51 protein-coding genes and 2 pseudogenes (2 of these 53 cut by a window edge) are annotated in these 57671 nt (G+C 40.8%); 34 read left to right on the top strand and 19 right to left on the bottom strand.

Translation table 11 applies throughout. The features are described from left to right. Positions 1 to 23, top strand: the 3' portion of a protein-coding gene (locus tag HX743_RS00545) for a PA1571 family protein (RefSeq protein WP_019838370.1). Its footprint begins 148 nt before the window's first position; the window shows 23 of its 171 coding nt (coding positions 149-171); its start codon lies beyond the left edge, outside the window; it ends in the stop codon at positions 21 to 23. Positions 24 to 65: 42 nt separating this feature from the next. On the opposite strand, the gene HX743_RS00540 is transcribed toward HX743_RS00545, so the two are convergent. Further along, positions 66 to 1445, bottom strand: a complete 1380-nt coding sequence (locus tag HX743_RS00540) for a wax ester/triacylglycerol synthase family O-acyltransferase (RefSeq protein ID WP_178318222.1) — start codon at positions 1443 to 1445, stop codon at positions 66 to 68. 190 nt (positions 1446 to 1635) lie between these two features. Continuing rightward, positions 1636 to 2367, bottom strand: coding sequence for a phosphoadenylyl-sulfate reductase (locus HX743_RS00535; protein ID WP_070155088.1), 732 nt, complete (start codon positions 2365 to 2367; stop codon positions 1636 to 1638). Between the two features lie 193 nt (positions 2368 to 2560). On the opposite strand from HX743_RS00535, the gene thrH reads away from it, so the two are divergent. Continuing rightward, positions 2561 to 3178, top strand: coding sequence for a bifunctional phosphoserine phosphatase/homoserine phosphotransferase ThrH (gene thrH / locus HX743_RS00530; RefSeq protein WP_070155104.1), 618 nt, complete (start codon positions 2561 to 2563; stop codon positions 3176 to 3178). Between the two features lie 72 nt (positions 3179 to 3250). Here thrH and HX743_RS00525 read toward each other — a convergent pair whose 3' ends face one another. The 6 genes from HX743_RS00525 to HX743_RS00500 form a co-directional block, all read right to left on the bottom strand. Then, positions 3251 to 4396: an OmpP1/FadL family transporter gene (locus tag HX743_RS00525; RefSeq protein ID WP_178318221.1), complete on the bottom strand. Its 1146-nt coding sequence runs from the start codon at positions 4394 to 4396 to the stop codon at positions 3251 to 3253. Between the two features lie 312 nt (positions 4397 to 4708). After that, positions 4709 to 5902 carry an OmpP1/FadL family transporter gene (locus tag HX743_RS00520; protein ID WP_178318220.1) on the bottom strand — a complete coding sequence of 398 codons (1194 nt, stop codon included), beginning with the start codon at positions 5900 to 5902 and terminating at the stop codon, positions 4709 to 4711. A gap of 356 nt (positions 5903 to 6258) precedes the next feature. Further along, positions 6259 to 7881, bottom strand: coding sequence for an iron ABC transporter permease (locus HX743_RS00515; protein WP_178318219.1), 1623 nt, complete (start codon positions 7879 to 7881; stop codon positions 6259 to 6261). An 87-nt stretch (positions 7882 to 7968) separates the two neighbouring features. Further along, on the bottom strand, positions 7969 to 8985 hold the full coding sequence (locus HX743_RS00510) for an extracellular solute-binding protein (RefSeq protein ID WP_178318218.1): 1017 nt from the start codon (positions 8983 to 8985) through the stop codon (positions 7969 to 7971). Positions 8986 to 9019: 34 nt separating this feature from the next. Beyond that, positions 9020 to 10138, bottom strand: a complete 1119-nt coding sequence (locus HX743_RS00505) for an ABC transporter ATP-binding protein (protein WP_178318217.1) — start codon at positions 10136 to 10138, stop codon at positions 9020 to 9022. 312 nt (positions 10139 to 10450) lie between these two features. Continuing rightward, positions 10451 to 11806 carry an amino acid permease gene (locus tag HX743_RS00500; protein ID WP_178318284.1) on the bottom strand — a complete coding sequence of 452 codons (1356 nt, stop codon included), beginning with the start codon at positions 11804 to 11806 and terminating at the stop codon, positions 10451 to 10453. Positions 11807 to 12127: 321 nt separating this feature from the next. Between HX743_RS00500 and prpF the strand changes: the two genes are divergently transcribed. Both prpF and HX743_RS00490 read left to right on the top strand, forming a co-directional pair. After that, a complete protein-coding gene (gene prpF, locus HX743_RS00495; RefSeq protein ID WP_178318216.1) occupies positions 12128 to 13318 on the top strand; it encodes a 2-methylaconitate cis-trans isomerase PrpF in 1191 nt (396 codons plus the stop codon). Between the two features lie 164 nt (positions 13319 to 13482). Beyond that, positions 13483 to 14418: a polyprenyl synthetase family protein gene (locus HX743_RS00490; RefSeq protein WP_178318215.1), complete on the top strand. Its 936-nt coding sequence runs from the start codon at positions 13483 to 13485 to the stop codon at positions 14416 to 14418. A 124-nt stretch (positions 14419 to 14542) separates the two neighbouring features. On the opposite strand, the gene HX743_RS00485 is transcribed toward HX743_RS00490, so the two are convergent. Beyond that, entirely contained in the window at positions 14543 to 14899 is a 357-nt protein-coding gene (locus tag HX743_RS00485; RefSeq protein ID WP_004975444.1) for a hypothetical protein, read from the bottom strand. 440 nt (positions 14900 to 15339) lie between these two features. On the opposite strand from HX743_RS00485, the gene ndhC reads away from it, so the two are divergent. From ndhC to HX743_RS00405, 16 genes are all read left to right on the top strand, one after another. Beyond that, entirely contained in the window at positions 15340 to 15885 is a 546-nt protein-coding gene (gene ndhC / locus HX743_RS00480) for an NADH-quinone oxidoreductase subunit A (protein ID WP_178318214.1), read from the top strand. A gap of 6 nt (positions 15886 to 15891) precedes the next feature. Then, positions 15892 to 16569, top strand: coding sequence for an NADH-quinone oxidoreductase subunit B family protein (locus HX743_RS00475; protein ID WP_178318213.1), 678 nt, complete (start codon positions 15892 to 15894; stop codon positions 16567 to 16569). An 85-nt stretch (positions 16570 to 16654) separates the two neighbouring features. Next, complete coding sequence (nuoC, locus tag HX743_RS00470) at positions 16655 to 18442, top strand: NADH-quinone oxidoreductase subunit C/D (protein ID WP_178318212.1); 1788 nt, start codon at positions 16655 to 16657, stop codon at positions 18440 to 18442. A 14-nt stretch (positions 18443 to 18456) separates the two neighbouring features. Continuing rightward, positions 18457 to 18966 (top strand): NADH-quinone oxidoreductase subunit NuoE, encoded by a 510-nt coding sequence (gene nuoE, locus HX743_RS00465; protein WP_004975451.1) that lies wholly within the window; start codon positions 18457 to 18459, stop codon positions 18964 to 18966. Continuing rightward, complete coding sequence (gene nuoF / locus HX743_RS00460; RefSeq protein WP_004975453.1) at positions 18963 to 20300, top strand: NADH-quinone oxidoreductase subunit NuoF; 1338 nt, start codon at positions 18963 to 18965, stop codon at positions 20298 to 20300. The genes nuoE and nuoF overlap by 4 nt, the downstream gene beginning before the upstream one ends. Before the next feature lie 11 nt (positions 20301 to 20311). Continuing rightward, a complete protein-coding gene (nuoG, locus tag HX743_RS00455) occupies positions 20312 to 22996 on the top strand; it encodes an NADH-quinone oxidoreductase subunit NuoG (protein ID WP_131261530.1) in 2685 nt (894 codons plus the stop codon). Positions 22997 to 22999: 3 nt separating this feature from the next. Next, entirely contained in the window at positions 23000 to 24019 is a 1020-nt protein-coding gene (gene nuoH / locus HX743_RS00450; protein WP_004975457.1) for an NADH-quinone oxidoreductase subunit NuoH, read from the top strand. A gap of 18 nt (positions 24020 to 24037) precedes the next feature. Next, the gene (gene nuoI, locus HX743_RS00445) at positions 24038 to 24580 is read left to right on the top strand and encodes an NADH-quinone oxidoreductase subunit NuoI (RefSeq protein WP_004975460.1); all 543 of its coding nucleotides are present in this window, start codon (positions 24038 to 24040) and stop codon (positions 24578 to 24580) included. Beyond that, positions 24580 to 25098: an NADH-quinone oxidoreductase subunit J gene (gene nuoJ / locus HX743_RS00440; protein ID WP_171062597.1), complete on the top strand. Its 519-nt coding sequence runs from the start codon at positions 24580 to 24582 to the stop codon at positions 25096 to 25098. The genes nuoI and nuoJ overlap by 1 nt, the downstream gene beginning before the upstream one ends. Further along, a complete protein-coding gene (nuoK, locus tag HX743_RS00435; RefSeq protein ID WP_004975463.1) occupies positions 25098 to 25406 on the top strand; it encodes an NADH-quinone oxidoreductase subunit NuoK in 309 nt (102 codons plus the stop codon). The genes nuoJ and nuoK overlap by 1 nt, the downstream gene beginning before the upstream one ends. Continuing rightward, positions 25403 to 27298, top strand: a complete 1896-nt coding sequence (gene nuoL, locus HX743_RS00430; RefSeq protein ID WP_178318211.1) for an NADH-quinone oxidoreductase subunit L — start codon at positions 25403 to 25405, stop codon at positions 27296 to 27298. Before nuoK ends, nuoL begins: the two co-directional genes overlap by 4 nt. Before the next feature lies 1 nt (position 27299). Next, complete coding sequence (gene nuoM, locus HX743_RS00425; protein WP_178318210.1) at positions 27300 to 28913, top strand: NADH-quinone oxidoreductase subunit M; 1614 nt, start codon at positions 27300 to 27302, stop codon at positions 28911 to 28913. Positions 28914 to 28916: 3 nt separating this feature from the next. Then, a complete protein-coding gene (nuoN, locus tag HX743_RS00420) occupies positions 28917 to 30410 on the top strand; it encodes an NADH-quinone oxidoreductase subunit NuoN (RefSeq protein ID WP_178318209.1) in 1494 nt (497 codons plus the stop codon). 126 nt (positions 30411 to 30536) lie between these two features. Next, the gene (upp, locus tag HX743_RS00415; RefSeq protein ID WP_019836328.1) at positions 30537 to 31172 is read left to right on the top strand and encodes a uracil phosphoribosyltransferase; all 636 of its coding nucleotides are present in this window, start codon (positions 30537 to 30539) and stop codon (positions 31170 to 31172) included. Between the two features lie 81 nt (positions 31173 to 31253). Then, entirely contained in the window at positions 31254 to 31547 is a 294-nt protein-coding gene (locus HX743_RS00410) for a cold-shock protein (RefSeq protein WP_178318208.1), read from the top strand. Positions 31548 to 31632: 85 nt separating this feature from the next. Then, complete coding sequence (locus tag HX743_RS00405; RefSeq protein ID WP_178318207.1) at positions 31633 to 32208, top strand: cold shock domain-containing protein; 576 nt, start codon at positions 31633 to 31635, stop codon at positions 32206 to 32208. A 38-nt stretch (positions 32209 to 32246) separates the two neighbouring features. On the opposite strand, the gene gigC is transcribed toward HX743_RS00405, so the two are convergent. Beyond that, positions 32247 to 33128 (bottom strand): LysR family transcriptional regulator GigC, encoded by an 882-nt coding sequence (gene gigC / locus HX743_RS00400; RefSeq protein WP_019837525.1) that lies wholly within the window; start codon positions 33126 to 33128, stop codon positions 32247 to 32249. An 84-nt stretch (positions 33129 to 33212) separates the two neighbouring features. Between gigC and HX743_RS00395 the strand changes: the two genes are divergently transcribed. Together HX743_RS00395 and HX743_RS00390 are read left to right on the top strand one after the other, a co-directional pair. Further along, positions 33213 to 33974, top strand: a complete 762-nt coding sequence (locus HX743_RS00395; protein WP_178318206.1) for a ferredoxin--NADP reductase — start codon at positions 33213 to 33215, stop codon at positions 33972 to 33974. A 4-nt stretch (positions 33975 to 33978) separates the two neighbouring features. After that, positions 33979 to 34653 carry a hypothetical protein gene (locus HX743_RS00390; RefSeq protein WP_178318205.1) on the top strand — a complete coding sequence of 225 codons (675 nt, stop codon included), beginning with the start codon at positions 33979 to 33981 and terminating at the stop codon, positions 34651 to 34653. A gap of 138 nt (positions 34654 to 34791) precedes the next feature. On the opposite strand, the gene HX743_RS00385 is transcribed toward HX743_RS00390, so the two are convergent. Then, positions 34792 to 35214, bottom strand: a complete 423-nt coding sequence (locus tag HX743_RS00385) for a hypothetical protein (RefSeq protein ID WP_178318204.1) — start codon at positions 35212 to 35214, stop codon at positions 34792 to 34794. Positions 35215 to 35415: 201 nt separating this feature from the next. Between HX743_RS00385 and HX743_RS00380 the strand changes: the two genes are divergently transcribed. From HX743_RS00380 to HX743_RS00365, 4 genes are all read left to right on the top strand, one after another. After that, positions 35416 to 35694 (top strand): hypothetical protein, encoded by a 279-nt coding sequence (locus HX743_RS00380; RefSeq protein ID WP_178318203.1) that lies wholly within the window; start codon positions 35416 to 35418, stop codon positions 35692 to 35694. 254 nt (positions 35695 to 35948) lie between these two features. Next, positions 35949 to 37670, top strand: coding sequence for a mechanosensitive ion channel (locus HX743_RS00375; RefSeq protein ID WP_178318202.1), 1722 nt, complete (start codon positions 35949 to 35951; stop codon positions 37668 to 37670). 95 nt (positions 37671 to 37765) lie between these two features. After that, positions 37766 to 37936: a hypothetical protein gene (locus HX743_RS00370; protein WP_004975491.1), complete on the top strand. Its 171-nt coding sequence runs from the start codon at positions 37766 to 37768 to the stop codon at positions 37934 to 37936. 184 nt (positions 37937 to 38120) lie between these two features. Then, positions 38121 to 38273, top strand: coding sequence for a hypothetical protein (locus HX743_RS00365; protein WP_178318201.1), 153 nt, complete (start codon positions 38121 to 38123; stop codon positions 38271 to 38273). Positions 38274 to 38456: 183 nt separating this feature from the next. On the opposite strand, the gene HX743_RS00360 is transcribed toward HX743_RS00365, so the two are convergent. The 5 genes and pseudogenes from HX743_RS00360 to HX743_RS00340 form a co-directional block, all read right to left on the bottom strand. Beyond that, the gene (locus HX743_RS00360; protein ID WP_178318200.1) at positions 38457 to 39653 is read right to left on the bottom strand and encodes an NAD(P)/FAD-dependent oxidoreductase; all 1197 of its coding nucleotides are present in this window, start codon (positions 39651 to 39653) and stop codon (positions 38457 to 38459) included. Between the two features lie 53 nt (positions 39654 to 39706). Then, positions 39707 to 40579 carry a 1-aminocyclopropane-1-carboxylate deaminase/D-cysteine desulfhydrase gene (locus HX743_RS00355; protein WP_178318199.1) on the bottom strand — a complete coding sequence of 291 codons (873 nt, stop codon included), beginning with the start codon at positions 40577 to 40579 and terminating at the stop codon, positions 39707 to 39709. 73 nt (positions 40580 to 40652) lie between these two features. After that, positions 40653 to 40844: pseudogene (locus HX743_RS00350) on the bottom strand (HlyD family secretion protein); the annotation flags it as partial. Beyond that, positions 40839 to 41225, bottom strand: a pseudogene (locus HX743_RS00345) (IS4 family transposase); the annotation flags it as partial. The pseudogenes HX743_RS00350 and HX743_RS00345, both read right to left, overlap by 6 nt. A 135-nt stretch (positions 41226 to 41360) precedes the next feature. Further along, the gene (locus tag HX743_RS00340) at positions 41361 to 42983 is read right to left on the bottom strand and encodes an oleate hydratase (RefSeq protein ID WP_178318198.1); all 1623 of its coding nucleotides are present in this window, start codon (positions 42981 to 42983) and stop codon (positions 41361 to 41363) included. Positions 42984 to 43339: 356 nt separating this feature from the next. Between HX743_RS00340 and HX743_RS00335 the strand changes: the two genes are divergently transcribed. After that, the gene (locus HX743_RS00335) at positions 43340 to 43963 is read left to right on the top strand and encodes a LysE family translocator (protein WP_178318197.1); all 624 of its coding nucleotides are present in this window, start codon (positions 43340 to 43342) and stop codon (positions 43961 to 43963) included. A 183-nt stretch (positions 43964 to 44146) separates the two neighbouring features. On the opposite strand, the gene HX743_RS00330 is transcribed toward HX743_RS00335, so the two are convergent. Both HX743_RS00330 and metG read right to left on the bottom strand, forming a co-directional pair. Continuing rightward, entirely contained in the window at positions 44147 to 45004 is an 858-nt protein-coding gene (locus HX743_RS00330; protein ID WP_348637011.1) for a putative phage abortive infection protein, read from the bottom strand. Between the two features lie 121 nt (positions 45005 to 45125). Beyond that, positions 45126 to 47183, bottom strand: coding sequence for a methionine--tRNA ligase (metG, locus tag HX743_RS00325; RefSeq protein WP_178318195.1), 2058 nt, complete (start codon positions 47181 to 47183; stop codon positions 45126 to 45128). Positions 47184 to 47461: 278 nt separating this feature from the next. Here metG and apbC point away from each other — a divergent pair, with 278 nt between their 5' ends. The 7 genes from apbC (at position 47462) to HX743_RS00290 (ending at position 57397) form a co-directional block, all read left to right on the top strand. Beyond that, positions 47462 to 48715: an iron-sulfur cluster carrier protein ApbC gene (gene apbC, locus HX743_RS00320; RefSeq protein ID WP_096901454.1), complete on the top strand. Its 1254-nt coding sequence runs from the start codon at positions 47462 to 47464 to the stop codon at positions 48713 to 48715. Between the two features lie 374 nt (positions 48716 to 49089). Next, positions 49090 to 49683, top strand: coding sequence for a LysE family translocator (locus HX743_RS00315; protein ID WP_070152620.1), 594 nt, complete (start codon positions 49090 to 49092; stop codon positions 49681 to 49683). A 446-nt stretch (positions 49684 to 50129) separates the two neighbouring features. Continuing rightward, positions 50130 to 50699, top strand: coding sequence for a dCTP deaminase (dcd, locus tag HX743_RS00310; protein WP_004975507.1), 570 nt, complete (start codon positions 50130 to 50132; stop codon positions 50697 to 50699). 242 nt (positions 50700 to 50941) lie between these two features. Further along, a complete protein-coding gene (locus HX743_RS00305) occupies positions 50942 to 52948 on the top strand; it encodes a hypothetical protein (protein WP_178318194.1) in 2007 nt (668 codons plus the stop codon). 13 nt (positions 52949 to 52961) lie between these two features. Continuing rightward, positions 52962 to 53678: a hypothetical protein gene (locus tag HX743_RS00300; protein WP_178318193.1), complete on the top strand. Its 717-nt coding sequence runs from the start codon at positions 52962 to 52964 to the stop codon at positions 53676 to 53678. Between the two features lie 33 nt (positions 53679 to 53711). Further along, a complete protein-coding gene (locus HX743_RS00295; protein ID WP_178318192.1) occupies positions 53712 to 55958 on the top strand; it encodes a DUF6160 family protein in 2247 nt (748 codons plus the stop codon). Positions 55959 to 55972: 14 nt separating this feature from the next. Then, positions 55973 to 57397 carry a hypothetical protein gene (locus HX743_RS00290; RefSeq protein ID WP_178318191.1) on the top strand — a complete coding sequence of 475 codons (1425 nt, stop codon included), beginning with the start codon at positions 55973 to 55975 and terminating at the stop codon, positions 57395 to 57397. A 55-nt stretch (positions 57398 to 57452) separates the two neighbouring features. Here the strand turns inward: HX743_RS00290 and HX743_RS00285 are convergent, their stop codons facing one another. Next, a protein-coding gene (locus HX743_RS00285; protein WP_178318190.1) for a proline--tRNA ligase crosses the window boundary here: on the bottom strand, positions 57453 to 57671 show its 3' portion. The gene runs 1497 nt beyond the window's last position; 219 of the gene's 1716 nt are visible here — the last part of the coding sequence; its start codon lies off the right edge, out of view; its stop codon occupies positions 57453 to 57455.

Here is a 57671-nt window from a genome sequence, read left to right as displayed (position 1 = left end):
AGTGTCGTACTATTCAAAAATAAGGGGCAGCAATTGCCCCTTAATTGTTTTGATGGATTGGCCTATCAATCCACGATTTTATTGACCCCTTCAGGTGCATCAATAATCTGTTCAAAACGCTGAATTTCATCTTCCAAGTGCTGCAATAAGTTTTGCATTTTGGGTAAGGCTTGACGACAAGCGGTTAAACCAACTTCCAATTTGTCTAAATAGCTAGTCATGGTAATGTTTAAAGCTTGCCCATCTAACACAATTGAAGCAGGATAAAGCGCATCTAGTTTTGCACCATTCCAATACAAAGGTTCACGCGGACCAGGTACATTAGAAATCACCAAGTTAAAGGCCTGACGCTTTGGCATAATACCTGACAAAATATTTAAACCTGCAGCGCCGTAAACAAAAGCACTATAGTTCATAATCTGATTAGGATTCATGCGCTTAAAACGCTGCTTAGAATTTTGCACACTGCGGCGCACAATTCTTAAACGCTCAAGCGGATCTTCTTTGTGTGTACCTAAGTTGGCTAAAATCATGGTGATTCGATTGGATACTTCAGAATCGTCATCACGAATAGAGGCAGGCACCATCGCAATGAGCGGTTTTTTAGGTAAGGCATATTGGCTGAGTAAATACTCACGTAATGCGCCTGAGCAAATTGCCAGCACCACATCATTAATGGTTACGCCTAAAGCTTTGGCAATACGGTGCAAACGTGCAAACTCAAAAGATTGAGCGGCAAAACGACGTGAGGCGCTCACACGTTGGTTTAAGATGGTGCTTGGTGCTTGGAAGCTGGAGACATAATCAGGGTTACGTCCCATATCTTTGGCAACAGTTTGTGATACTTCATAAACTGCGCGAGGGGTTGCTTCAAACTGACCTTTAAGTCCACCAAAAATTTTCTTTAAACGGCTGACTTTAGGTTCTTTCATACGTTTAGCACGTGGGCCTTCTACACACCAAGGTGGTACAATTCTTTTTGTATTTGCATCATGCGAAAGGGATTTTTCAACCAAACGCATGCCAGCAATACCATCTACCATGGCATGATGAATTTTAAAGAACATCGCAAAACGATTATCTTCAATGCCTTCAATAATATGGCAAGTCCATAAAGGTTTGGCGCGATCAATGAGTGAGCTATGTTCTTGTGAAATATAAGTTAATAATTCACGAATACGGCCTGGCTTTGGCAAGGCGATATGACGGAAGTGATGATCGAGATCAAACTCTTGATCTTCATCCCAAAATAGACCATTGAGCTTATTGTTAAATGGTGCAATAGGCATTGACTTTGAATTGCGAATATCGGCAACCAAGTCTTGAATAAAAGTGTCTGGCGCATGTTCTGGAATTTGGAATAGGAATAATCCACCCACATGCATGGGCTGTTGACGTTTTTCGAGTGACAGGAAAATAAAATCAATAGGGTGTAATGGTCGCATATTCTGGATTGCCTCACTGCAATTTCTACGCCTGTTCTTTGCTGAATAGGCTTTTAGAGTTATATAAGATTTAATTTCAGTATATCTTTTTTATCAAACAAATATAGTGGTTTTTGCGCCATCATCCGTCAATAAAAATCACAGTAGGTGGGTGATTTTTATTGACCTTAATAGGGTAATAGGGTGGAGATTATTTGAGATTTCCTGCATGCAGACCACATTCTTTGTGCGTTGCTTCTTCCCACCACCAACGACCTTCGCGTTCATGTTGGTTTGGGAGCACAGGGCGGGTGCAAGGTTCACAGCCAATCGAAATAAAACCTTTTTCATGCAAACGATTGTATGGAATTTCCATCATGCGAATGTAGTTCCACACGTCACTGCTTGACCAATTTGCCAGTGGGTTATATTTAATTAGTTGTTTATTTGGACCAGCAAAACCTGCATCGGCTTGTACTACTGGAATATCTTGACGTGTACCCGGGCTTTGATCTTTACGTTGCCCTGTAATCCAGCCATCTAATGTTGCCAGTTTTTTTCGTAAAGGTTGAACTTTGCGAATTCCGCAACATTCCTGATGTCCATCTTCAAAAAAGCTAAACAAACCTTTTTCTTGTACTAATTGTTGGACTGCTTCGGTTTCAGGAAAGCAAATTTCGATCTCAATATTATAATATTTGCGTACAGTTTCTAAAAATTGATAGGTTTCAGGATGCAAACGTCCTGTATCTAAACTAAATACACGAAATGGCAAGCCTAGGTTAGATGCCATATCAATTAAAACCACATCTTCTGCACCAGAAAAAGAAATTGCAACTTCACCCTGCTGGTTCAAAGCAAGTTTTAAAATCTCGCTAGGCGATTTGTCAGCATATTCGGTTGCGAGTGCATCAACGATATCTATAGTTGGAATGGTGGTCATAATATGTTCCTAGCATTCGGCTTGGAGAAGCTAATCTTACTGAATTAAGCGCTTATTTTAATAGAATTGTCAAAACTCTATTATCACTAAAAAATAAATGCTTATGAACTAAATAGATTTAAAAAAGAACAAGGCAAAAACTGAATCTTCGGCTATGATAGTGAAAATTTTTATTGGTATTTTGGGAGAACCCATGGAAATCGTATGTCTTGATCTTGAAGGTGTGTTAGTTCCAGAAATTTGGATTAACTTTGCTAAAAAAACTGGCATTAAAGAACTTGAAGCAACTACACGTGATATTCCTGACTACGATGTGTTGATGACTCAGCGTTTAAATATTCTAAAACAGCATGGCTTGGGTTTGAATGATATTCAAGCGGTGATTGCGGATATGGGGCCATTTCCTGGCGCGAAAGAGTTTGTAGAGTGGGTGAGCACACACTTCCAATTGATTATTCTTTCAGACACGTTCTATGAGTTTGCACACCCGTTGATGAAGCAATTGGGCTGGCCAACCATTTTCTGTCATAAATTAGAAACAGATGAAAATGGCATGATTACAGCATATAAATTACGTCAACCCGACCAAAAGCGTCAGGCAGTTAAAGCCTTACACGGTTTAAATTTCCGCGTAATTGCTGCAGGCGATTCATATAACGATACAACGATGTTGGGTGAAGCGGACAAAGGTTTCTTATTTGATGCACCTGAAAATGTGATTGCAGAATTCCCACAATTCCCTGCAATTCATGGTTATGCAGCATTAAAAGAAGCAATTCGTGGTGCTTCGGTACGTGATATTCCTGCTTAATCTTAAGCTGAATACAATAAAGGGCATCATTTGATGCCCTTTGTTTTTATGCGATATTAACAGTGCATCGATTTAGAAGCGGTAGCCGATTTTTAGACCATAACCCAAAGCATAGTTGTCTTCAAATTCACCAACGTCTGTTGTACCCGTACGTGCAGTGGCATCACCCAACCAGAAGTATTTTACGCCAGCTTGAATAAAATAATTTTCTGCAGGGCTATATTGACCACCTAAACCTACGCTCCAGAAGCCTTCAACAGGGCCTAAAGTAGTTACAGGGTTACCTGCACCAGAATCCCAACCTACAGATGCAGAACCAGACCAATGACTGTTAAACTTGCGACCCACCCCTACGGTTGCAGACCATTGATCATCTGAATAGTCAATAAGGTTATTGCCAGAAGCAGCATTTAAAAACTTTGGTGTGACCGCAAATTGATCCCAATGTACCCAACGGATATTGGCAAAAGCTAAAGTGTTGGCTGCAATACCTGTTTGAAAATCGATGTTTACTGATTGCGGAGTTATGGCATCAAGTTGTGATTCTACATTTAACATTGGCATTAACTTGTGTGTCTCTACCGATTTAGCTTTATGCTTGATTTCGGAGCGATAAGTTACTGATGTTTTAAGCGCGATTTCAGGGATTTGATAAGCAAAGCCTGCGAGCCAACCAAAAGCCTCTTCTTCATGTATTTTAATGTCATAGCCACTTAAAACTTTAGTTGGGTCTTTAGGTGATATATAAGCTTGACCACGTAGGGAGATATCTGCTTCAACAGTTTGCCAAACAGGACCCGCGTAGAAATTCCAGTTTTCTGTAGGTTGGTAACCAATTAAAGCGGTAAGATTGTGTGTTTCAACTTCAACTTTTGTGCCTTCAATTCCATTAGTAAACATGCTCTGTTCTAGGCTATACATCGCATCTGCACCAAATGGTTGGTCATATAAAAGACCTAAAGAAATATGTTCAGTCGCTTGTACTTTAATTGCAGCGGAAGGGAAGTAATAGTCTTCAGCCATATCGCTGACGTTATTTTTTATAAGATCTTTTCCTTTAACTGTTGGATCTAAAATTGAAATACCTGCTTCTGCATAATTGCCTGATTGTAAAAATGCAGCAATAGATTGACCAGAACGGTCTAAACCAGCAGCAAACGCAGGTGTAAGTGGGAGAGTGCTAAGTAAAATAGCCGAATAGATTTTATTGAGCTTCATGGTCGTTCCCTGATGCTTTATGTAACAAAAAGTGCAGGAAAAGTAACATATTTAAAAAAAGAGTAAATGCTCAACTTCGCAGAATAAATGAACTGAATATGTTATAAATAGCAGTTGATTAGAGTAAAAGTACTATTTTTAGATCTTAAGTAAATGAATTTTATTAAATAATTTTTTAGGGTGATATTTGGGTAAATATGTGTTTAATTGTTTTAAATTTAAACATTAGGTTAGCACTTGTATCAAACCGAAGAGCTTTAAGTGTAAAAAACCACCCCGAAGGGTGGTTTTTAAAGATTTGGTAATAATTAATTAGAAGCGATAACCCATTTTTAGACCGTAGCCCCAAGCATCATTATCTTCAAAAGTACCAACATTATTAACAGCAGCAGTTTTAGCAGTAGCATCGCCTAGCATAAAATATTTTACACCGCCGGCAATAAAGTAATTAGTTGCTGGACTAAATTGTAGACCTAAACCAACATTCCAGTAACCTTCAGTTGGCCCTAAAGTTGTTACTGGATCACCGGCACCGGAATCCCAGCCTACAGATACATTACCAGCCCATTTTTCATTAAATTTACGACCAACACCTAGGGTTGCTGAAATCTGATCATCAGAATAATCAACAAGATTTGCACCCACTAAACCACGTGCATCTGCAGCTTGACCAAAATAATTTGGACGAATTGAAACATCTTCCCAATTTACCCATCGTACATTAGCAAATGCTACTGTATCAGCCATTACACCTGTTTGAAAATCAAGATTAACAGACTGTGGGGTAGTTACCGATGTTTTACTACCTGGAGTAAATCCAGGGAGTGATGCAAGATTAGTTGTTCCATAGGCAACAGTTTCAGTGGTCTGAAGTTCATGTTTAACTTCTGAGCGATAAGTTAGGGATGCTTTAAGAGCAATTTCTGGAATTTGGTAAGCTAAACCTGCAATCCAGCCTAACTCAGTATCTTTTTTCATTGTTGCATCATAAGATCCAAATGCAGTAGGACCGCCGTAGGCTAAACCACGTAATGAAACTTCACCTTCAGCAGTTTGAATTACTGGACCTGCATAAAAATTCCAATTTTGATTCGGCTGAAAGCCGAATAAGAAAGTTAAATTTTCAGTTGTAACTTCTGCAGATGTGCCACCGAAAGCATCTGTAAAATTTAAATTAGGTGTATTGTATTCAATATCAGCTCCAAAAGGTTGATCATAAAGCAAACCAAAGGAGAAGTTATCTGTAAGCTGAAGCTTTAACGCTGCTGCTGGAAAGTAATAATCACTTGCCATATCACCTGTGTCTTGAGACGGTAATCCTGGAGCTAAAGGCGTAGATCGCCCTGATACAGATGGATCTAATACAGAGATACCTGCTTCAAAGTAGTTACCCGGTTGTAAGAACGCAGCGATAGATTGACCAGAACGATCTAGAGCTGCAGCAAAAGCACCTGTCATTGGTACAGTTGCTAAAATCATTGCTGTGCTTAGTGCTTTTAGTTTCATTATACATTTCCCTTGGGCTATAAAGTCTTTTATGACAGTTTTTGTTGATGCTTTAAGCTTTCATCTAGGATGATTTCGGCTTCTATTCACCGAGACCATTTGTTACTCCATGTGACAAAAATATCACAATTAAAATAAGAGTAAATGCTCTAGAAAAAACTAATCAGTATAAAAAACACGCTGAATAGAGTATTTGTTCTAATTGGTGTGGGATTTTGGCTTGTTAGTGATTGAAATTAAATAATAAAATCTAAAAATCAATCTCTTCTTTAAATATTTTTAATTGGTTAAAAAAAATACTTTTTTATCAAAACTCATTTTGTTGCAAGGCATATCTTGCAACAAAATGGGGTGCATTAACGTGTGGTTTTTCCAAGCTTTGCCAAAAGAATGACAGGAATCAGCCCAACCAATACAATTAGTAAAGCTGCTACTGCGCCATCTTCATAAGTGCCCCTAGAGGCTTCTGCATATAGCTGGGTAGCGAGTGTTTCCATATTTAAAGGACGGAGCAACAAAGTGGCAGGTAGCTCTTTCATGCAATCTACAAAAATTAATAAAGCTGCAGAAATAATAGCAGGGCGTAATAATGGTAGGTGTACACGCCACAACAATGCAAAGTTGTTTTGCCCTAAATTGCGTGCAGCATCATCAAAAACACCATGAATACGGTTATAGCCTGACTCGATGCCGCCCACCGAAATAGCTAAAAAACGCACAGCATAAGCATAAATAAGGGTAAAACTAGTACCGAGAAATAATAAACCTGTGTGTATCCCTAATTTAAACTCTAAAAAATCTGCAACGGCATGATCAATTTTGCCCAAAGCCAACATGAGACCAATCGCTAAAACGGTTCCTGGAATGGCATAACCTAAACTGGCAATACGGCTAAACCAGTTGTGTTTGCTAAAACGTGCCGCACTGACAATAAAGAAACCAATCAAAATGGTGACGATGGTGGCAAGACTGGCAAGAATTAGTGTGTTGATTGAGGCTTGTAATAGGAATTCTGAAAAGCCCGCATATTGAATGCGTTTATAGGATTCGACCAATAAATGACTGGTGGGAATTAAAAAGCCAATACAAACAGGAATTAAGCCCAAGCCTAGTAACACAAGCGCTTTAAGCCCTTTGACCGATTGTGCAGGCATTAAACGGCTGCGTTGAGCCGAGTTCATATAACGCTGTTTACGCCGACCTAAACGCTCTACTAACACCAATAAGGTAATAATCATCAACATGAAAATGGCAATTTGCGCTGCGCCAGCCAAATCCGATTGATTGGTCCAGGTTGAATAAATCGACAAAGTTAAGGTTTTAATGCCTAAAAATTCTGTTGCACCAATATCATTAATGGTTTCCATTAAAACTAGACTAGTACCCACAGCAATCGCAGGACGTGCCAGTGGAATTGCAACACGTAAAAACACTTGATCGGGTTTTAATCCTAATGAACGAGCAACCTCAATTAAACTGGCCGATTGCATCAGAAACATTGCACGGGTGCTTAAATACACATAGGGATACAGCACAAAGCTAAGCAAGAAGATGCCGCCCCAAACAGTACGAATATTAGGAAACCAAAACTGTTGTAATTCTAAATTAAACCCATCCCGCAGGATACTTTGCACAGGGCCAATGGGGTGCAAAATGTCGATATAACTATACGCAATAATATAAGTTGGTACGGCTAAAGGCAGCAGTAAGGCCCAATCTAAAAATGCACGACCTCGGAATTGATATGCTGTTACAATCCATGCGCTGCCTGTACCAATCAGGATGGTGAGAATACCCACACCCAACAATAAAATCCCTGTTTCTGCCAACGTGTGTGGAATTACATAACGCAGCAAATGCCCCCAAATTTCGCTATCACCTTGTAATGCTGTCCAAATTAAAGCGAGCAGAGGTAAACAGGCGAGTAGTGTCAATAACCCACTGAGCGAAAATAAAAAATTAAATTTATTTTTAAGCATTGCAATAGAGGTACTAAATAAGGGGGAGGGAACAGCTGAGCATCTTACAGTGCAAAGCGCTGCACTGTAAGATAAAAGCAGAAAATTTTAGCGGTTAAACTGGACTTTATCGACCAATAAGTTTGCAGCTTTACGGTGACGTGCAATATCGCTTAAACGAATCGAATCGATATTGAGTTTACCGAAGCTAGCAATAATAGGGTCAATTTTTACCCCAGGTTTGACTGGGTATTCAAAGCCGTTTTGTGCGTAGATGGCTTGTGCATGATCTGAAGCTAAAAACTCAAGCAGTTGCACGGCTTCTTTGCGGTTTGGTGCATGTTTTGAAACCACTGCACCCGATACGTTGACATGCGTTCCACCATTTTTAAAACGCGGAAGTACCACGTTAATGGCATTGCCCCAACGTTGTTGTTCGGCATCGCCTGTGCGCATGGTGCCGACATAGTAGGTATTGGCTACGCCAATATCACAAATTTTTCCTAAAATATCACGTGCCACATCACGGTCACCACCGCTGGCTGGACGGGCTAAATTGGCTTTTACGCCACGCAACCAAGTTTCGGCTTGTTTTTCGCCATGATGGGCAATATACGCTGCAATTAAAGCAGTGTTATATGGATGGTTGCCTGAACGAATACAGATTTTATTTTTCCATTTTGGATTGGCTAAATCTTCATAAGTAATCGCATTAAGCGGTGTACGGTCTTTAGAGGCGTAGACTGCACGTGCACGCATCGACAAAGCATACCAATGACCATTGGCAGCTCGTAAATTGGCAGGAATTGCACTATTTAAGGTTTTAGAACTCACGCGCTGAGTTAGACCACTTTCAACCAAATCAACCAAATTCCCAAAATCTACAGTCAACATAACGTCGGCAGGCGAGCGACGGCCTTCTGCTTTCACACGTTCCAATAAACCATCTTTAATAAAAACCGTATTCACTTTTACCCCAGTTTTTTGGGTAAATTCAGTCAATAAAGTTTGAATGAGCACAGGTTCACGTGTGGTGTATAAATTGACTTCCGCTGCTTGTGCGACACTTGCACCAAATGCAAGTAGACCTGTAACAAGCAATGATAGTTTCGACAATGGTTTCATACAGTATTCCTAATTAAAAAATTTAAATTGAAATCTAAACCTGAATCGCGGTCTGAGAAGAAGGCGGTGTGGTGGCTGATTGCTCATCAGAAGCCAAGTAATAACAGCTGTTTAAATCGACAGAAACATAGACCTGATCAGTAGGTTGAATATCTTGAAGGTGGTTCACTTGTGCTAAAAGCGTGAGATCATGATCGCGTAGTTTTAGATGCAGTTGTTGTGCATGACCCATAAAACTGGATGACACAACGCTTGCGGGCAACGCATTTTCACTTGGTGTTTGGCTGACACGCAAGTGATGCGGACGGAAGCAGCAGACCAGTGAATCTTGAGCGGTGGTATGTTCTGGCAAATCAATCTTGCCAAATATGGTATGAATTTCTTGGTGATCGATTTGCGCTGGGATTTCATTCAATGCGGAAAAATAGCGTGCAGCAAACAAGGTTTTAGGCTGTAAATAAAGTTGTTTCGGTGAACCAATTTGAATAATTTGCCCTTGATGCATCAAAATAATTTGATCGGCAATTTGCAATGCTTCTTCTGGGTCATGTGTCACGATAACCGTAGTCGTTACAGTTTGTTTGAGGAGTTGAATGGTATTTTGACGAATTTGATCACGCAGACGATGATCCAAATTTGAAAAAGGTTCATCCATCAACAAAACTTGCGGTTCTGGTGCTAAGGCACGTGCTAAGGCAACGCGTTGTTGTTCGCCGCCTGAAAGTGTATATGGATAGCTGTCTTGATGATGCAACATGGAAACATGCGCTAAAGCTTGTTTGGCAATAGTTTCCCGCTGCGCTTTGGGAAATTTCTTTAAGCCAAACATAACATTGTCTAACACACTTAAATGCGGAAAAAGTGCGTAATCTTGAAAGACTAAACCAATATGGCGAGCTTCTGCAGGAATCTGTGCATGTTCACTCCACAAGGTATTTTGTTCCAGTTGGATTGTGCCGCTGCTTGGTGTTTCCAAGCCTGCAATCAGACGTAGCATTGTGGTTTTGCCGCAGCCTGAATGACCTAATAAACACACAATTTGTCCACTCATCGCTGACCATGTTGCTTGTTGCACTGCAAAACGCGAGCCAAACTTTTTACTGAGCTGTTGGATCGTCAAGACATTGGCAGGTTGAGCAGCGTACGCATTCATAGTTCATTCACACGACAAATTTTGTGCTCAAATAATAACTAAGAATTCTTCTCAAGTAGAGTCTTTTTATCATTTAGAATGTAAATGACCTTGGGGAGAGTATAAATTGGTTGAAATATCAAGAAAAACAGCAGTGTTTTATTGGTTTATATTCTGAACGAGAATCCTACAGCAGGATTAAAAATTTGAAGGTTTTATAACTACACTTTACTGAGAGTTGAACTTACATGCGGAAAGACAAAACCGAGCTATAAAAAAAGTTACTGCCGAAGCAGTAACTTTTTAAATGGAGCGATATAAATGCAATCCAAATTAAGGTTTTTTGGAATTAAGCACCTTAAACAGAATGAACATTAAAACAATCCAGACTGGAATCATAATGACTGATTCTTTGAAGCCCTGTGTCCACATAATGTAAAGCACCACAGCAATGAAGGCCAACACCAGATAGTTACTGAATGGCGACCAAAGCGCAGGGAACTTGGTTGGAACAGCCAATTTTTTCAAAGTACTGCTGAATTTTAAGTGGGTTAAACTGATCATTGCCCAGTTTAGAACCAAAGCACCAACCACAATGTACATGAGGTGGCTTAGGGCTTCTTCTGGTACAAAGTAGTTCAATAATACACAGCCAAAAATCAACACTGCAGAGAATAGGACGGCTGGGATTGGCACACCTTGTTTATTCACTTTTAGGAAAATTTTTGGTGCATTGCCTTGTTTGGCTAAGCCGAACAACATACGGCTGTTGGCATACATCCCACTGTTATACACAGAAAGTGCAGCAGTCAGAATCACGAAATTCAGTAAGTGTGCAGCCCATTCAATCCCCATCTGGCTAAAAATCATCACGAATGGACTTTTATCTAAACCACCTAAATCTAACTGATTCCAAGGCACTAAAGACAATAGAATGGTGAGTGAACCGATATAGAAAATCAGAATACGGAACACCACTTGGTTAATGGCTTTAGGAATGGTTTTTTCAGGATCTTGCGCTTCTGCGGCAGCCATACCAATCAACTCAATGCCGCCAAAGGCAAACATGAGGAATGCAAGCATGAAGAACAGACCTTCAAAGCCATTCGGGAAGAACCCCCCATGCGCCCAAAGGTTGCTGAATGATGCGGTTGAATTGGCATCTGCAGAAAGTAAGAGATATAAACCAAACACAATCATCGAAACCACAGCAGCGACTTTAATGATTGCTAGCCAGAACTCTGATTCACCGTAGAACTTTACATTGCCCAAGTTAATAATGGTAATCACAATGAAAAAGAACAGTGCCGATGTCCAAGCAGGAATATGCGGCCACCAATAGTTAATGTATTTGGCAACTGCGGTGAGTTCTGCCATTGCCACCAAAATATACAAAATCCAATAGTTCCAACCTGCTAAAAAGCCGGGGAATTTACCTGCATATTTATAGGCAAAGTGACTGAATGATCCTGCAACGGGCTCATGAACAATCATTTCCCCCAATTGGCGCATAATTAAAAATGCAATAAGACCACCAATGGCGTAACCCAAAATAATAGAAGGGCCAGCAGATTGGATGACCTGCGCGGAACCTAAGAATAAGCCTGTACCAATTGCTCCACCCATGGCAATCAATTGAATATGGCGGTTCTTTAAGCCACGCTGAAGTTGTGAAGACTCGTTGTTCAAAGTATTCAGCCCGACAAGGAAAAAGTGACAAGATTGTAATAGATCAAATTTCATTAGCCTAGTAGCTAGACAATAATGAAATAAATTTATGATAAATATTAAAATATTTTATGGTTTTTATTTGTATAAAAGATAAGTGAATCAATATATTAATTTTATTTTTGCCTTATAAATCAAGATGACTGGTTAGGGTAAAATTTACCAAATGTTGTTTTTTTATACTTAAGTCAAGACCGCGATACCTTTTGAATAAAAACCGTTATGATGCAAAAGGGTCTTTTTATATGGCCATAACAATCAAAAAACAAGGGAATAAAATTCATGCGTTTTGCACCACAAGTTAAAATTCCAGCGACTTATATGCGCGGCGGTACCAGTAAAGGCGTATTTTTTAAACTTGATGATTTACCTGCAGCGGCACAGCAGCCAGGCAAAATTAGAGATCAAATTTTATTACGTGTGATTGGCAGTCCAGACCCTTATGCCAAACAAATTGATGGAATGGGTGGTGCAAGCTCGAGTACCAGTAAAACCGTAATTTTAGCCAAAAGCACTCAACCCGATCACGATGTCGATTATTTGTTTGGGCAAGTTTCGATTGATCAGCCATTTGTAGATTGGAGTGGTAACTGTGGCAACCTGACGGCTGCGGTAGGTGCATTCGCCATTAGTAATGGTTTGGTCGATGCCAGTAAAATTCCAGAAAATGGCATTTGTACCGTACGTATTTGGCAAAAAAATATTGAAAAAACCATTATTGCACATGTACCGATAACCAACGGTCAGGTGCAGGAAACAGGTGATTTTGAGCTGGATGGCGTGACATTCCCAGCAGCAGAAGTACAAATTGAGTTTTTAGACCCTGCCGATGATGGTGACGAGGGTGGGGCAATGTTCCCAACTGGAAATGTGGTGGACACTTTGCATGTGCCAGATATTGGAACATTCCAAGCGACCTTTATTAATGCGGGTATTCCAACAATTTTCCTAAATGCAGAAGATATTGGTTATACCGGCACAGAACTGCAAGATGCGATCAATGGTGATGCACAGGCATTGGCACGTTTTGAAACCATTCGTGCTTATGGCGCTAAACAAATGGGACTAATTCAGGAAATTGCCGAAGCTGAAAAGCGTCAGCATACCCCCAAAATTGCTTTTGTTTCTGCGCCAAAAAGTTATGTCTCTTCAAGTGGAAAGCAAATTCAGGTAGAAGATACCGATTTATTGGTACGTGCATTATCGATGGGTAAATTACACCATGCCATGATGGGCACAGCAGCTGTTGCAATTGGTACTGCTGCAGCTATTCCAGGAACTTTGGTGAACTTAGCTGCAGGTGGTGGTGAGCGTGAAGCGGTACGTTTTGGACATCCTTCGGGTACGCTTCGCGTTGGTGCGCAAGCCGTGCAGGAAAATGGACAGTGGCAAGTAAAAAAAGCGGTAATGAGCCGTAGTGCACGTGTCTTGATGGAAGGCTGGGTGCGTGTGCCTGCTGAAACGCTTGAATAAATTGGTCACGAACCTGACATTTTAAATTTAAACAAAATTCAGCCTCTATTTCGATAGGGGCTTTTTTGTAGCTGAAATACTATATCGGTGCAGTTAAGGCTTAAAAAAAATTGAATTATGGGTACAATGCTGCAACAGACAAAGCAGCTTACTGCTTATCAGACATGAACCAACAATTCGAGGCGAATGTGTCATCACTTCACGATTTACAGGCGCATGCATTAACCGCAGCCCAACAACGTATTCAGCAAGACTTGCTTACCGCTTTAGAGGCTTTTGCATTGCCAGAACCGTTAAAGTCTGCCGTGCATCATGCCGTCATGTTGGGTGGAAAACGTGTTCGCCCTGCCTTGTGTTATGCCACCGCAGCATTAAGACCGAATCAAAACTCTGCTGCGGTACGCCGTGCTGCAGTTGCGATTGAGCTGATTCATTGCTATTCATTGGCACATGATGACTTGCCGTGTATGGACAATGACTTGTTGCGTCGTGGGCAACCGACGTGCCATGCAGCGTATGGTGAAGATACAGCATTGTTGGCAGGCGACATCTTACAGTCGATGGCATTTGAAATTTTAGGCAGTCGTTTGTTTGATCAGGCTGTTGCAGTAGATCAAGGCATTGTGCTCAAACAGATGCAAATTTTAGCCACTGCTTCTTCAAAAATGGTCTGTGGACAGGTTTTAGACTTGCAGTCTGAAGGTAAACAGGTAGATCAGGCGACTTTGGAGAATATCCACCGCAATAAAACAGGGGCTTTAATTTCTGCAGCGGTGATGATGGCCGCTGTGACCGTGTTTGATGGGCGAGATAAAGCGATTCCACAATTGCGTGAATATGCGCAGGCAATTGGTTTAGCCTTTCAGGTACAAGACGATATTTTAGATATTATTTCGGATACTGAAGTGTTAGGTAAAACTGCGGGGAAAGATGAACAAGTTGAAAAGTCGACCTATCCTGCACTCATGGGCTTGGAAAAAGCACAGGCTTATGCACAAGAATTGCACGATCAAGCCTTTGCTGCATTGGCATATTTTAAAACTGATACCGTCTTAGAGTTACAGCAGATTTCAGAGTTTTTATTGTCACGTAAAAGCTAAATTATTTTAGATGTGGTTCTTGTGATAATAAATACTCAAAAGCGAGCAGATGCTCGCTTTTTTGTGCTTTATGAAAGTGTTAGCTGTTTTAAGCGACACACTTTAATGCAGATTCTATACGGCTTTATTCTTGCAGCGTTGCATCAGGTGGCAAAATTACTTTGCCTTGTTTTAAGCTGTCTAAAGCCTCACGGTTAAAATCTACCAATAAAGAATTGTTTTGTGGATCAATCGCATAACGGCTAATTAATTTTTGATCGCCTTGTAAGGTTTCAAGGCGGTATTCATCTGCAATATTCATAATGCCGTCTAAATTAATGGTGGCAGATGCTTTGTCTTGGCGAAATAATTCGTAAATATCACGCAGGTCAAAAATTGCATTTTGTGCGTCAGGATGTTTTTCAAAATAATTTTGCAAATGACGAATAAATAATTGCGCAAACATAAAGTAATTTGGTTTGTGGGTATAGTCTAAGCTCATGTGTTTACTCCTTATTATTCAAATTTTTAATGCTTACTAGGAATAGCACACTCTGGGTGAAAAATTAAAGAAACTCAGGGTCTAAGTTGCAAAAACTACACAAAATTTTGTGCGGCTTAAACTAAGCTGAAACCTGAAGTTGCGATGATCTCTCTATAAATTTAAAAACTCTGCAACGAAGCGCTCAATTGGTGTTATGGAAAAAATAATCACAACTGATTTATCTATTTGTTAAAGCGATTAAGAGCCCTGCGGAGTAGTGGAATTCTAAAATATCAAGTATTTGAATAAAAAATCATCCGAAAGACTAAGACTTATGAACTAGCAAGTGAAATCATAAATCAGGTACAATTGGCGTGATTAATTTTGTGTTTGGTGTATTTGAAGGCCAATACATACATTCTTTGTTAATAAATAGGCCTGCCAGGAGTTATCCCCGCATGAGTGCCATTACTCCATACGAATGGGCAATTATTGCCTTCGTGATCGGCGTTACATTTTTATGCGTCTTTATGCTGACCGTTCCTTTACTCCTTGGGGGTAAATCATGGGGGCGTGCAAAGCAAGAGCAGTTTGAGTCGGGTGTTGTAGGTGCTGGTGGAGCACGTATCCGCTTATCTGCAAAGTTCTATTTGGTTGCAATTTTCTTTGTAGTCTTCGACCTAGAAGCACTTTATCTTTACGCATGGGCAACATCGGTTCGTGAAGTAGGTTGGTTTGGTTTTACCACTGTGGTGATTTTTGTTGTCGACTTATTGATTGCTTTGATTTACGCAATTTCTGTCGGTGCTTTAAATTGGGCACCTGTAGATCGTCGCAAATCAGCCGGTATACCATTGAAAATTGGTTCGCCAAATATGAATCTTGCAGAAATCACACGCTTTAACTCAATTGAAGAATTGGTTATGGACCCTACCGGTCAAATTCCAGCTCAATCCTCTGGTCGTGTAAAAAAATCTGCGACTACCTCATCTGACAAGGAGTAACTCGGGATGAAATATACCTTAACCCGTGCGAATCCCGATGCTGATCAATATCCACTTCAAGAGCGTCAAATTGTTACAGATCCGCTTGAAGAAGAAGTGAATAAAAATGTGTTCATGACTCGTTTAGAGGACTTGGCACATACAGCAGTAAACTGGGGACGTAAGAACTCAGTTTGGCCGTTTAACTTTGGTACATCGTGCTGCTACGTAGAATATGCAACGACATTAACAGGCGTGCATGACTTGTCACGTTTTGGTGCCGAGGTTATTCGTGCTTCACCGCGTCAGGCAGACTTGATGATTGTTGCAGGTACGTGTTTTGTGAAAATGGCACCTGTAATTCAGCGTTTGTACGAGCAAATGCTTGAGCCTAAATGGGTTATCTCAATGGGCGCATGCGCAAACTCAGGTGGTATGTACGACATTTATTCAGTTGTACAAGGTGTGGATAAAATCATTCCTGTGGATGTGTATATTCCAGGTTGCCCACCACGTCCTGAAGCATTAATTCAAGCATTAATGTTATTACAAGACCAAATTCAATTAGAGCGTCGTCCGTTGTCTGCGGTGATTGGTGGTGATCTTAAGCCAGTGTACAAGCCGAAGATGATGCCAGAACGTGACCGTAAGAATGCACAGCGTATTGCGGTGAAAAACTTACGCTCTATGGATGAAATTAAATAATTTAAACGTACAAATATTGATGCACCCGAAGGGTGTAGTTGTCGTTTAGGTTGACTGAATTTGTATTAAATAGGAAGCCAAGCCAATGGCTGAAACTGACATTGCTATGCCAGAATCAACTACTGTTGATTCATGCCCAGCATTTGCAATTGTAGAAGACCTCAAAACCAAATTTGGTGAGAACTTCTACGTGCAAACGACTTTTGAAGATTTTCCAACAGTCTGGGTTGAGCGCGCACGTGTACAAGAAGTTTTAATGTTCTTGCGTACAGTGTCACGTCCATACGTGATGTTGTTCGATTTGTCTGCGGTAGACGAGCGTTTGCGTACTCACCGCGATGGTCTACCTGCGTCTGACTTTACTGTGTTCTATCACTTGTTATCGCTTGAGCGTAACACGGACATTCGTATTAAAGTTGCGTTGAATGAGAGTGATCTCAACATTCCAACAGCAACCAACATTTGGCCAAATGCCAACTGGTACGAACGTGAAGCTTACGATATGTTCGGCATTAACTTCGAAGGGCATCCAATGCTCCGTCGTATCTTGCTGCCAACCTATTGGGAAGGTCATCCGTTACGCAAAGAGTATTCTGCACGTGCTACGGAATATACACCGTATATGCAAAACCAAGCTAAACAAGACTTCGAGCAAGAACACCTGCGCTTTGTGCCTGAAGATTGGGGATTAAAACGCGGTAATAAAGACGAAGACTTCATGTTCCTGAACTTGGGTCCTAACCACCCATCTGCACACGGTGCGTTCCGTGTCATTTTGCAGTTGGATGGTGAAGAAGTGAAAGACTGTGTGCCAGATATCGGCTATCACCACCGTGGTGTGGAAAAGATGGCTGAACGTCAAACTTGGCATTCATTCATTCCGTATACAGACCGTGTGGACTACCTAGGTGGTTGTGCGCAAAACATGCCGTATGTGATGGGTGTGGAACAACTGGCAGGCATTACTGTGCCAGACCGCGCACAATGTATCCGTGTCATGATGTCGGAATTGTTCCGTATCAATAACCACTTATTGTTCATTGGTACTGCAATTCAGGATGCGGGCGGTATGACCCCTGTATTCTATATGTTCGCAGACCGTCAAAAAATCTACGATGCGATTGAAGCTATTACCGGTTACCGTATGCACCCAGCATGGTTCCGTATCGGTGGTACCGCACACGACTTACCGAACAACTGGCAACACCTGATTCGTGAAATCTTAGAGTGGATGCCAAAACGTATGAACGAATACTACACTGCGGCATTACGCAACTCGGTATTCATGGGTCGTACGCAAGGCGTAGCGCAGTATGATGCGAAATCTGCCTTAGCTTGGGGTGTGACAGGTACTGGTTTACGTGCAACAGGTATCGACTTTGACGTGCGTAAATACCGTCCATACAGTGGTTATGAAAACTATGACTTCGAAGTACCTGTAGAGTACGAAGGCGATGCTTACGCACGTGTACTGGTTCACTTCCGTGAAATCGAAGAGTCATTGAAAATCATCAAACAATGTCTAGATAACATGCCATCTGGTCCATATAAAGCAGACCATCCATTGGCTGTTCCACCACCAAAAGACAAGACATTACAAGATATTGAAACCCTGATTACGCACTTCTTAAGCGTGTCTTGGGGTCCTGTAATGCCTGCTGGTGAAGCATCTGTAATGGCAGAAGTGGTGAAAGGTGCATCGAACTACTACTTGACTTCAGATAAGTCAACGATGAGTTACCGTACCCGTATTCGTACACCAACTTTCACGCATTTACAGCAAATGCCTTCTGTGATTAACGGCAGTCTGGTATCTGACTTAATCATTTATTTAGCGACCATTGACGTCGTAATGGCAGACGTGGATCGCTAAGGGGTAAACGCATTATGATGATTTTGACTGATAAAAAGCCACGTGTGAATGTTGAAGGGATTTTGACTGCGGAAGAAATCCATGAAATTGAACATCACATTGGTCATTATCCGTACCCACGTGCAGCATCTTTAGATGCCTTGAAGTGTGTACAGCGCCGTAATGGCTGGGTAGATGATGCGCAGTTAAATGCGATTGCACAGCTTCTAACCATCAGCGTTGCTGATTTAGAAGGTGTTGCAACATTCTATAACCGTATTTATCGCCAGCCTGTAGGTCGTCACGTGATTTTATTGTGTGACTCGATTGCATGCTTCCTGATGGGTGCAGAAACACTTGCAGAAGCATTCCAGCGTGAATTAGGCATTCAGTTTGGTCAAACGACTGCAGATGGTCGTTTCACCTTATTACCAATTTGCTGTTTAGGAAATTGCGATAAGGGCCCAACCTTGATGATTGATGAAGATACTCACGGTTTAGTTGAGGTGACATCGGTGCAACAGTTATTGGAGAAGTATGTATGAATACCGAACCAAGACCAATTTATGGTGACGGTAACCCAGAAACGCATCCATTAACTTGGCGTTTAAGCAAGCAAGAGCACGTGCGTAATGCAGATGATTACGAAGCACTAGAAGGCTATGCAGGCTTTAAGAAAGCGATTTCTATGCCGCCTAAAGATGTGCTTGAAGTCATTAAAGCTGCGACAGTGAAAGGTCGTGGTGGTGCAGGCTTCCCAGCAGGGATCAAATGGTCACTGATGGCACCAAACGACAATTCAGGTCCACGTTACCTGATTTGTAATGCCGATGAGATGGAACCGGGTACTTTCAAAGACCGTTTGTTGATGGAAAAACTTCCACACCAACTGATTGAAGGTATGCTGATTGCTGCGTACACGCTTGAAGCAACCCACGGCTATATCTTTATTCGTGGCGAATACATCGAAGCTGCACAGTACTTAAATGAAGCGATTGAGCAAATTCGTGCCAAAGGTTATTTGGGCGAAAACATTTTAGGTACTAACTGGGGCTTTGAACTATACGTGCACACGGGCGCAGGTCGTTATATCTGTGGTGAAGAAACCGCATTGATTAACTCGCTTGAAGGTCGTCGTGCTAACCCACGTACTAAACCACCATTCCCGCAAGTTGCAGGGGCATGGGGTCGTCCAACGATTGTCAACAACGTAGAAACCTATAACAACTTACCTGCAATCATGTTGCGTGGTGCAGAGTGGTATATCGGTTTATCTGCAGGTAAATCGAAAGACCCTGGCACAAAAATTTACGGTGCTTCTGGTAAGGTGAAATTCCCAGGTCTATGGGAGCTTCCATTTGGTACGACTGCACGTGAAGTAATTGAAGACTATGCGGGTGGCATGCGTGATGGCTTGAAGCTAAAAGCATGGTTACCGGGTGGTGCATCTACCGACTTCTTGGCAGCAGAACACATTGACTTGCCTATGGATGCAGAAAGCATCATGAAGGCAGGTTCACGTTTAGGCACGTGTTTGCTTATGGTGGTCGATGAAACCCAATGTATGGTTTCTGCAACCCGTAACTTAGAAGAATTCTTTGCGCGCGAATCATGTGGTTTCTGTACCCCATGTCGTGATGGCTTACCGTGGGCTGTAAAAGCACTCAAAGCAATTGAAAATGGCGAAGGGAAAGAAGAAGACATTCAACATCTTCAAGAACTCACCAAAAAATTGTGGATTGGTAAGACCTTCTGTGCTCACGCACCAGGTGCGATGGAGCCATTAATGGGCGCACTCAAATATTTCCGTGGCGAATTTGAAGCAAAAGTGGCAAATAGCCGTCCTGCTGCTCAAGCTAGCAACGTAGAACAAGCTTAAGGAATTCGACTATGGCTACAATTCATGTCGATGGAAAATCGTACGAAGTCAATGGCTCGGAAAACTTGCTGCAAGCATGTTTGAGCCTTGGGATCGACATTCCGTACTTTTGTTGGCATCCATCCTTAGGTTCTGTCGGTTCTTGCCGTCAATGTGCCGTGACCCAATATGCGAACCCTGAAGATACTCGTGGTCGCTTGGTGATGTCATGTATGACACCTGCTGCTGACAATACCTATATCTCGATTGAAGACAAGGAAGCAACTGAGTTCCGTGCTTCAATTGTAGAGTTCTTGATGACCAACCACCCACACGACTGTCCAGTCTGTGAAGAAGGTGGTCACTGTCATTTACAAGATATGACTGTAATGACACAGCACGATCGTCGTCGTTACCGCTTTACTAAACGTACTCACTATAACCAAGAGCTTGGTTCGTTCATCGCGCATGAAATGAATCGTTGTATCGCGTGTTATCGTTGCGTGCGTTACTACAAAGACTATGCAGGCGGTACAGACTTTGGTGTCTATGCCAACGCATCACGTGTTTACTTTGGTCGTCCTGAATCGGGTACTTTGGAATCTGAATTCTCAGGTAACTTGACTGAAGTCTGTCCAACAGGTGTATTCACCGACAAAACTCACTCTGCGCGTTATAACCGTAAGTGGGACATGCAGTATGCGCCTAGCGTATGCCAAGGCTGTTCTTCAGGTTGTAACATCTCTCCGGGTGAGCGTTATGGCGAATTGCGTCGTGTAGAAAACCGCTTTAACGGTGAAGTCAACCAATACTTCCTATGCGATAAAGGTCGATTCGGTACAGGTTATGTGAACCGTGAAGATCGTCCACGTCAGCCTCAGTTCCGTAACGGTGCGAGCGTAGAAACCGTTTCTGTAGATGCTGCACTTGATACGATTATTGCCAAAGTTCAAGGCAAAAAAGTTTTGGGTATTGGTTCACCGCGTGCATCGCTTGAATCAAACTTTGCTTTGCGTGAGTTGGTTGGCCAAGACAACTACTCAACAGGTTTATCGCAAAAAGAGCAAAACTTGGTTGAACTTGCAGCTTCAATCATGCAAACCGAAGGGATTTACAACCCGGGTATGCGTGAAATTGAAGACTACGATGCTGTGTTAATTTTGGGTGAAGATTTAACCCAAACTGCACCACGTATGGCGTTGTCTGTTCGTCAAGCGGCGAAAAACAAAGCCAAAGAAATGGCGGCAGAGCGTCGTACGCCAGATTGGTTGGCTGAACCTGTGCAACGTATTGCGCAAGATGCAAAATCACCAATTTACATTTTGGCTGCAACGCAAACTCGTTTAGCTGATGTCGCAACAGGTGAAGTGGTTGCTTCTCCAAATGATATCGCACGTTTAGGTTTTGCCATTGCTGCTGCGGTTGCAGGTGACGTGATCACAGGTTTAGATGACGATGCGAAAGCATTTGCACAAACCATTGCTGACACGTTAAAAGCTGCGAAAAAACCATTGGTGATTTCAGGTACAAGCTTACTAGACGCTGCCATTATGGAAGCGGCTGCACAAGTGGCACAAAACTTGGGTGAAAACGCAGGTTTAAGCTTAACTGTGCCAGAAGTGAACTCAATGGGCTTGGCTATTTTTGGTGGTCAAAGCTTAGAGCAAGCATTTGCGCAAGATTACGATGCTGTGATTGTGGTTGAAAATGACTTATATCGTCGTTTACCTGCAGTACAAGTCGATGCAGCTTTAGCGAAAGCACAAGATGTCATCGTGCTAGATCATGCTGAAACCGCAACTGTGCAAAAAGCCAATATCGTACTTTCTGCAGCAAGCTTCGCGGAAGGTGATGGTACGGTGGTGAGTCAGGAAGGTCGTGCACAACGCTTCTTCCAAGTTTATGACCCAAGCTACTACAAACCTGAATTGGCGATTAAAGAATCTTGGCGCTGGTTACACGCACTTGAAACAGGCTTAAAAGGCAAAGCAATTGCTTGGACTGTTTTAGATGACGTGATTGAATCTGTAGTGAAGAATGTTCCAGCACTTGAAGCAATTCAAGATGTTGCACCAGATGCAGGTTTCCGTGTACATGGCTTAAAAGTTGCGCGTGAACCACGTCGTTACTCAGGTCGTACCGCTATGCGTGCACCGTTATCCATTCACGAACCAAAACAACCTGTCGATGTAGATTCAGCATTAACATTCTCTATGGAAGGTTATGTGGGTAATCAAACGCCAGCGGCACTTGTACCATTTGCTTGGTCTGCAGGTTGGAACTCGCCACAAGCTTGGAACAAATTCCAAGACAACGTGGGTGGTCACTTAAAAGGTGGTGACGCAGGTATTCGTTTATTCGACCGTTTGGCGAAACGTCCTGCACGTAGCTATGTTGCACCTGCACCAGTACTTGCAAATCCAGACAGCTTCCGTTTAATTCCAATGCATCACATTTTTGCATCGGGGGAATTTACGGTGAAAACTCCTGCAATGGAATCACGTATTCCTGAAGCAGTATTTGCTGTAGGTACGCAGGATGCGCAGCGTTTGAATCTACAAGATGGTCAAACAATTACTGTACAAGCAGGCGAAACATCTATCGTGTTGCCAGTACAAGTGATTGAATATTTACCTACAGGTTATATTGGCTACCCAATTGGTCTTGCACCAACGGTATCTCTTGCAGAGCCTGTTTCAGTCGCGGTAGGAGTGTAATTCATGCAACAAGAATTAATCCGTCAGACGCCGCTGTGGGCTGAGAACTGGCCAATTGCCTATTCAGTCATTCAAGCGATTGTCATCTTACTGGTTGTGGTATTGATTGCTGCGCTCATGTCTTTTATTGAGCGTCGTTTACTGGGCTTATGGCAAGACCGTTATGGTCCGAACCGTGTAGGTCCAGGCGGTATGTTCCAGATTGTTGCCGACATGCTGAAAATCATGTTCAAAGAAGACTGGACACCAAAATTTGCCGACAAACTTACGTTCCGTATGGCACCAGCAGTTGCAATGGCAACTGCGGTACTGTCGTTCATGGTTATTCCTGTATCACCTTATTTAGGTGTGGCAGACATGAGCATTGGTCTGTTGTTCTTTATGGCAATGGCAGGTATCGCAGTGTATGCGGTGTTATTTGGTGGTTGGTCATCAAATAACAAATACGCATTGCTTGGTGGTTTACGTTCAGCTGCTCAAACTATTTCTTATGAAGTGTTCTTGGGTATTTCACTCATGGGTGTGGTTGCCATTGCAGGCTCATTCAACATGCGTGAAATTGTTGAAGCGCAACGTGATGTTTGGTTTGTGATTCCACAATTCTTAGGTTTCTTAATTTTCGTGGTTGCAGGTGTTGCGGTAACTCACCGTCACCCATTTGACCAACCAGAAGCAGAACAAGAATTGGCTGAAGGTTATCACGTTGAATATGGCGGTATGAAGTGGGGGATGTTCTTCGTTGCAGAATATGTCAACGTAGTACTGATCTCTGCGCTTATCGTGACTCTATTCTTCGGTGGATGGCTAGCGCCGTTTAACCTTGAAATTCCATTCATTCCAGCAGCTTTCTGGTTCATTATCAAAACAGCATTCTTTGTGATGATGTTTGTCTTGGCTCGTGGTTCTTTAATGCGTCCGCGTTATGACCAAGTGATGAACTTTGGTTGGAAAATTTGCTTGCCATTGGCGCTTGTTAACCTTTTGGTAACTGGTGCTGTGATTCTTATGAATCATTCGGCCTAAGACAGCAGGGAGAACAATATGTTTAAGTTTCTAGCTGGGTTTGGGTCAATTGTACGTTCACTGTGGATGGTTTTCTCGCACGTGACACGTAAACGTGACACCATTTTGTATCCGGAAGTACCAGCCGAAGAAATTGTACCTCCACGCTTCCGTGGTCGTATTGTGTTAACACGCGATCCAGATGGCGAAGAGCGTTGTGTAGCATGTAACCTCTGTGCAGTTGCTTGTCCAGTAGGTTGTATTTCACTGCAAAAAGCAGAACAGGAAGATGGTCGTTGGTACCCAGAGTTTTTCCGTATCAACTTCTCACGCTGTATTTTCTGCGGTATGTGTGAAGAAGCATGCCCAACGACTGCAATTCAGTTAACACCTGACTTCGAGTTAGGTGAATATGTGCGTCAAGACTTGGTGTATGAGAAAGAACACTTACTCATTTCAGGTCCTGGTAAATATCCTGACTACAACTTCTACCGTGTAACGGGTATGGCTGTTACAGGTAAAGACAAAGGTCAAGCGCAACGTGAAAGCGCACCTATTGATGTACGGAGTCTATTACCATGATGTGGCCGTTTTACTTGATGGCACTCGTGGCCATTGTTTCTACGGTTCGTGTAGTGACTAACGCGAACCCAGTACATGCTTTATTAAGCTTGATCGTGTCATTACTTGCGGTTGCAGGCATGTTCATGATCGTGGGTGCACCATTTGCTGGTGCCTTGGAAATCATTGTTTATGCGGGTGCGATCATGGTCTTGTTCGTATTCGTGGTGATGATGCTCAACCTTGGTCAGCAAACTGTTGAGCAAGAGCGTAAATGGTTGACTTCATCAACTTGGGCATACCCAGCTTTGATGAGCTTCCTAATTGGTTTGGTTTTAGTGTGGTCATTAAGCTCAGACTACACTGCACCAAGCGCGCTTATGGGCACCGAAATGGTGGGTCCAAAAGCAGTGGGTCAAGCACTCTTTACTCAGTACTTATTGTTGGTTGAAGTTGCCGCAATGTTATTACTTGCAGCTTTGGTTGCAGGCTTCCACATCGGTAAACGTGAACCAAGTGCAGAAGAGGAAAAAGAATAATGGGCAACATCCCTTTAGAACATGGTTTGATTGTCGCGACCATTCTTTTTGCACTCGGTTTTTACGGTGTGATGGTGCGACGCAACCTACTATTTATTTTAATGGGCCTTGAAATCATGATGAACGCTGCGGCATTGGCGTTTGTCTTGGCTGGTAGTGCATGGGTACAACCAGATGGTCAGATCATGTTTATCTTGATCTTGACACTTGCTGCGGCAGAGGCGTGTATCGGTCTTGCGATCGTCCTTCAGTTCTATCATCGCTTCCATCATTTGGATGTGGATGCTGCTAGTGAGATGCGCGGATGAGTTATTTATATCTAACAGTATTGTTTCCGCTCATTGGTTTTATCCTTTTAGCGGCAGGGCGTAACAACTTACCTGAAAAAGTTGCTGCGATTATTGGCGTAGGTTCAGTGGGTCTGTCTGCATTATTTGCGCTAATTGCAGGCATGGACTTTGTGAACAACGGTTCGGTTGCAACGACTCAACATTTATGGACTTGGTTCAATGTAGGTGGTTTTGCGCCAGCAATTAGTTTGCACCTAGATGGTTTATCTTTACTCATGCTTGGCATGATTACGGGTGTGGGTTTCTTAATTCACATCTTTGCATCATGGTACATGCGTGGTGAAGAAGACTTTGCACGTTTCTTCTCTTACTTCAACCTGTTCGTTGCGAGCATGTTGCTGTTAGTTCTAGGCGATAACTTAGCGTTATTGTTCTTAGGTTGGGAAGGTGTAGGTCTGTGCTCTTACTTGCTGATCGGTTATTACTACCAAAACCCTGCAAATGGTTTTGCAGCAATCAAAGCATTTACCGTAACACGTGTGGGTGACGTTTTCTTACTGATCGCATTGTTCTTGTTGTATCAACAATTCGGTACCTTGAATACACAATACATCGTAGAAAATGCAGCCAATGTGATGACTCAAAGCTCATCTATCACCATTTGGACAGCGTTAATGTTGTTCTTGGGGGCTGCGGGTAAATCTGCACAAATTCCGTTACAAACTTGGTTAGCTGACGCGATGGCAGGTCCAACACCTGTATCTGCATTGATCCACGCTGCAACCATGGTAACTGCGGGTGTTTACTTATGCTGCCGTATGTTCAGCGTATTTGAACTAGCACCAGAAGTGATGTTGTTCATTTCTATTACAGGTGCGGTGACCTTGTTAGTTGCTGGTTTTGCTGCCTTGGTTCAAACCGACATCAAACGTATTTTGGCTTACTCAACCATGAGTCAGCTCGGTTATATGTTTATGGCGGTAGGTGCTGAAGCGTATCAGGCAGGTCTATTCCACATGCTGACTCACGCATTCTTCAAGGCATTATTATTCTTGTCTTCTGGTGCGGTGATTCTAGCTTACCATCACGAACAAAACATTTTCAAAATGGGCGGCTTGTTCTACAAGAACAAATTCCTATTTGCATGTTTCGCAATTGGTGGCGGTGCGTTGGCAGCGATTCCATTCTTGACCATTGGTTTCTTCTCAAAAGACGCTATTTTGGCAGCAGTTTGGACGCAAAGTCATATCGCAGGTATTCCGTTATATAACACCTTGTATTGGGTAGGTGTAGCTGGTGCATTCTTAACTTCAATTTATACATTCCGTTTAATTTGGGTTGTATTCTTTGGTAAAGAAAACACACCGTATCACGAAATCAAAGGCGCAACTTACTGGTTCCCATTGGCTGTACTTGCAATACTTTCAACTGGTTTAGCGATTGTATTAAAAGCGCCAGTCATGAGCATTCTTGATGCTGCAAAAATCCCAGCATTTGTGATTCCTGAAGCTTTGGAAGCAGGTGCACATGGTGCAGAGTATGTTGCAATTGGTGTGGCTTTGGCTGGTTTAGCCGTAGGCGTGGTGTTATTTGCCTTTGCTTATAATGCTGTAAAAGGTTTTGCGCAAACTTCATTGGGTGCGGGCCTTGCCAACATTTGCCGTAATGCACTTGGTTTCGATGCGTTGTATGACATCGTATTTGTAAAACCATTCTTGCTGATTGCCAAACTATTAGGTCGTGATCCAGTTGATGGCATGTGGTTAGTACTGCCTGCACTGGTCAAAGGTGGTCATAGCTTCACAAGTTCACGTCAAACAGGTTCATTACGTGAGTACGCATCGAGTATGGCACTTGGTGTTGTGGTCTTACTAATGATCTTGATCGTGATTCAGGTCGTGGGGAAATAAGATGGACGCTCCAAACAATTTAATTCTACCCGCGCTGATCCTTGTTCCGTTCATTGCAGGTTTTATTTGCTGGTTGGTCGATAAACTCGACGATAAATTACCGCGTTACATTGCTTTAGTGGGTATGCTCGTAACTTTGGGCTTAACTATCGCATTGTGGCAAGGTGCCAGCTATAACTACGAATTAGGCGCTCAAGTTCCAACTTGGTCGGCTGAATTTATGTTGCCTTGGATTCAAACCCTAGGCATCAACATTCACTTAGCGGTGGATGGCTTATCTTTACTTATGGTCGGCTTAACTGCATTACTGGGTGTTTTGGCAGTAGGCTGTTCATTTGGTGAGATTCAAAAGAACGTTGGTTTCTTCCACCTTAACCTTTTATGGTCTTTGGGTGGTGTAATTGGTGTATTCCTTGCAATTGACTTGTTCCTATTCTTCTTCTTCTGGGAGATGATGCTTGTACCAATCTACTTCCTGATTGCGTTATGGGGTCATAAAGGTTCAAATGGTCGTTCACGTGTTTATGCTGCAACCAAATTCTTTATCTACACGCAAGTTGCTGGTTTAATCATGTTGGTGGGTATCTTAGGTCTAGTGATCTATGGATACATGATGTCAGGTACGATTTCGTTCAACTACAACTATTTATTGGCTGTAGCGAATACGCTTGATGCACAGTTACCAGCAGTTGCTTATGCCTTCATGATCTGCTTATTCATCGGTTTTGCGGTAAAACTTCCTGTTTTCCCATTACACGGTTGGTTACCAGATGCGCACGCACAAGCGCCTACAGCGGGTTCTGTCGACCTTGCAGGTATTTTGATTAAAACTGCAGCGTACGGTTTACTACGTTTCGTAATTCCATTCTTCCCAGCGGCATCTGCTCAATTTGCAGACATTGCCATTATTTTGGGTTTAATTGGTGTGTTCTACGGTGCGTGGTGTGCTTTCCAGCAAACCGACATGAAGCGTTTACTAGCTTATACCTCTATTTCGCACATGGGCTTCGTATTACTTGCAATTTATGCAGGTAATATCCTGACTTACCAAGGCTTAATGATCATGATGTTAGCACATGGCTTGTCATCTGCAGCATTGTTCATTATGTGTGGCCAAATTTATGAGCGCGTACACACACGTGACATGCGTTTAATGGGCGGTATTCGTGGTCAATTCCAATACCTTTCATTCTTCCTGATGTTCTTTGTGGCAGCGTTAGTTGGTATTCCTGGTTTAGGTAACTTTATTGGTGAATTCCTGATTCTCATGGGTTCATTCGAGCAGTTCCCAGCCTTCACAATTATTGCGGCAGTGAGCTTGGTCTTTGCAGGTGTATACGGTTTAATCCTGATTCACAAAGCTTTGTTTGGTGTGCCAAATGAAGAGCAAAAACAGCACTATGCAAATCCGTTAAAAGATTTAAATGCACGTGAAGTTGTGATTCTTTCAATTTGTGCGCTGGGTCTAGTATGGCTTGGTCTGTATCCACAAACCTTCCTTGATATTTCAAACTCAAGTATGGCGTGGTTAGCAAATAGCTACATCCCAGTTCAAGAAGTAGTTGAAGTTACACAAGAAGTAACAGCTCAACTCGAAAATGTGGAGATCCAATAAGCCATGAACTTCACAATGTCATTTTCTGAGCTTATGCCTTTAGCTCCTGTGATGATCGTGGCTTTAACTGCGATTGTCGTGATGATCCTTACTGCAATTAAGCGTAACCATAACTTAATTGCTACAGCATCAGTGGTGGGCTTGAACCTCGCTGCTGCTTACCTTTTACTCATGATGTTTGGCGGGAACTTTGCTCCTGCCAGCGTGATGGGCATGTTTATGATTGATCCGTTCACCTTGTTATATCAACTGGTGATTCTGATCGCAGCATTGGCATGTTCTACTTTGTCTCATGCTTATATTGAGACCTATAAAGACAACCGTGAAGAACTTTACATCTTAATGTTGTGTTCGGTTACGGGTGCCATGTTAATGGTGTCAAGCTCGCACTATGCGTCGTTCTTCATTAGCCTTGAGTTAATGTCAATTCCTGTTTATGGCTTATTGGCATACACTCACCAGCGTTCTAAATCTTTAGAAGCAGGCGTGAAGTACTTAGTCTTGTCTGCAACTGCATCTGCAATGTTGCTCATGGGTATGGCGTACATTTATGCATACACAGGTTCATTGTCTTTCTATGACTCTGTACAAGCATTAATGCAAAATATCCAACAGCCATTAGTCGTTTTAGGTCTAGGCTTAATTGTCTTTGCTGTTGCATTTAAATTGTCTTTGGCACCATTCCACAAATGGACGCCAGACGTTTATGACGGTGCGCCTGCACCAATCGCAACCTTCCTTGCGACTGCGGCAAAAGTAGCAACCATTGGTTTGTTTGTACGTTACATTTTGGGTTCAGGTGCAATCCTGATTGACTCAATTGTAACCGTCATAACCATTATTGCTGTGCTTTCAATTTTGGTGGGTAACTTCCTTGCTGTACGTCAGGTTAACTTGAAACGTATTTTGGCTTACTCATCTATTGCGCACTTTGGTTATTTGTTGATTGGTTTAATCAGCATGACCTATGCAAGTTTGGGCAATGTCAGCGTTTATGTGATCACTTATGTGTTGACCACTATTGGTGCATTCGGTGCAGTGGCATTAATGTCTAGCCCGTATAACAACGTAGCAGAAGCAGAAAGCTTGGCTGACTACCGTGGTTTGTTCTGGCGTCGTCCAGTATTGACTGCTGTATTAACCGTGATGATGCTTTCTCTTGCAGGTATTCCACTCACTGCAGGCTTCATTGGTAAGTTCTTGGTGGTGATGGCTGCGGTCACGACTCAGCACTGGTTCTTAGCTGCGATGATCATCGTGGGTTCAGGTATTGGTTTGTACTACTACTTGCGCGTTATGGTGGTGATGTATATGACACCGCCAGACGAACCAAAAATGGATGCTGTCGATCATTGGGGTCAAAAAGTGGGCGGTATTATGGTATTGGCTGCAGCTTTAGCGGTATTGGTGATTGGTGTTTATCCAGACCCAATTATCAAAATGGCACTTGAAGCTGAAATTTTGTCACCCATCCATTTCATGCTGTCACAGCAATAATTTGAAAGAAGTTTAACTTTCAGTCAAAAAGCCTTCATAAATTGAAGGCTTTTTGGTTTATATACACAATAAAAACAGCATATAATAAAAGGATATTTGCTTTTCTTTCCTTTTAGGTGTTCTCCCGTGGCTATTCATGAAATCCGACATCCGCTTATTCGTCATAAATTAGGGCTATTACGTCGTGCTGATATCAGCACCAAAAACTTCCGTGAATTGGCACAAGAAGTCACCATGTTGCTGACTTATGAAGCGACCAAAGATTTGCCAGTGGTCGAACACGAAATTGCGGGTTGGAATGGTGCAGTCACCGTAGACCGTATTGCGGGTAAAAAAATTACGGTTGTGCCAATTTTACGTGCAGGTATTGGCATGTTAGATGGTTTCTTGAATTTAATTCCAAGTGCTAAAGTGTCTGTACTTGGCCTGGAGCGCGATGAAGAAACTTTAGAAGCGCGTACTTACTACAAAAAATTAGTACCAGATGTGCAAAATCGTATTGCGATGATTATTGATCCTATGCTTGCCACAGGTTCATCTTTAGTGGCAGCGATTGATTTGCTCAAAGCCAGTGGTTGTAAAGACATCCGTGTGATGGTGTTGGTTGCAGCACCAGAAGGCATTCAACGTGTAGAAGCCGCGCATCCAGATGTGGTGATCTTTACTGCATCGGTAGATGAAGGTTTAAACCAAGATGGTTATATTGTTCCTGGCTTGGGTGATGCAGGCGATAAAATTTTTGGTTCAGTCCAAAAAGATTAAGCTGAATGTCGGTGAAAAAGAGGCATTAATTGCCTCTTTTTTATATACTCATATAAAGTGCAGCTCGTAAAAGGTTAAGCCATGAAATCTGAACAATATCAAGGGAAAATCAAACAATACAATGCCGAAAAAGGCTATGGATTTATTGCCGCACCTGAAGGTGAAGTGTTTTTCCATATCTCGGATTTTTCTGCGGCTGAAGGCGATCCAAAGCGCAATGATCGGGTTAAATTTAATGTGGTTCAAAATGGTGATCGTTATAAAGCCATTAATATTGAACCTGTAGAAGATAAATCCAAAAAAGCGAAAAAGGCCAAAGCGGTTGCTGCAAATACCTCGATTACGTCTGCATTGTTATCGAACTTAAAGGGTTAATTTTAAATATTTTCATGAATAGAAAGGGGCATTTCAGTCTCTTTTTTTATACAATAATCAAAAACTAACGTGTAAAGAGTAATTTATGTTTTTAGAAGGGAAAATAAAAACTTATAACGAAGAACGAGGCTTTGGTTTTATTCAAATAGAAGGAGAGCCAAAAGATTTGTTTTTTCATATTAAAGATTTTCCCAATAAAAATCTGCCACCAAAAGTGGGAGAAAATCTAAAATTTCGTAAAGTAGAAGAAAATGGCAAGTTCAAAGCAGATAATATTGTCCGTCTGGATATTAAGGTTGCAGTCGAAAGGCATACACCTCAATCAAGGGCAATTCATACGACAAAGCAGAATCATAAAAGACAGCAGAAGTCTGAAAATAACTCATCCAATTTTGTGACTTTTATGGGAATATTGATTATATTCGGCTTGGCTTATCCAGTATTTAATAAGTACCAAGCTTGGCAAAATAGCCAGCCTGAAGCTTTATCAGTACAAAAAGTAGTAGAAGTTCCAGTTGTTGAACAGAACTTTACTTGTGATGGGCGTGAGCACTGTAGTCAAATGACGTCTTACGAAGAAGCGTTATTCTTTATACGAAATTGTCCAAATACTAAAATGGACGGTGATGGTGACGGCATACCATGTGAGAGTCAGTTTTAATTGTTAAAAAAGAGTACCTTGATTGGTACTCCTATGAATTATTTCGCGTCGCAAAATTTCATAAATGCCCTTAAACCAGGCCCTTGGTATTTCTGACGATGCACCAACATGAATAACGGGCGCGTCAGTTGCCAGAAAGGCGTATCCAAAATTACCAATTGACCTTTTTCTAGTAAAGGTTCAATCGCCAATCGTGAAATACACGACATACCAATTCCACCTGCGACAATTTTTAAAATCGCTTCGTTATGACCCAAAGTTAAACGAATATTGGCATCAGGCAGGTCTTTTAAAATTGCATTGTCAAATACTTCACGGGTACCTGAACCTTCTTCACGTAAAATCCACTCGGCATCTTCAAAATCTGCAATGCTTAAGGCACGGTTTAACTGCGCTAGAGGATGACTTGGCGCACAGCACACTGCGAGCTCATCATCACGCCAATGAATACATTGCAGTTGTGGTAAGTGACAGGAGCCTTCTATCAAGGCTAAATCTAGCTGAAACTGATTCACAGCTTCAATCATTTGGCGGGTATTGCCCACTTGTAATTGTAAATGCGCCTGTGGTTGAATTTGCAAAAAGTCTGCCATTAAATCAGGCATCAAATAGTCACTAATGGTGAGAGTTGCGCCTAAACGCAAATCGATGCTTTGCAGCTCACCTTTAGCGGCTTGCTCAAATGCTTCACAACGACCCAAAATTTCTAAGGCTTGTGGCAATAAAAAACGACCCAAATCATTTAGTTGTAGACGCTTACCCAAACGGTCAAACAGTGGAGCACCCAAGCCATCTTCCAAATCTGCTAAGGCCATGCTTGCAGCACTTTGGGTGAGCTTAACGGCATCACTGGCTTTGGTTACTGTCCCTTCTTGGGCAACTGCTACAAAAACCGCCAACTGGCGTAAAGTCATGCGCATGAATCAAGCCTTAACATTTAAAAATATTCATAAATTACCCCAACATGCTAACATGAGCACAGTCTTTCATGCCACGCTCAAATCATGTCAATTGAAAAATTTACTTTAGAAAAAGTGCTTTCGGTTCATCGTTGGACCAACACCTTGTTTAGCTTCATTATGACCCGACCCGCGCATTTTAAATTTACTGCAGGGCAGTTTGCACGTATCGGGTTAAAAGTGGGTGATGAATTGGTGGTACGTGCTTATTCGGTGGTGTCATCACCATTTGCTGAAACTTTGGAGTTTTTCTCAATTGTCGTGCCAGATGGTGCGTTTACTTCTAACTTGCAGCACCTTCAAGTGGGCGATGAGCTGTACTTGGAAAAAATTCCGTATGGTTTTTTGACTTTGGCGCGTTATCAATTGCCTGCCCCACACGATTTATGGTTACTGGCCACAGGTACAGGTCTTGCACCGTTTTTATCCATGCTGCAAGATTTTGAAACATGGACAAAATATCAACATATTTATTTGGTTTATAGCGTGCGTACCGAAGCTGAATTGGCTTATGTCGATAAAATTCACGAGATTGCCGAAACTTTTGGCGAAGGGCATACAGGCTTTAAATTTATCCCAATTATCACTCGCGACCCTCAAGCTGATTTGCATGATCGTTTGCCAGTATTAATTGAAAATGGTGAACTCGAACATGCTGCGGGTAGTGTACTCAACCCTGAAACCAGCCATGTGATGTTATGCGGTAACCCTGCCATGGTGGATGACACCAAAGAAGCCTTAAAAGCGCGTGGTTTAAGCATGAACCGCCGCGGGGAAGGTAATATTGCAGTTGAAAATTATTGGTGAGGATGTGATACAACTATTCAAATATCAACTGTTCAAATATATAGCCAGCGCAGGGCTGATGTTTATAGTCGCACAAACCGTACAGGCTGAAACGGTGGAAACTCAGGTTGCTGTGCAAGATCACGTACTCATTTATGATGGGCCACTTAGCCCTGAAGCCAACGCACGTGCAGCGGAATTACTTAAACAGTCAGATAAAATTGATACCTTAAAAATCAACAGTCGGGGTGGCGAGATCGGCTTAGGTATTGATTTGGGCAATTTGGTCTTTGACCATCAACTTAATGTAGAAGTTGCGCAGTATTGCTTTTCTTCTTGTGCCAATTATGTGTTTCCTGCGGGCAAAGTAAAATATTTAAACTTGCGTAGCCAGCTCGGTTGGCATGGTGGCAGTTTGCAAAAAATGCAATTTGAAAGTGCTGAAATGGAGCAAATGTATAACGATTACATTGGCCCAATCCGTGCAAAGGAAACCGCTTTTTTTCAGAAAATTAAAGTTCAGCAAAGCTCAATCATTGCAGGGCAGACTCCTGAATATGAGAAGTATCAAGACTGTGTCGGTTGGCGTTATACATCTAAGAAAATGCGCAGTTTTGGCATAGATCAGGTGCGTTTTAAGCAGGTTTGGTGGCTGCCTAAATCGAGTTTTGAAAATAAATGTATTTTCACAATTCGCTAAAAATTGGTTGTTGAGGTGATCTTCACCATTCATATAAAAACCTCATCTACAATGCTGCAGATGAGGTTTTTGATTGGTGTGATACAATTTTGAAAGTAACTTTTGAGCGCAATGCTTGAAAGTGATTCTTCAAAGAAATTAGTGCACAAACATATCCATATATTCGCGGATTTCCTGAATCGCGCTATCGACATCACTGCTCAGCCAAGTCGGTTCAAAAAAGCCTGCATAATGCTCTAAGCGTTCTTGTGGAACCACCAAACGCACAGGACAATCTTCTTCAAGTAAGCGCCACGGTAAAATTGGCACTTCATTATCTAAAAATGCAGCAATGTTGCGAATATCAATGATCATGGCATTCACACAATCTGGAAATGGCATGACCGAAAATTCTTCGGTACGACGACGGAAATATTCCAAATCGCCCCATTTGAGCAGATAGCTGGGCTTGCTAAATTCAATAATACCAATGAGATGCCCATCACGGGTATAGTGCAAGGCACATTGATGAGTGACGTCAGTGTCAAGATCAAGCGATACACTTTGTTGACGATACGCCATAAAGTTCAAAGTACACAAAAAAACGGTACGTGATTATAGCGCATTTCCCCGTGAGAGGCAGCTTTGTCGATATTGGGCAACATAGGTGGTACTTGAGGTATATTACATCTTTTCACCATCTTGCTATGTATTGTCACACAATAAGCGTGAGGAGCTTGTTAGTATGAAAATTCATCAGATAAATACATAAGTGAGGGGAACATGCCGCATGATTTCAATAAACCGCCTCATGTAAACTCAGCTGAAGACATTAAGCGAAAAAAACGTATTCCAGTCTATATGCTTCTACTGGTGGGAATCTTTTTATTGGCATTGCTGATTTACATGATGGCGGATCGCAATCCGAGTGCAAGCGAAGCACCTCCTGGACATCCTAATCCAACCGTACAACAAGCAACGCCAAATAGCACGACAACGGGCACAGCTGGAGATGAAGCACGTGCAGAGGACAGCAATACTGCAACAGCAACAGATCGGTAGTTTAGCCTAAGCGTCAAAAAATCGTATTTACAAATTCAGCCTTGCCTAGATGCAGGGCTTTTTTGTGGATTTTCGCAAGGTTTATTGTCCCTCCTTTGTAGAATTGTTGCGATTCTGCATCCCAAGGTTGAATAAAAAATATGCAAATTCTATGGTGGGTAGAGCTTTACTCAATAATTTGAATCGATAAAAAGCAGTTTTGCGCTGTAGTGCAAACCTAAAAATGAAGCTAATCACCATGAGGATTAAACAAGATGAATGATTATTTTAATGGGAACCTACATGGCAGAGGTTTTGATGCCATGTATTATTGGGAGCAATTTCAACCCATTTTAGCTGCAGTTGCAATTTTACTTGTCGGGTGGGTGATTGCATTATTGGTTGCGGGTGGAATTAAAAAGGTTCTACAAAAATTAGGTACCGATCAAAAATTATCAAATGCAACGGGGCATCGTTCAAATATTGAAGTGATTGTGTCGCGGGTCGTGTTTTGGGTGATTTTAATTATTGCGGTCATTGGTGCGCTGAATGTGTTGAATCTGACCAGTGTCAGTGGGCCATTCAGTAATATGATTCAGCAGTTCTTACTGTTTATTCCTTCTTTACTGGCTGCTGTAGCCGTTGCTTTTATTGGGTGGATTTTGGCAAATCTGGTCAAAGTGGGGATGAAAAAACTGTTGGCACGTACTCAGTTGGATGAAAAACTCAGCGCCGATGTGGGTGTGAGTGGCTTAAGTCAAAATATCAGTGAAATTGTTTATTGGCTGATTTTATTGCTGTTCTTGCCAATTGTGCTGTCAATTTTAGGCTTAAACGGTCTGTTGTTCCCTGTGCAAAACATGGTGAATGAAGTTGTGCTGTATTTACCGAACATCTTCATTGCAGGCGTGATTGTTTTTGTCGGATACATTCTGGCAAAAATTGTTCGTGGCATTGTCGAAGGTTTATTAGGCAGCCTGAATATTCAACAGCATGCTGAAAAAGTTGGCATTTTTAAAAATTCAAATTTACCTAAATTACTCGGTTCGTTTGTTTTCGCCTTGGTGATCATCACCGCCTTGATTATTGGTTTTGAGGCACTTGGAATTGAAGCCATTTCGCAGCCTGCGACAGCCATGCTGTATGAAATTATGAATGCGATCCCGCATATTATTGCGGCAGGTCTGATTCTTATTTTGGCTTATGTGGTGTCGCGTTTTGTAGCCAATATTGTGGTGGAAGTGGTTGCAGGTACAGGAGTCGATGATATTCCTGCCAAACTCGACTTACAGCGCTTTTTAGGTACGACTAAAATTTCATGTGTGGTTGGTTATCTGATCGTATTCTTTACCATGCTATTTGCGGTATCTGAAGCGGCGAACCGTTTGGGCTTTGATCAAGTCAGCGGCTTGATTGCCATGTTTATCCAATTTGGTGCAGATATCCTGTTGGGTGCTGTCATTTTGGTGGTGGGTTTCTGGCTTGCGAATATGGTTGCCAAAGTGGTACAGCGCGGTGAATATAACAGCTCGCGTTGGTTGGCAAACTTAGTCCGTATTTTAATTATGGGCTTGGTGGTTGCCATGGGCTTACGCGCGATGGGTATTGCAGACTCGATTGTGAACTTGGCTTTTGGTTTAACCCTCGGTTCTGTTGCAGTGGCTTTTGCACTTGCCTTTGGTTTAGGTGGTCGCCAACCTGCAGAGCGTGTGTTAACTGATTTGATTGATAAAGCTAAACGTGAGGCAAATCAACCGAATCCTTTGCACAAGACAGAAACGGCAACGTCAGCATCAAGTGTGATGACACCTATTGTATCTGAGCAGCCGCAAGCGTCTGTAAGTGATGTGACTACAACACCTGAAGCGGCAACTGATCATGCAGTGCCAGATACCTTAAAGGTTGATCCTGAACATCCACTAGTCAACAACCCATTTGGTTCGACAGGTGAGGCTGAACCAGATGTCGATGAACATCCAAAAAATGACCCGAAATAACCTGTTCAAATTTTGATTTGAATCGCTAAGATGATCGACCAATCACCGTATTGGTCGATTTCTTTTCGGTATTCATTAAAAAAGAGGAAACGATAATGTCCAAATCAGCACCCGATAAGTTTTTTGCCCCAATCGTGATTGCTGGCATCACCATCGGTTTTTTTGTTGCCGCTTATAAGTTTGTCTTTGCTAAACCAGAAGCAACGGCAAAACCAACTGAAAATGTTGAGAAAAATCATCCAAAAGAGGATAGACCAAGCTCTTAAATTATGTTAAAAATTAATCAACTTTGGCAGGAATGAGCCAAAGACTGATTTGGATAAATCAGATCAATAGCTTGGAAAGCTTGATGAGGGTTTAAGGGAAAAATAAAAAACTTGGGTTTTAACCAAGCTGAAATATTTGAGTCTTAAAATTCGCGCAAGGATGACAATAATGAGGGAAATCAATATGCTAAACAAATTACGTATCAGTTTAAAAGTTCAAGTGGCAAATTCGTTACCTATGCATCAACAAAATGCTGTGCTTAAAATGCAGCAAACTGAATCACGTTTGGCAAATACGCCAAAATTGGTATTATTTCGTACCGATTATTTAGAATAAAATAACAGGATTCACGTATTGCTAAGTCTTTATAGTACGTGACGGTGTTAAAGAAAAAGCCAGTTTAGAAAAAATTGGCTTTTGTCATTTTGCAATTTGATCGGCAAGATCAATATTATTCTGTTTAGACTAGAATCATTTTTATCACATTCATTTGTTTGCATGTTTCATCTAAAAGCAAACTTAAACATACTCCGATGCTGCATGTGCAGATGACCACGCCCATTGGAAATTATAGCCGCCCAAATGTCCCGTTACATCTAAAACTTCCCCAACAAAATACAAGCCTTTTTGTTTTTTACTTTCCATAGTTTTAGAGGAAACTTCTTGGGTATCGATTCCGCCTAAAGTGACTTCGGCAGTACGATAACCTTCTGTGCCTGATGGTTTGACTTCAAAGGCATTTAAACGTGCTGCAATCTGTTCTAGCTTTTCATCACTGATATTGCCAATTGCCGTTTCAGAGAGTGCAGGCCAAATCAGTTGCTGTAATTCAGCCACTACACTTTTTGGCAGATGCTCGCTGAGTAAGGTGCGCAGTAAAACTTTAGGACTGCTTTGCTTTTTATTTTTAAAAAAGTCATAGAGTTCTAAGTAAGGTAAAAAGTTAATTTTAAAACTTTGTCCGACATCCCAATAATTAGAAAGCTGTAAGGCACTCGGCCCACTCAAACCGCGATGGGTGAATAGCAATGCTTCGGTAAAACTAGTCAATGAATTTGATAAAGTCGCATCCACCGCATTACCGCTTAAACGTGTAGTGACTTCTTTAAAGCTGTCTGAGAAGGTAAAAGGCACTAAACCTGCACGGGTCGGGTAAACACGATGACCAAATTGTTTGGCAATTTCATAGCCAATTCCAGAGCCACCTAAAGTTGGAATAGATAAACCGCCAGTTGCTACGACCACAGCGCTTGCTTGGAAATAACCCAAAGTCGTTGCAATTTGAAAACCTTGATCATCTACCGCATTCACGGCTTTGACTTCACAATTGGTTTGAATATCGACCAATTTGGTTTTTTCACATTCGGCTAAGAGCATGGCTAAAATTTCTTTAGCGCCGTTTAAAGTGAATAATTGTCCGTGTTTGCGTTCTTCATATTCAATGCCGTATTCGCAGACTAAACCAATAAAATCCCAATTGGTATAACGGGTGAGTGCTGAAATAACAAAATGCGGGTTTTCAGAAATATAATTGGCAGGTTCAACATCGAGGTTGGTAAAGTTACATTTGCCACCACCTGACATCAGAATTTTTTTACCGACCTTATTGGCCTTTTCCAGTACCACAACCGAACGCCCACGTTTACCAGCCTCTGCAGCCAACATCAAGCCTGATGCGCCTGCACCTAAAACAACAACATCAACCTGATGAACCATGAGTATTACTCGGTAGACGAAAAGCGAGCAATTATAAAAGATTTGTGGGGGTTTTAATATGCTTTAAGCTTTCCTTGCAACCCACCTGTATGAATGGCCAGGATTCGAGTGTTGGCAGGGAAATGATTGTGCTGGATTAAATCAAGAAGTCCCATCATCATTTTACCTGTATAAATGTGTTCGAGTGGAATTTGATATTTTTGCTCAAAATTTTGAATAAATTTCAATAATTCAGCTGTAGTTTTGGCATAGCCGCCACCACAATAGGCATCGGTTAAAGACCAATTGCTTTTATCAGTCCATTGTTGAATGTCCTGTTTGAGAAAATCACCTTTCAAGGCTGAAAAGCCTAAAATGTGCTGGTGATCTGAACTGCTTTCAATGATGCCTGCAAGAGTTCCACCAGTACCCACAGCACAACAAATTACGTCATAATTTTCTAAATCATCAGGGGAGAGGATTTCCTGTGTCCCTTGAATGGCAAGGGAATTGCTTCCACCCTCTGGAATAATAAAGGCTTGAGGATATTGCTGTTGAAGTTGTTGTAAATATGCCACTTCATGGCGCAGACGATATTCGGCTCGGCTGACAAAATGCAGTTGCATGCCAAAATCTTGCGCTGTTTGTAGGGTAGGATTTAAGTCTTGGGTCGCAAGTTCTTGACCACGAATGATACCAATACTTTGAAAGCCAAAGCGTTGAGCTGCATAAGCTGTTGCTGCAATATGATTGGAAAATGCACCGCCAAAAGTGAGGACTTGAGAAAAACCTTGCTGTTGTGCTGCCAAGAGGTTGTATTTGAGTTTAAAAAACTTGTTGCCCGAAATCTGGGGATGAATCTGATCAAGGCGTTTGATGGTCAGTTGAACAGGCTGGTGAAGTTCTAATGTTTGATAAGGGGTAGGAAAAGCAATGTGATCAAACATTTTTTGCGAACGAGAAATGAATTTGACCACATTGTAAATGTATTTGATTGAGAATGTCAGTGTTGGTTTATGTTTATGAGTCGGTATCAACCGACGTGATTACCGACATACCAGGGCGTAGATTTTCGATCCCTTTTTGATTCGGATCAATGGTGATACGTACCGCTATACGTTGAACGACTTTGGTAAAATTTCCTGTGGGATTGTCAGGTTTAAGTACACTGAACTCTGAACCCGCAGCGGGGGAAATCTGTTCCACATGGCCTGGTTCATTGAGCAATGTCCAAACAATAGGTATCGCTATTCCACGATAGACGATGGCTAACATCAAGATATTGATATCTCGTTTTCCCCATTTCCAGTTGGTTCTATCCAAAGTTAATTGGACTTTATCGAATAAAAATATATTGAAAATTAATTGAGAAATTTGACGATAATCGAAATACTGATCTGCAAAGAAGCGTTGTATACGTCGATAAAATGATTGTGGTAAGCACTTGATGGGTAAGGCTTTAGATGCAGAAGAAAGATTACATGTCTGTTTTACAATTAATGCAAGCATAATCAGTGTAAAACATTTTACATGTGACTTGTTCCACTTTAGATATTTGTTTAAGATGAGATGTAACTCATTGAAATGTGTCATCATATTCGTCGTCAGAAAACAAGTATTATGCCATTATTTCAATGAGTTATCTTTTTTTGTCGTGTACAAAGATCGTTTTATCAAAGTAAGTTGAATAACCATAGGGCAGCAATTTACCCTATGGCTTTTTAAAATTTAATGAAAAACTGCTTCCAAAGCATTTAAGCCAACTTTAGGATCGAGTAAACCATTGTAAATCTCTGGAATTTCACGTTCGACACCCAAGAGCTGATAAATGGCAATCATGGCACAACGTACGGAATATTCCACAGTGAAAACCACATCATCTTCAAGCTCTACGAATTGACCTAAGAAAGCAAAGTTGACCGCATTTTCTGGAATGACCAATGGACGATCACCTGCTTTACGACATGCAAATAGGGCAGAAGCATAAGGCATCATTACTGTGGTAATGTCAGTATGTGCCAACACATGATCCAAAATGTCATCGAAACCAAGTTGATGAATCAACTCAATTAAAATCTCTTGACCCGTCGCTTCACTCATCGGTTTTTTAATGTAATCGCCGATATGGTCAATTTCAAAACCATAACCCCATAAGGTGAATTTACCTTCTGGTAAGTCAGCAAAATGCGGTTGAGCTGGAACGACCACAGATAGATGCCAACCAGATTCAAACCAAGTCATGAGTGCACCTGTACCCGGTTCATTTCCTGTGTAATCAATAATCCGTTTTAGCAGCACATCATCATGCATGGTGAGCGTAAAGGATTTCCATTTATGCTCATCAATGTTGCCATAGAAGGTCATTGGACGACCAAAATCAGGAGCTTTTTGAACCAATGTTTCCCACAAACGCCAGCCATGATCTTGTCGATCACGAATCAGCTCAGGAACATCGAATTTATCGCCATAACGTGAATCAGCCGTAATCGAACCTAAAGTAAAGAGCGCAAGATCATGCTCACCCAGTTGAATTTGTTCAGTGCCTTCTGGAATGTTGACATAAAGTTGGGTTGCCTTACGTTCCTTCGTTTGGGCATCTTCGACAAAGTCTGCATCTGTGACATAACTACCGAAACGAACATCAACGCCTTGTTCCACCAACCAGCGTTGTAGAGGATAAATCATTGAATCATATTGATTGTATTTAGTTCGTTTCACACCTGCTAAGGTATGGATGCGTGGTAATTCTTGAATGAAACGTAGAAAATAACGGCGTAATTCCGCTGCGCTATGCCATTTTTGAAAGGCAAACGTGGTTCGCCACATCCGCCAAAAATTACTTTGGAAAAATGCATCATCAAAAAATTCATCAATACGGCGACTACCGATACGATCTTCTTTTAATGCCAGTAGACGTAACATTTGAGCACGGTTGAGCGTTGATAATCCCAATTTTTGAGCTTCTGCAATAATATGATTTGAGTCGATCAAACGTGCTTGAGCATTGGTTTTAACTTGTTCGTTAAATTCACGACATTCTTCACGAACAGAAATGTCTGGATTTTCTAAAGATGGGATGCTTGAAAATAAATCCCAAGTACACAAATAAGTCTCATCAGTTAGCATACGTCCACCACGTGTGACCCATGCTTGGTTCGGATTAAGCGGATTATGTCCACCATCCATCGAACCACCAGAAACATTCAATTCTTCTAAAATATGGATATGTTCGGCTGGCACTTTAGCATCACGAATCGCAAAAGCAGCAGCAGCCATACCAGCTATGCCTCCGCCTACAATCCAAAGATGTGATTTAGAGCGGTCTAATGTTTTCAGTCTTTTATTTTGCATCTGATGTACCTCGTTTGTAGTTCTAAAGAAAATTAAAGCCGTAATTTTATTATGGGATTATGTGTTTTAAAAATATATGAAAGTTCTGCTAAAAATCGATGATAAATTATTATCAGAAAAAAACTTTAATAGAAAAAATGGATGCACAATAAAATTTTACTGTTCATATGCTATGTTTTAACTGTTTGATATTAAAATTAAATTGAGTTTTTACTCTATTTTTGGTTTTTTACTAAATATTAAATTGCTTGAAAAATCCTTAAATTTATAAACATAAATCAAAAAAATTATATCTTCTATTATGGTTTTTTAAGTAAAATAAATAGTTGAAAATTATTCTAATCTTGAGGTCTATCTTGGAATCATTATTGATTTTAGGCTCTATTGCTTTGGCATTAATGTTGGGGGCAATTAGTCCTGGGCCTACCTTTATTTATGTGGCAAAAAATTCGATAGCCATTTCACGTAAGCATGGTTTATTTACTGCTTTAGGCACGGGTACGGGTGCCGCAATTTTTGGTTTATTGGCGGTGATGGGGTTGCAGGCTATTTTATTGGCTGTACCTTCTGCATATTTTCTTCTTAAAATTTGTGGTGGTTTATATCTGTTATTTTTGGCTTATAAAATTGTGAAGCATGCCAAAGCGCCTATTCAAACCAATCTTGCGGATGGGCAGCAAATGTCGCTTCGCCGTGCGTTTACCACAGGTTTAATTACGCAGTTATCTAACCCTAAAATTGCAATTGTCTTGGCGAGTATTTTTACAGCTTTGTTGCCTAAAGAAATTCCAACTTATTTCTATGTGGTGTTACCAGTTTTGTGTTTCTTTATTGATGCAGGTTGGTGTTCATTGGTTGCAGTGGCTTTGTCTGCAGAAAAACCACGTAAAGTGTATTTGAAGTTTAAAGCGGGTTTTGATCGGCTAGCAGGAGCGGTAATGACAGTATTGGGCTTAAAGTTAATTTTTGGGATGAAGTGATTTTTTGTGTAGATATCTATGCCTTTTGGGAGAAGGTTGGTGAGGGTATTCTAATAATTAAAATGTTTACCTTACTTGTGTCGGGGCAAAAGTAACAAAACCCCTTTGTTCGCTAGAGGGCACGTCCGTGTGCCTAACGAACAGGCTACATCCATGTCACCTTTCTGTGCGTTAGTACTTAAATCAATATTCATCCTCTTCGAATTTGATAGATGGAAAGTAATGTTTAGGGTCATATCCGTCACAATATTCAAATGGAATATTTTTAATAAAATCATATTTATTTATAAAATTATTTTGGAGCCATTTTTTTCCAAAACGCGATAAAACATTGAAAAAAAGGATATAAAGCTCAGGGTTTGAAAGTTGAGCACGGTAAATTTTTATTAACTCGTATTTTTCAAAATCACTTAGGATTTTTGATTCATCTACTATTTTTATAGCATTGTACATATTTCTAAAATAAGAGCTTAAATGAGTTTGATTGGTTTTCAATAAGCAGCCTCTAGAATCCTTTTCCATTAACCTATTCTGAATTTTAATAACTAATTCTTCATTAAATCCATTATACCTTGATAGTTTATTTACTATAAATGTCGTCCAACTTCCCTCTATACCCAAGTAAAAAATAACGTACGAGATATCTAATATTTGTGATTTATTGAGTTGGAGATTTTCTTGTACAGAAATTTCTTGAATCGTTTCTAAAATTCTTTTGAACTGAATTTTGAAGGTTACAAAAGCCTTTTTCCCTTCTTTTGGTGGGTGTTGCGGATTGGTATTGGGTAAAGAAATATTTATCAAATGTTGGTTGTGATAATCAATCATTTTAAAAAAATTAGACTTTAAATTATTTTTCTGTGCTTCATCTTTTTGATTAATAATTGTATAAATCAACAGGAATATGCTTGATGCACTTAAGAGAGTACCTATAAGTCCTCCATACAAATTACCTAAAGAAGCACCTAAAGTTGGATCAACCAAGGAGGTTGCGCCAATTTGAAAAGCTTTGTTGGTAAATATAAAATAGGTAGCTAGCACACTAATAATTATCAAGACTATTGGTAGAACTAAGCAAAAAAACTTTATCCATCTATTCATTATTTATAGCTATAAAAAACCCCACTAAAATATAGCAGGGCTTTTTATCAGTGTCTAAAAATTAAGACACTTTATCACCCGGTTTCGCACCACTTTCAGGTGAAACCACCCAAACGCCGTCACCATTACCCGCAGCGAGTACCATCCCATTAGAAATACCAAAACGCATTTTACGTGGTGCAAGGTTCGCCACCATTACCACCAATTTGCCTTTTAAGTCTTCAGGTTGGTAGAACTCACGAATACCGCTAAACACGTTACGTGGCTCGGCTTCACCAACATTTAAAGTCAATTGAAGGAGCTTGTCAGAACCTTCAACCGTAGCCACTTCAAGAACTTCTGCAACACGTAAATCAATTTTGACAAAGTCATCAATGGTGATAATTTCCGCTTCACCGACTTTAGGTTCTGCTTTTTTCTCTTTGGCTTTTTCTTTTTTCTTTTCCGTTTTTGGTGCTTCAGCAGGTGCGGCTAAAGAATCTTTAGATGCATCTACCATTGCAGCTACCGCTTTCGGATCAACACGTTGCATGAGTGGTTGGAACAACGCAATTTCATGACCGACTAAAACAGTTTTACGTGATTCAAAGTTAAAGCTATCTAACTGTAAGAAGGCTTGAACTTGTTCAGCCAAGGTTGGTAGTACAGGCGCAAGATAAATCGCCAATTGACGGAACAGGTTAATCCCCACAGAACATACGTCATGAACTTGCTGTTCTTCACCTTCAATTTTGGCTAAAGCCCAAGGCTTTTTCTCATCAATATATTGGTTCGCTTTATCGGCCAATGCCATAATTTCACGAATAGCAGTAGAAAATTCACGCGCTTCGTATGCTTGGGCAATTGAGTCGCCTGCAGCAATAAAGCTTTGTACCAACTCAGGTTCTACACAGCTCGCACTTAATTTGTTATCAAATTTGGTGTTGATGAATTTGGCACAACGGCTGGCAATATTCACCACTTTACCTACAAGGTCAGAGTTTACTTTCTGCACAAAATCATCCAGATTTAAGTCAGAGTCTTCAACTTTGTCAGACAGTTTTGAGGCAAAGTAATAGCGTAAATATTCAGGGTTTAAATGCTGTAAATACGTTTCTGCCTTAATGAATGTGCCGCGAGATTTTGACATTTTTTGACCATTTACAGTCAAGAAGCCATTTACAAATAAACCTGTAGGTGTGCGATAACCCGCACCATCTAACATCGCAGGCCAGAATAAAGCGTGGAAATAGACGATGTCTTTACCAATGAAGTGATAGACTTCTTTGTCTGAATCTTTTTTCCAATAATCGTCAAAATTCAGGTCGGGGCGTTTGTTTTTTACGTAGTTTTCAAAACTCGACATATAACCAATTGGCGCATCAACCCAGACATAAAAATATTTATTTGGTGCATCTGGAATTTCAAAACCAAAATATGGTGCATCACGTGAAATATCCCAGTCATTTAAACCGTTTTCAAACCATTCATCCAATTTGTTGGCAATTGAAACTGGCAAACGACCTTCATCGCGCGTCCATTTTTGTAAATATTCACCAAAATTAGGCAATTTAAAGAAGTAATGATCTGATGATTTTTCTACAGGTGTTGCGCCGCTCAAAGTCGATTTTGGATTAATCAGCTCAGTCGCATTATAGGTTGTGCCGCAAACTTCGCAAGAATCGCCATATTGATCTTCCGCTTTACATTTTGGGCAAGTGCCTTTAATAAAACGATCTGATAAGAACATGCCTTTTTCAGGGTCAAATAATTGCGTAACAGGACGCACGGCAATATTGCCTGCATCTCGATTTTTGACATAAATTTCACTGGCACGTGCGCGGTTGGTGTCGCTATGCGTTGAATCATAATGATCAAAATGCACGCCAAAACCGTCAAAATCACGAATGTGTTCTTGTTGCACATTGGCAATTTGCTGTTCAGGGCTAATTCCATTGGCTTCGGCACGCAGCATGATTGCTGTACCATGCGCATCATCCGCACAGACATAAGTCACGTCATGTCCCATTGCACGCATGGCGCGAACCCAGATATCTGCCTGGATATAACCGAGTAAGTGACCCATATGGATCGGACCATTGGCGTATGGTAGGGCGTTAGTGACTAAAATTTGACGCACGGATATAACTCTCTCAAATAGGGACGATGCAATTCGGGCAATTTTACCTTAGATAGCACATAGATGCACAAGGGATTCCATGAATTCTTTTCAAATCCGCCTAGAAGGCTAAATACAATATCTAAACAAGGAGTTGGTCTGCATTTGACGATAAATCATATCAAAAACCAAGCAATACACTCAGAATTAAGTATTTCGGTGAAAGCACGACTTAACCTTATACTGAATTATCGTTACACTATCAAAATCGCGGTATTTCCAAACTTTGGAGTAAATCTATGTCTTGGCTTTCTTCACTTAAATCAGTTTTTTCACCTTCGCATACGGTGAATGAGGAAGCTATTCAGCACGTACTACAAAGTTATGTCTTGCCTGAATCTGAACATGCCTTAAAAGATCGTATTTCTCAAGTGAATGTGCAAGGTGATATTCTGCAAATCACCATCAATACTTATCCTGAAGAAAAACAACATTTACAACAAATTCATGATGAACTGGCAGATGCTTTAGAAAAATGCGGCATTAAAGAACTGAATATGCATGTGATTCAGCAGAAAACGGGACAGAAAAAAGAAAGTTGTGGGCATCAACATGCTGAAGGTGAAAGCTGCTCAACATCGACCACACAGACCGTAGCATCTCATTTACCGCCAGTAGTCGATGCTGCAGGTCAAAGTTCAATGCAAGAAGCCGATCCGAATAATCCACCGATTCAAAAAGCTGCGCCACAACAGCGCGATGTGCCGAAACATCCGCGTATTCAAAACGTAATTTTGGTATCTTCGGGCAAAGGCGGGGTTGGAAAATCTACCACTACTGTAAATTTGGCTTTGGCATTACAAAAGCTAGGCTTAAAAGTTGGCGTATTAGATGCTGATATTTATGGTCCAAGTATTCCGACCATGCTCGGCAATGCTGGCAAAACTCCTATGATTGAAGCCGAGCAGTTTGTACCGTTGGATGCTTTTGGGATGCCTGTGTTATCCATCGGACATTTAACAGGTGACCACAATACACCTGTAGCGTGGCGTGGACCAAAAGCCACAGGTGCATTAATGCAGCTCTTTAATCAAACCTTATGGCCAGATTTAGATGTGTTGATGATTGATATGCCACCAGGAACGGGGGATATTCAACTGACCCTTGCACAGCGTATTCCTGTAACGGGAGCGGTGATTGTGACTACACCACAAAATGTTGCCTTAATGGATGCTGTGAAAGGCATCGAGCTGTTTAATCGTGTGCAAATTCCTGTGATGGGCGTAATTGAGAATATGTCGACGCATATCTGCTCAAACTGCGGCTACGAAGAACAAATTTTTGGTCAAGGTGGTGGCGATAAACTGGCAGAACAATATGACATTCCGTTGCTTGGACGTTTACCATTGAATGTCAGTATTCGTGAAAATGTGGATGCAGGCACGCCGTCAGTGATTGCAGGCGATGATGCTGCCGATAGTTACATTGCGATTGCCAAGCAAATTGCAAAAAAACTGCCTAAAGCTGAAAAAGATCAGAATCGTATTTTCTAGTGAGGGATCTCAGTTTGGAATGATCGCGGTTTTCGTCATTCAGTTGTTGTTCTTCAAATTTTGAGTGATTCATCTTTAAAAGCTAAGTCACAATATTTTGAAAATTTGGCTCACTTCGGTGAGCTATTTTTTTTTGATTAAAAAATACACAAGCATCTGATTTAATGGTGTTTAATCTCTAAATATCCTAAAAAGGTTAAGAAAAAATGACTTATAAGTTACCATTCAATTAAAAAGTATTTTTTATATAAGTAATTGAATGAAAATAATAAATTTAAAATATTGAACTGATCAAAAATTTGTCTTACAAAATACTTTTTGCCAATTGCAATGAACTATTTTAATCTGCGCTCATTCAGTAGTGAGGTCAATGCATGATTTCATGGTTTTTTATCGGTTTGGTGATCACAATTTTATTGACACCAGGGCCAACCAATACCTTGCTTGCATCATCGGGTATTCAGGTTGGTATCCGCAAATCTTTCCGATTAATTCCAGCAGAAGCATTGGGTTATTTGATTTCTATTACACTTTGGGGCGCCTTAATTGGTACGGTGTCTACTCATCTCCCGTTGTTGCCCACCATTCTAAAATTATTCAGTGCAAGCTATATTATTTTCTTGGCGATTAAATTATGGCGCACGGCTAAAGTCGAGCAAAGCTTTAATCAACCTACGATCCGTGCGAGTGAGCTATTTTTAGCGACTTTACTGAATCCTAAAGCATTGTTGTTCGCCTCTGCAATTTTCCCAACGATTGCATGGGTAAAAGCAGACTATTATGTGGCACACATGTTGGCATTTTTATGTTTAATCGTGCCGATTGCTTTTTTCTGGACATTTATTGGTTCGGTGCTCGCTAAAAATAAAATTAGCTGGCTCAATCAGTGCAATCTACAAAAAACAGCTTCTATTGTGTTGCTGAGCTTTTCAATTCCTTTAAGTTATTCGGCTTTGTTGAGTCTATAAAGCCAACGTTGTATCTAAAAGTTGTATCTACTGGAAATAGGGTCTGTTGACATTTCATAAATGGCTTGCGCTGTAGGCTAAAACTGAGCAGATCAGGCATGAAACGCAGGGAATAGTGGGTCTATTGCCAAGTTTCATAACGCAATCTGAGAAAGTTTTAGCCACATGAGCGAGAACAAAGCATTGCTTTGTTTGCTGCGCAAGGGGACAAGCATATTTTTTGCTGCTATTGCGTTATGTGCCAGTCATTTAGAATGACTAAATTTCCTGTCCCATGCCTTATATCAGCTAAAAAATATGCGTTGTCGCAAACATAGACGAATTGTCAACAGCCCCTAATCATTGCACTTAAAAAAGCGATGTGAGGGAAACGGCTGGTTTTCATTAACTTAGATTTCAGTTAAAGTACAGCACAGTTAAACATTCATATTTTGGATAGAAAATAAATGGCAATTAAGTCTGATCGTTGGATTCGCGAAATGAGCGAAAAACACGGCATGATTGAACCGTATGCTGAAAACCAAGTTCGTTTTGACGAAAATGGCGAAAAACTCATCTCTTATGGGGTGTCTAGCTACGGTTATGACGTGCGCTGTGCGCGTGAATTTAAAGTCTTTACCAATGTTCACTCAGCAATTGTTGATCCAAAAAACTTTGATGAAAAAAGTTTTATCGATATTGAATCTGATGTGTGCATCATTCCGCCAAACTCGTTTGCTTTAGCACGTACGGTTGAATATTTCCGTATTCCACGCAATGTATTAACCGTGTGTTTAGGTAAATCGACCTATGCGCGTTGCGGTATTATTGTGAATGTCACGCCACTTGAGCCTGAGTGGGAAGGTCATGTAACTTTAGAGTTTTCCAATACCACGAACTTACCTGCACGTATTTATGCAGGCGAAGGTGTGGCACAAATGTTGTTCTTTGAATCAGATGAAGTTTGTGAAACCTCGTACAAAGACCGTGGTGGTAAATATCAAGGGCAGACAGGCGTGACCTTGCCTAAAGCATAAGTGATTAACCCATCACAATTTTTCTGTTGAACAAGCGAGCCAATGTGCTCGCTTTTTTTCATTCATCGGAAAGCTGTGCTGTTTAGCCAGTTTGTTTTGCATTTGCATAAATATTCAGCATAATTAAATATGAGAATGCTTTGGCATAATCACGTTTTTAAGGATAAAAACACTCAAATAAATAGCCAAGCTATAGATAAATAAAAGAAAGATGCGGAGCATCAGATAAAAGGAAGGTCGAGATGACTGAACACGCAATTACTTTCCCTTTTCGTAAGCGTTGCTTAGCCACTGCGATAGGCTTATTTTTGACGAACCCGAGTTATGCTTTACAAGCACTCTCCGATGACTCTTTGTCAAATACCACAGGCGAAGGGGTTGCTTTAGTCCTTGATGATTTCAAAATGGTGTTTCAGCAACCGAATGACCTATCAACAGGGTCGAGCTATACACGTGGCTTAGAAAACCCAAGTCAATATGATACGGGCTTTATTCGTATTATCCCGACGGGGGAGAATTATCAGAATATTTCAGAACATACCTATAAGAAAGTTTATAATCAGGTTTATGATGCTGAATATTTGGCAGGTGTTTCAACTACATCAACATTATACCAAAGTACCTATACAACGACTTTCAATAACTATAAAACACAAAATTATAGCTCTACAAAAACAGCAGTGAGCAGTGAAATCTCAGTTGGTGTGCGTCAAAGTTTAGTGGCAGAATACTTTGAATCTGACCGAATGAAACAATATTATCAACAGCGCTATAATGAATATTATAATGAAGGAAGGATTAATGCGACGAAGGATGGAACGACTATTCCTAGTGCTGCAAATCCAACTTGGAGGAATAAAGATGCATCTACCAAGTATGCATTACAGAATACATATGAAATGATTGAAATTTTATATGGCAATAGAAGTACTGATACCGTACCTTCAACACAGTGGACGCAAGGGGTTACAAGAGTTAATCATATTGATCCTAAGGTTACTCAAACTGTAGAAACAGTAACTCAGGAGCGACTAAACCTTGAGGGTGATAAAATTGCAAAAGCAGCAGCTACAAATGCAATCAAAGAATTAGAATTATTAGCAGTAGATAACGCAACTCAAGCAGCAAAAACAGCAGCAGCACAAACTTCAGTGGGTTCACTCAGAACCAAAGCAGATGTCTTTATTTATGGTCTGGCATTATCTAAAAGTGATAACTCATTAAGTAGCCGTTATAGCAATCAAGGCTTTAACTGGGGTTCAGCAGATAACCCATGGTTATTCCGTGCAGGCACAGAAAAAGTAAAACAATTTAAAAATATAGAAAAAGATGTTGGTTATTTAGCATTAGAGGCACCGCTCGCAACTACAACGCCAACTGAAAGTGATAATAATATTAAATTGGGTTTTTGGACTGATATTTTTTCGCGTCAGTTGAACTCAAGCGCAGAGGTAGATCCAAGCACTGGGGCGCCAAAATCTGGTTTAGATAAAGAGCACCGTTTGCGCACACAATTTGTTGCCAATGGTTTAAGTTTAAATGGTTCGCAGACTCGACTATTTCAGACTTTAGATTCTGATAATCCAAATCATCATCAAACATTGGGTATGGCAAGTGTATTGCGTTTAAATACTAATGATAATCCTGCGAATTTAAGTTTCACAGATTCAAACTTAGATAGTAAAGGGATCCGCATTAGTACAGCAGCAAAATCAGATACTTTGGATGGAACGGCGGTCACACCAGCAATAGATGGTTCATTAGCACCAGTTTTTCATGATATAGAAGGTCTGTATTTATACAGCCCAAATATCAATTTAGTTTTAGGGAATATGTATCAGCCTTTTGTGGTTGGATCTGAGGGCAATAATATTGTGCTGGAAGTAACACGTATTCCGAATGTTCCTGAAATTTACAATAAAATTTATCAAAATTATGAAGATGGAAAGGGTGGATATTTAGGTTCTACAGCATTTACAGGTTCTACCTGTAATGTAGTGAGCTGTGGCTCACCGCTAAAAGCCAATGTTAATGACAGTGCTGCGATGTATCAAGGACGTAATGCGACGCCTAGTATTGCAATTGGTACTGTAGAACGCTTGCCAAATAATATGTTGCGTGCCAAGGATCATGATAATGCCACAGGTGTTGTATTTAAAGGTGTGGATGGTACTGCTAAGAATCTAGGTTCAGTTGCAATAGATGGTGTGCTGATTCAGCACCTTAAATTTAAAACAACAGGTCTATAAAAGGAGAATCATCATGTTGAAAAAACTGATTTGTATTGCATTGATGTGTAGTCCTTTGACCCATGCCAATTTAATTGCACTGGAAAATCATGAATTAACGCAGGCTACTGGCCAAGGTGGAGCAGACCTCAGTTGGACGTTATCGTTAAACCATGAATATGCCGAAAACTTAGAACTCAGCAATATTTCTAAATTTAATGGTGGGACTAAACCTACAGAAGTTTACTATCGCTATAGTAAAAATTGTGCTGACAATAATGTGCTCTGTCGTTTAGCCATTGCACCCAACAACCATGAAGATAATAACGGCAATAAAAAATGGCTGGTATTTAAACAAATGCAGGGCACCATACAAATAGATAAATTTTCTTTAGATGGCACTACCATTATTAACTATAAAAATGACCCACAAACCGCTATGCAGCTTAAGTTTTATGATGATAAACCATTAAAAATTAGAAATTTAGGCTTCGCTGCATTATCTATTGAAACAGGTTCTGGGCAGGGAGTAAATGAAGGTTATGCAAATTCAGAGGTATATACCAATTTTCTAGGAAGAAATTATCAACAAGATGGTAGTTATAACTTAGTTCAGCAAGATGTACCTTTGTTTGATCAGGGCGCTGAAAAAGGATTTATGGGCTTAAATATTCACGGCAATATGCACATGTCTGGCAATGTGAAAATATTTAGCTACAACTGTACAGGTTCAGCAGCAAGTCGTTGTTGAATATAGGATTAAGTACAGTATAGGGAAATAAAAATGAAAAAAATAATGCAGTTGAATTTATTAACATTGAGCGTACTTTGTGCGCAACAAGTGTATGCTTTAGAGCTGATTGCAGACCAGCATTTGTCTGATGTAAGCGGGCAAGATGGTATTGTAATCACCCATGAAATGTCTAAAGCCACGATTAATCAAGTCAATTGGTATGATCCTGATTTAGTGGATGGAGCTCAATTGGGTCTAGGCTTACATAATGTAGAAATTAAAGGACAGAATAACCAGCCTATTATCAGTAAGCTTGCTTTAGATGTGGGGAAAACTGATGTTGGTGCAGGTGTGCGTATCGATGCGAGCATTGATGCTTTTCAATCGACCGCAGATTTAAACTTAGTCAAAAGAAATTGTGTTGGAAATAGTTGCACCAAGGAAACACAAAGCTTGGGTCAGTTCGGCTTAGAAATTAAATCACCTTTAAAAGTTTTGTTAGAAACTAAAGCAGGTTTATTTAATCAAAATGAAACGGCACATTTAAACTTCCAGTTACAGAATGCCAAAATTAGTCATGGTTTAGGTAAGCATCAATTATCTATGCATGATTTTAACTTTAATTTTGCGACTGACGGCTATATGTTCATTGATGCCGATGATGGATTGGTCTTTACCACTAAAAATGGCACCACCGACCATTTTGTGAATCTTGGGCGAGTGAAAGACCTGAGTGATGTTGCAAGTAGCCGACAAAATGCAACCAATCCTGGGGTCAATATTGACTTACGTTATGATGATAAAAATTTAATTCGCTTTGGTGCATCAGGTGCGGTGAGCAATGCGAAATTGTTTTTTAATGGGCAGCAAAAAAATGTTGCCAATTTTGACGTTTCGAATAAGGTCAATGGTGTAATTGAAACTAAAAATACCGCAGTTACAGGCTACGATACTGTGGTGGGGCAAGGTGGTTTGCATTTGGGCCTATCGGCTGATTTTACCAATCAAAATACGACAGGTTTGGCCGCAGGGCAATTACCAACAACTTTAGAAATTGGGCACACAGGAAAAGGCAGTTATGCGGTTGAATTTTCGAATTTAAGACCGCTAACCACACGTGATGCACAAGGTAATTTACACAATAAAAATGCCTATATCGATTTTGGCGATATTTATATTAATACCGTACAAGCGAAAAACCTCAATTTTTTAGTCAATGAAAATATTAAAAATACTATTGGTGCAACCAGTCCTATTTTAAACCAGTTGCTATCGAGTAAGCTTGAAGGTGACCAGTTCTCACTGATTGCTGTTCGTGGTATGGACTTTCAGTCTATTGCAGCCAAAGCTAGAATTATTTCTGACAACTCTTTAAATGAATTGACAGGTGATGGTGGTTCTTGGGGTATTGGGATTCCAATTTATAATTTAAATGCCAATGTGGCCTTGTCGGGTAAACAATATCTGTCACCTTATGATGGAACGAACAAAACCGGAATTGGTTATAACGCCATTGTTTCTACCGAAGGTTATGGCATTGATTCAAAAACAGGCTTACCAAGTACCACTTCTATTATCTTAATTGATGGGCAAAACAGCCTGCATGCTGGTGAAGCTGTCAACTATTATGCTGGTTTAAGAAATATTGATGCATTAATTCAGTCCGATGGTGTGATTGGTTATGAAGATGAAGGGATTTATATTCGTGCTGATCATTTATTGATTGCAGCAAAAGCAGAGTTAGCGGTTGGACAACTACCGGGTTCAAAGTACAACTGCGTCACAGGATCAACGAAATGCGGTAGCTTTGTACCATACGACAATTTCTCTAAGAAAGATGATGTGTTGACCACAATCGCTTTTAAATTAGATGGAAATGGCGAGTTGTTGGTCATTCCTGGAATGGATCCAACCGATATTAATCCAAACTCAAACTTTTTGTCTTTTGATGCGAACTTTAAGTTTAGAAGTCTAGATAGCACAGAACAGGCAGATCCGAAGAATTTAGGTAGTTATTTTAGTTTGATTAATGAAGATCAAGTGAATAATGAAACTGTTCAAACGTCTTCAATTAACTTGAATCGTATGGAAGGGCATTTAGGTGTTATAGGAAAAGTCGTCGTCAGTGCAGATACGGTCACTTTAGACAATCAAGTTAAATTTAATTATAAAAATGATATTGCTCAACCCTTTAAAACAGACTTTGCAATGTCTACCAATGGCAATATGCAGAAAATCGCATCTGTCGCGCTTACAGGTGGAACGATGCGCAGTACATTGGGCATTACGCCACGCTAAAGGATAGAAATAAAATGAAAAAAACAATTTTAGTTGCATCTATTTTAAGTACAGCTTTTTCATTCAATTCTGCTCACGCGATGCAGGCTTTAAATGATGATCAGTTATCTCATGTACAAGGTCAGGCACTTTTGAACCTGATGACTGCGACAGATCAATCACAAGGATTAAACTTTTATAAACTAAGTGTTGATGCACTCATGGAGCTCAATGCCAACATTAAAACACTACAACTTGGTTGTGGTGGTGTAAATAACGCGATTGGTGGTAAAGCGGGATGTGATATTGATATTTCAAATATTGCATTAAGTGGTTTGAATGAATCTTATGATTCAACAGGTAGTCCAAAGTTTAATGGTGAACGTGCGGGTACCAGTGCGCAAATTACCAATCCATTTATTGAGTTTGCAATTAGTGGAAATAGTGCGTCAACACGTGAAGTGGTTGGTTTTCGCTTAGGTGCTGAAGAAATTTTAGGTCTACTGACTTTGGGTACAGATAACGTACAAAACCCCAATGACGGGATTAAAAGTTTTAGTGGTTATATGAAAATGGCACAAACTCAAGGTCATTCATTTACTGAGCAAGCGATATTTGGTATGACCGATGATGAAATTATTTCTGGTCGTTTAAAAGCTTTGGGGCAAACAAGACAGTTTGATAGTAAGCCATTTACAAATGGTGTTAGAACAGAAGGGCATACCGGGATTACAGTTCCTTCTATGAAAGTAGATTTTACTATGCCAGAAACGGTGGTTACAGGTCAACGTATGACTGCTGCCAAAGTGAGTGGTATTCGCTCATCTATTCCTTCTATTCCTTTAGCTGTTGCAGAGCCGGGTAAGAGTTTACCGGGTAGTGTTCAAGGAACTCCTGATTTCTCTCAAGACCAGCTTTATGTAGAATTCCCTGCTTTATTATTTGGTTCTCTTGGGACACACTCATTCTTTAAAATGGCAGCAGGCTCGAGTTTGGATGAACTTAATATGGATATTACTTTTGTTCAAGCTTTGAATATGATTCACAATATTCCACTCAATGGCACAGGAGGGTATTTATCTCTGCAAAGTAAACCTGTGCATTGGCAAGGAGCCGATCAGGGTGATGTTGCTCAACAAGGGTGGTGGATGTCTTTTAAAGAACCTATACAACTGGGATATTTAGCAACAACAGATAAGGTTGATATTTCTGCGGTATTACCACAAGTAGCTACAGCGATTAGTGACTATTTGCTCAATAAATCCGAACCAATTGATGTTGGTGCTTTTGAGGCTTTAGGTTCTTTGGCTGGCGTAGCAGTTGAAAAAAAATTGAATATTAATGTAGGTCAATTTACGAATTATGCAACAGGAAATCCAGCTACGATTACATTAAAGGATAAGCTTTTAAATAACCAAAACGTTACCCCTAACTGCTATGGTGGTATGAAATTCTGTTAATCCCAAACGAAAAAAATCCCGAAACTTGTGCGGGATTTTTACTTAGTGTTTAATCTTATTTGGCAATTTGGATGAGTAATTCTTCTTTCGTCAGGTTGCTAGATTCAGCATCACGACGACCTTTATATTCAAAAGTACCTGCATCTAAACCTTTCTCACCAATCACAATACGGTGCGGAATACCTGTAAGCTCAAGGTCAGAGAATTTCACACCAGGACGTTCATTACGGTCATCCAGTAATACATCATAACCCGCATCTTGAAGTTCAGCATA

The organism is Acinetobacter sp. Swhac1 (genome assembly GCF_013390985.1).
GTDB classification, from domain to species: Bacteria; Pseudomonadota; Gammaproteobacteria; order Pseudomonadales; family Moraxellaceae; genus Acinetobacter; species Acinetobacter towneri.
Note: the sequence above shows the minus strand (reverse complement) of the source record. Positions and strands in the feature narration are given on the sequence as shown.

Bases quoted from the DNA above. Each gene is read 5' to 3' on its own strand.
- HX743_RS00485 (WP_004975444.1), bottom strand. From the start codon at position 14,899: ATGAGCTTAGACTATACCCACAAACCAAATTACTTTATGTTTGCGCAA.
- HX743_RS00385 (WP_178318204.1), bottom strand. From the start codon at position 35,214: ATGGCGTATCGTCAACAAAGTGTATCGCTTGATCTTGACACTGACGTC.
- HX743_RS00515 (WP_178318219.1), bottom strand. From the start codon at position 7,881: ATGCTTAAAAATAAATTTAATTTTTTATTTTCGCTCAGTGGGTTATTG.
- HX743_RS00540 (WP_178318222.1), bottom strand. From the start codon at position 1,445: ATGCGACCATTACACCCTATTGATTTTATTTTCCTGTCACTCGAAAAA.
- HX743_RS00510 (WP_178318218.1), bottom strand. From the start codon at position 8,985: ATGAAACCATTGTCGAAACTATCATTGCTTGTTACAGGTCTACTTGCA.
- nuoH (WP_004975457.1), top strand. From the start codon at position 23,000: ATGCAACAAGAATTAATCCGTCAGACGCCGCTGTGGGCTGAGAACTGG.
- thrH (WP_070155104.1), top strand. From the start codon at position 2,561: ATGGAAATCGTATGTCTTGATCTTGAAGGTGTGTTAGTTCCAGAAATT.
- apbC (WP_096901454.1), top strand. From the start codon at position 47,462: ATGTCTTGGCTTTCTTCACTTAAATCAGTTTTTTCACCTTCGCATACG.
- dcd (WP_004975507.1), top strand. From the start codon at position 50,130: ATGGCAATTAAGTCTGATCGTTGGATTCGCGAAATGAGCGAAAAACAC.
- HX743_RS00505 (WP_178318217.1), bottom strand. From the start codon at position 10,138: ATGAATGCGTACGCTGCTCAACCTGCCAATGTCTTGACGATCCAACAG.
- nuoE (WP_004975451.1), top strand. From the start codon at position 18,457: ATGATGATTTTGACTGATAAAAAGCCACGTGTGAATGTTGAAGGGATT.
- HX743_RS00395 (WP_178318206.1), top strand. From the start codon at position 33,213: ATGTCAATTGAAAAATTTACTTTAGAAAAAGTGCTTTCGGTTCATCGT.
- nuoF (WP_004975453.1), top strand. From the start codon at position 18,963: ATGAATACCGAACCAAGACCAATTTATGGTGACGGTAACCCAGAAACG.
- HX743_RS00290 (WP_178318191.1), top strand. From the start codon at position 55,973: ATGAAAAAAACAATTTTAGTTGCATCTATTTTAAGTACAGCTTTTTCA.
- HX743_RS00355 (WP_178318199.1), bottom strand. From the start codon at position 40,579: ATGTTTGATCACATTGCTTTTCCTACCCCTTATCAAACATTAGAACTT.
- HX743_RS00535 (WP_070155088.1), bottom strand. From the start codon at position 2,367: ATGACCACCATTCCAACTATAGATATCGTTGATGCACTCGCAACCGAA.
- nuoG (WP_131261530.1), top strand. From the start codon at position 20,312: ATGGCTACAATTCATGTCGATGGAAAATCGTACGAAGTCAATGGCTCG.
- HX743_RS00490 (WP_178318215.1), top strand. From the start codon at position 13,483: ATGAACCAACAATTCGAGGCGAATGTGTCATCACTTCACGATTTACAG.
- HX743_RS00525 (WP_178318221.1), bottom strand. From the start codon at position 4,396: ATGAAGCTCAATAAAATCTATTCGGCTATTTTACTTAGCACTCTCCCA.
- nuoN (WP_178318209.1), top strand. From the start codon at position 28,917: ATGAACTTCACAATGTCATTTTCTGAGCTTATGCCTTTAGCTCCTGTG.
- HX743_RS00315 (WP_070152620.1), top strand. From the start codon at position 49,090: ATGATTTCATGGTTTTTTATCGGTTTGGTGATCACAATTTTATTGACA.
- HX743_RS00370 (WP_004975491.1), top strand. From the start codon at position 37,766: ATGTCCAAATCAGCACCCGATAAGTTTTTTGCCCCAATCGTGATTGCT.
- nuoK (WP_004975463.1), top strand. From the start codon at position 25,098: ATGGGCAACATCCCTTTAGAACATGGTTTGATTGTCGCGACCATTCTT.
- HX743_RS00360 (WP_178318200.1), bottom strand. From the start codon at position 39,653: ATGGTTCATCAGGTTGATGTTGTTGTTTTAGGTGCAGGCGCATCAGGC.
- HX743_RS00340 (WP_178318198.1), bottom strand. From the start codon at position 42,983: ATGCAAAATAAAAGACTGAAAACATTAGACCGCTCTAAATCACATCTT.
- HX743_RS00375 (WP_178318202.1), top strand. From the start codon at position 35,949: ATGAATGATTATTTTAATGGGAACCTACATGGCAGAGGTTTTGATGCC.
- prpF (WP_178318216.1), top strand. From the start codon at position 12,128: ATGCGTTTTGCACCACAAGTTAAAATTCCAGCGACTTATATGCGCGGC.
- HX743_RS00405 (WP_178318207.1), top strand. From the start codon at position 31,633: ATGTTTTTAGAAGGGAAAATAAAAACTTATAACGAAGAACGAGGCTTT.
- nuoC (WP_178318212.1), top strand. From the start codon at position 16,655: ATGGCTGAAACTGACATTGCTATGCCAGAATCAACTACTGTTGATTCA.
- nuoL (WP_178318211.1), top strand. From the start codon at position 25,403: ATGAGTTATTTATATCTAACAGTATTGTTTCCGCTCATTGGTTTTATC.
- HX743_RS00300 (WP_178318193.1), top strand. From the start codon at position 52,962: ATGTTGAAAAAACTGATTTGTATTGCATTGATGTGTAGTCCTTTGACC.
- nuoJ (WP_171062597.1), top strand. From the start codon at position 24,580: ATGTGGCCGTTTTACTTGATGGCACTCGTGGCCATTGTTTCTACGGTT.
- HX743_RS00410 (WP_178318208.1), top strand. From the start codon at position 31,254: ATGAAATCTGAACAATATCAAGGGAAAATCAAACAATACAATGCCGAA.
- HX743_RS00475 (WP_178318213.1), top strand. From the start codon at position 15,892: ATGAAATATACCTTAACCCGTGCGAATCCCGATGCTGATCAATATCCA.
- ndhC (WP_178318214.1), top strand. From the start codon at position 15,340: ATGAGTGCCATTACTCCATACGAATGGGCAATTATTGCCTTCGTGATC.
- nuoI (WP_004975460.1), top strand. From the start codon at position 24,038: ATGTTTAAGTTTCTAGCTGGGTTTGGGTCAATTGTACGTTCACTGTGG.
- HX743_RS00380 (WP_178318203.1), top strand. From the start codon at position 35,416: ATGCCGCATGATTTCAATAAACCGCCTCATGTAAACTCAGCTGAAGAC.
- HX743_RS00365 (WP_178318201.1), top strand. From the start codon at position 38,121: ATGCTAAACAAATTACGTATCAGTTTAAAAGTTCAAGTGGCAAATTCG.
- gigC (WP_019837525.1), bottom strand. From the start codon at position 33,128: ATGCGCATGACTTTACGCCAGTTGGCGGTTTTTGTAGCAGTTGCCCAA.
- HX743_RS00305 (WP_178318194.1), top strand. From the start codon at position 50,942: ATGACTGAACACGCAATTACTTTCCCTTTTCGTAAGCGTTGCTTAGCC.
- HX743_RS00295 (WP_178318192.1), top strand. From the start codon at position 53,712: ATGAAAAAAATAATGCAGTTGAATTTATTAACATTGAGCGTACTTTGT.
- nuoM (WP_178318210.1), top strand. From the start codon at position 27,300: ATGGACGCTCCAAACAATTTAATTCTACCCGCGCTGATCCTTGTTCCG.
- HX743_RS00520 (WP_178318220.1), bottom strand. From the start codon at position 5,902: ATGAAACTAAAAGCACTAAGCACAGCAATGATTTTAGCAACTGTACCA.